The following is a 57,671-nucleotide window of genomic DNA, read 5'->3' as shown; positions in this document are numbered from 1 at the left end:
GGATATAAGATTTACTCCATATAATGCAACGGATTCTGAATTTAAAAGTGATGTTCAATATCTTCAAAGTAAAGGAAAAAAGGTTTTACTATCTATAGGAGGACAAAATGGTGAGGTTCAACTAACAAGTGCTGGAGCTGTTACTAGTTTTGTTAATTCCGTAAGTACTATTATTGATAGATATGGATTAGATGGATTAGATGTAGATTTTGAAGGACATTCACTTCATTTAGATGCAGGAGATAAGGATTTTAAGAATCCTACAACGCCAGTTATAGTTAATACTATTAGTGCATTAAAACAATTGAAAGCAAAATACGGTACGAATTTTGTTTTAACTATGGCACCTGAAACTTTTTTTGTTCAACTTGGACATACCTATTATGGCGGATTAAATTCATATGTTGATAATAGAGCAGGATCCTTTTTGCCAGTAATCTATGGACTTAGGGATTCTTTAAATTGGGTTCAAGTACAATATTACAATTCGGGTTCAATAAATGATATAAATGGAAAGGCACAATCCATGGGAACTGGTGAATTTTACGCATCTTTAGCTGATATGCTATTAACTGGCTTTAATGTAAATAATGATACTAATTACTTCTTCCCAGCATTAAGACAAGATCAAGTTGTTATTGGTGTTCCAAGCTGTAATAGTGCAGGAAATGGATATGTTTCAAATTCTGAAGTTCAAAGCGCTTTAGATGGATTAATTTATGGAGGAACCGTTGGAAGCTATAAGATTAATAATAAATACCCTAATCTAAGAGGGCTTATGACTTGGTCAATAAATTGGGATAAGTATACAAACTACAACTGGTCAAACTATTTCAGAAACTATTTTAATAATTTAACTTCACCTACTAACACACTTAAAGCAGCAACTTTAAGCTCTTCAGCTGTTACGAGTGGAAACTATACAATATCTGCAGTAATTCCAGGTTATAATACTGCAACATCATATAAGATTTATGAAGGAACAACTGTAATAACCTCAGGAAGTTTAACTCCAGGACAAGCAAGTAAAACTATTAACTATAATATTACATCAAAAACTCCAGGCACTTATTCATATAAATGTGAATTAAGTGATGGTAGTAAAACGGTTACTTCGAATCAGATATCAGTAACAGTTTCAAGTTCTACAAATAACAATGCATGGGTTCCAAATCATGCATATAAAGTTGGTGATATAGTAACTTATAATGGAGGTACTTATATGTGCCGTCAAGCCCATACCTCATTATTAGGTTGGGAACCAAGTTCTGTACCGGCTTTATGGCTACAACAATAACAGTGATTTATATGTAAGAAATAAAGAGTTGTCCATAGCTTAGGCTTGAACAACTCTTTATTATTTAATATCTTAAAAGAACACATGAAGCTATTACTCCAGCGCCTACTGTCCAAAGAATAACATGGTCTCCAGGCTTAAGTTTACCATTTTTTATAGAATCAGCTAAAGCTAAAAATGGACTAGTTACACCTGTGTAACCAAACCTGTCTCCTACAAAAGGGAATTTCTCAACAGGTTCTTCTAGCGTAGCTTGAATCATATCAATATTTTTTTTTGCAAATTGAGATAAACAATAAAGTTTAACATCATTTTTAGTTAAATTATTTCTTCCTAAAATATCATTTATTGAATCTACAGAACTTGCAAAAGCATCATCTGTATTAAAGTCTATCCACTCTATTATTCTATTATCTTTTTCAGGGGCTTCTTCGGTTGCAAGAACATTTGAGAATCCTTCAGGAGGGAAGTTTATATAGCAGCTTAAAGAACTGTCCACATAAGAGGAGCTATCTATAAAATCGGAAGGACCGCTATCAACATTTTCTAATAAAACTGCACAAGCTGATTCGCCAAAGTTAGCATAAGTTATAGCTTCGGATTTTCTAGAATATCTAATAAGTAAATCTGAGCCAACTAAAAGTGTATATTTTATTCTATTATTACTTTTCATAGTTCTGCAAACTTGATCAAAAGCATTTATCATTCCAGAGCAATTACCGTTCATATCATATGCATTAGTTTGTTTACCTAAACCTAAAGCTTCATGTATTTTGACAGCATTTGTAGGAGATAAATACTCTGGGGTCGAGGATACAAAAACAACTAGATTTATATCGGCTGGATCTATATCAGAAGTTCTTAAAACTTTTGTACAGGCTTCAATTGCCATAGTTAAAGAGTTTTCATATGGATCTTCTGAAATATATCTCTCTTTTCTCCCTGTAACTTTTAAAAGCCCAGAAATGTCTACTCCTTGTTTAGAGAAATGATCTAAAAAGTATTCGTTTGAATATTTTGTTTTTGGATGATAATAGTCTATCGCTTTTATTTTCACATTCATTTTAAGTTCACCCTGCTTTCAATAATATTTAGTATTTTTGAACTTACAAAAACAAAATTTTATATAAGTAGTTACTATTTTACTAAAAAATATATATAATGGGTTATTTTTTTATGTATAAAAATGAACCTTTAGTGAAAAATGAGGAATTATGTAATAAAGTTTGAGATAATATAGAAGAAAATATAATAACATGATAAACTATTAGGGAGATTATGACGAAAATATACATAGATGGATATTAAAACATATTAAGGATGATTATTATACAATCTCTAAGAGGGGGAAAGACAATGGATTATAAAAAGAACATTGATTTAAAAAATAAGATTATGCTTGCAGGATTTATAGGATCCGTAATATTAAGAGTTATATTTGATGTTATTTTGAAAGTAGATCAAAAGGCTATAGTGATTTTAATAGCGGCAGCTATACCTTTAGCTTTAGTTGACATCATTCTAGTGCTAAGAAAAAAAATCATACCGGCTATGTATTTTGGGATATTTATGTATGGGGTCGTAATATTTATAATGTTTATATCTGATCCTAATTGGGCAAATTTTATTTTGATTTATTATGGGGTAATGCTTATTAGTGTTTATCAAGATTTTAAAGTATTGATAATAGAGGCTCTGGTATCCTCAGCATTAATTATATATTTCTTTTTAACATATAAGACAAGCCTATTTGCTTCTGTAGGCTATGAAGAATTGATATTTTACATATTATACATTGTAGCAGCATCAGCTGTACTATCTATTAATGCATTTATAACTAAAACAATATATAAGAACATAGAAGACAACCATAAAGAAACGAAAGAGGCAAAACAAAAAGCAGAAGTATTATTAGAAAAGATATACACCACTATAAAAACTTTAACAGATGCTAACAAAAAAATAAGAAATGGAATCTCTTCAACAGGTCAGATAACAGAGGAGATTACAAGCTCAACTAGTGAGGTTTCATCAGGAGCTTCAAATCAAGTAGAGGTAGTAGACAGCATGAAATCTGTCATGGAAGTTGGAGTAGAGAAGGTTGAGGAAGTTACAAACGCAATAAGAACTATGGAAGAACTTTCAAGGTCTACGGAAAATGTTGTGTTAGAAGGTACAAATAAAGTGGATATACTATCATCAGAAATGAACAAGGTTAATTCAGATATTACTAGTGTAGTTTCATTAATAACTGAGTTAAGTGAAGAAAATAGCAAAATAGTACAAATAATAAACAGTATTACAGAAATATCAGAGCAAACGAATCTTTTGGCACTTAATGCATCAATTGAAGCAGCAAGAGCTGGAGAACATGGTAAGGGTTTTGCTGTAGTAGCTGAAGAAGTTAGAAAATTAGCAGAGGACTCAAAAGCATCAACAGATAAAGTTGAATCAATACTTAATAATATATCCAATAAAACGCAAGTAGTTGCGAATCAAATACTTAAAGAGCAAAAATCTATACAGGCTTGTAATGACCATACAAATGATGTAAAAGATTTATTTAAAAATGTTAATTCTAATACTTCGAATGTACTTAGTCATTCAAAAAATGTTAGTTCTCAGTATAGAATCTTAGAAAAATCTATGAAAGATTCCTTAGATTCTGTTCATAATATCAGCGATAATGTTGAAGAAACAGCAGCATCTATGGAGCAAATCTTTTTAGCAATAAACGAATTAAATAAAAGCATAGTAGATATGACAAGCAGTTATAACGAAATCGATAATATATGTAAAGAGTTAGAAAGCTTATAAAATAAAAACCATTATTACATTTGTGATAATGGTTTTTACATATTAGAAATTATTTGTTCTTTACTGATTGACATATATTTATTATAATTATAAATAACCATATAATAAGGTAATAAAAATTATAATAAATTATTCAGGAGGATTTGGCATTAATGAAATTAGATAAAAAACTAATACAGTATTGCTTATATTTTGCAGGAACGGCTCTTTTAATTTATGCTGGTATAAGTCTTTTCGATAATATAGGAGGAATAATTAATTTTATTTCACGAACTATAGGATATTTTATGCAATTAATAAAGCCTCTTTTTATAGCATTAATAATAGCATATCTACTTTATCCTGGAGTTAAATTTATTGAAGAATTTTTAAGAAAAAATAACATATTTAAAAAAGAAGGCACAAGACGAACAGTTGGAATAGTAACTATGTACATATTAGTAATGGCAATATTTATAGCTATAATTTCTGGTATATATATCATGGTTGGAGGCAAACTTTCAAATAATACATCCATAACAAATATGACCGCGTATTTAACGGATTACTTAAACAATTCAACTCTTTCAGTAAATTCTATAAGTGAAAAGCTAGAAAGTTTAAATATTTCTCTTCTTGGAGGAAATTTAAATGATAAAATAGCGCAAATAGTAAGCTCTATACAGGTGTATGTAACAAACAGTATAGGGGCTATGGGGAACTTTGTAGTTAATACAGGTGGAAATATTGCAACATTTTTTATAGCTTTAGTTCTTAGTATTTATCTTATAAAGGATTCAGAATACTTTATGGATTTATGGAATAAGATTTTTAATCTTATCTTTGGAAAGAGCAAGTCTGGAAATAAGTTGAAAGAAATATTTAATATAATCAATGATACTTTTAATAATTATATAAAAGGACAACTATTAGAAGCATTTATGGTTGGAGTATTATCAACAATTGCATTATTCCTTATAGGAATAGACTATGCCTTAGTTATAGGTATAATAGCTGGTATTTGTAACATGATACCATATATAGGACCAGTTGTCGGAACTATACTTGCTGTAGTTATGGCTTTATTAAGTGGAGAACCAATAACTGCCGTATGGGCAATCATAGGAATGCTTGTGGTTCAGCAAATAGACAATAATTTATTAGCACCTAAAATAGTTGGTGATAGTGTAGGGTTACATCCAGTATTTACTATGCTTGCAATACTTATAGGTGGAAATGTTGGTGGTCTTATAGGAATGCTTATAGGAGTACCACTTGCAGCTTCTTTGAAAATACTATTTAGTAGATGGTATGCAAATCATATGGAAAAAGTTGATGTTTAAACATAAAGTTAAGCTACAGAAATCTTTTTGTAGTTTAACTTCTTTTTTTGATTCTAAAATCATAGGAGCATAACAGCATTGGAACAGCAAAACAGGGAAGCATAATTGCATAAAAACATACTTGCATAAAAACATACTTGTGTAGAAACATAAAAGCATAAAAACATAGGAACAGCGAAACATTGGAGCAGTGGAACAGTGAAACAGCGGTATGAAAATATATTGACTTTCCAGTGCAGGGGACAGGTTATACTGATGTTATGGAGGTGAAGAGATGTATAAAATAGGTGAGTTTTCAAAGATAACAAATATGACTGTAAAGACTTTAAGATATTATGATGAAGAAAATATACTAACTCCATCTTATAGAGATGAGGATACTAATTATAGGTATTATAGCGAAGAAGATTTTAATAAGGCGGAGCTAATACTGATGTTACGAAATTTAGATTTTTCTATTTCTGAAATTAAAGATCTACTTAATAGCTATGAGGATAAATCAGATTTATCTTATTATTTACAAGAAAAGAAAGAGTTAATAGAAAAGAAAATTCAGCAAGAAAAACTATTACTTAAAAAAATCGACCTCTATATTAATTTAGATAAGGAAGAGGAGATTAGTATGAGCTATGAAATTAAAATTAAAGAACTTGAAGCTGTGAGGGTTGCATCAATTAGATTTAAAGGAAAGTATAGCGATGTAGGAAAGCATATTGGGAAAATATATAAAGCAATAAAAGGGAAAGCAGTGGAAGAGCCTTTTAACTGTTATTATGATAGTGAATATGCTGAAGAGGCCGACATAGAACTATGTGTACCAACATCAGAAAAAATTGAAAATGACGAGGTAACAATAAAAGAATTACCTAAGATAAAAGCAGTTACTACAATTCACAAAGGTGATTATGGGAGCCTAAATATGGCTTATAAATCCATATTAGATTATGCAAAAGATAAAAATTATAAATGTTTAACACCATCAAGAGAAATATATATTAAAGGGCCAGGTAAAATATTTAAAGGTAATCCTAATAATTATATAACCGAGATTATAATTCCAATAGAGTAGGAGGAGAGAATAGAATGACTCAAGTTAAGTTAGATTATAAAAAAGAGTTTAAGGACTTATATCTGCCTAAAAATGAACCAATGTTAGTTGATGTACCTGAAATGAATTTTATTATGGTAGATGGGAAAGGAAATCCAAATGATGAGGGCGGAGAATATAAATCAGCAGTAGAAATTTTATATGCTTTATCTTATGCTATAAAGATGAGCAAAAAGGGAAGTTATAATATAGATGGGTATTTTGAATATGTTGTTCCACCGCTTGAAGGTCTTTGGTGGGTAGAGAATGATGATATGGATTTTACTAAAAAGGATAAATTTGAGTGGACATCAATGATAAGACAGCCTGAGTTTGTTACAAAAGAGGTGTTCGAGTGGGCATGTAGAGAAGTCTCAAAAAAGAAACCAAAATTAGATGTATCTAGAGCTAGACTTCAAACATTCAAAGAAGGACTTTGTGTTCAAATTATGCATATTGGGTCTTATGATGATGAACCTAAGACTATAGAAAAGTTAGATAAATATGTAGAAGATAATAATTTGATAAATGCAATCTCAACTACTAATGAACAAGGTATAATAAAAAGACATCACGAAATCTATTTATCCGATCCTAGAAAAATAAATTTTAGTAAGATGAAAACAGTAATAAGGCATCCTGTAAAAAACTCTTAATATAAGTAAAGTTAAAAAATAAGCTTTAAAGTATACTTTTACTAAGTTTTAATTTAGTAGAATGTATACTTTTATTTATGTTATTAAACTAAAAATTAATATTTAATTTTGTAACGAATTAATTAAATCAGAATAAGCTAAAGTAAAGAAGTAGTGACTTTTATGGGGAGGGTAAAGAATGTGGAAATTATTTGCCATACTTTCAGCAGTATTTGCAGCACTTACATCAATTCTAGCCAAAATAGGAATTAAAGGAGTAGATTCTAATTTAGCTACTGCTATAAGAACTGTAGTGATAATAGTTCTAGCATGGGGAATTGTTTTAAGTACAGGAGGATACAAAGGTATAACCAGCTTAACTAAGCAAAATTGGACATTCTTAATACTTTCAGGAATAGCTACCGGATTGTCTTGGGTATTTTATTATAAAGCTATTTCATTGGGACAAGTTGCACAGGTTGCATTGATTGACAAATTAAGTATAGTACTTACCTTGATTTTATCATTTTTCATATTGAAAGAAGATTTTACCATCAAAACTTTTATAGCTGGAGCACTTATAACTTCGGGGACTATTTTAATGATCTGGAAATAAACAATTAGGTATATTTTAAATTTCAAATAAGATAAGAAACCTTGAGAAATTGAGGTTTTTTATTTTTTGTAATCTAAGTAAATAAATTAGAGGTATAATAGTTAGTGTAATTAATTCTTATATTTCAAGGAGGTAGAAATGAATATAGAATTGGACGTTCACACACATACAATAGCAAGTGGTCATGCTTATAGCACTATAAGAGAAATGGCTAAAGAGGCTTCTAATAAAGGTTTAAAATTGTTAGGAATTACAGAACATGCAACAGGAATACCAGGAACATGCGCACCTATTTATTTTGCCAACTTACGAGTGGTTCCAAGAGAGATGTATGGAGTAGAACTTATGCTTGGAGCTGAAATAAATATTTTAGATTATGATGGTAAACTTAGTTTAGAGGATAGAATCATAGATAAGTTAGACATAAGAATAGCAGGAATACATCATCATTGTTATACACATGGAACTATGGAACAAAATACAAATGCTATAATGGAGGCAATAAAGAATCCGAGAATAGATATTATAAGTCATCCCGATGATGGAGATTGTCCTTTAAATTATGAGGTTATTGTACAAGCTGCTAAAGAATATAATACACTTTTAGAGCTTAACAATAACTCCTTAAATCCTATTAATAATAGAAAAAATGCTAGAGAAAACAACATTAATATGTTAGAGCTATGCAAGAAGTATAATGTGGAAATTATAGTATCAAGTGACGCTCATATAGATACAGATATTTGTAAATATGATTTAGCATATGAAGTTTTAAAGGAAGTTAATTTTCCAGAGGAGCTTATAATTAATAGATCAATTGAGAAATTTAAACATAAAATAAACTTAAATAGAATTGCTGCACATAAAAATAACATGATTATCACATCATAATTTTAAATTTAAATTGTAATATAAATACATGATAAGTTTTATTTTTTATGATCCCCTCATAAATATCAAGTGAAACTTGATTCAGGTGATGTTTGATTCCCATCTGAATCTTAGTTGAACTTATCTAGGGTCGTGCCACTGTTATCTCCCACTTGAAGAAGTGGGAGTGTTACAGTGGCTAGACATCAGATAAAATTAGCAAGAAGCAGTTGGTAGAAATACTAACTGCTTCTTGCTTTATTAATACAGAAACAATTATGAGCAATAAGATTAAAAATAATATGATATAGTATTAAGTATAGATTTATCAAGGAGTGAGAAAATGAGCACTTTAGAAGTATTGGAATTAAAATATTTTTATAATGATTCAGTTAATAGTATTTTTCCTGTGATCTTAAGGGATGATAAAGAAATGATTTTGATTGACTGCGGTTATCCAAATTCATTAGAGCTAATAGAAAAAGTAGCCAAAGAAAATAATGTAGATATAAGTAATTTAACAAAGGTTATAATTACACATCATGACTACGATCATATGGGATCTTTAGCTGAGCTAAAAAGAAAGTATCCAAGTGTTGAGATTATTTCATATATAGAGGAAGAGAAATATGTAAGCGGAAAAGTAAAATCATTAAGGTTACAGCAGGCAGAAGATATTTATGATATTCTTCCGGAAAATGAAAAAGCTGGTGCTAGAGAGTTTCAAAAGCAGCTTGAAGCTTTAGAGAATGTTTTTGTAGATAAATGTGTAGAAGATGGAGAAGTTCTTAATTATTGTGGAGGACTAGAGATAATAAATACTCCAGGGCATATGCCAGGACATATATCAATATATGTTAAAGAAAGCAAAACCTTAATTACTGGAGATGCAATGGTCATTGAAAAGGGTCATTTATCTATTGCTAATCCTGAGTATACCTTAGATATGGTTAGCGCAAAAGAGTCTATAAAAAAGTTTATGCCCTATAATATAGAAAAAATTATATGTTATCATGGGGGAGTACTTACAAATAATATTAAAGAAGAGCTTGAGAAAGTATTATAAATGTTCAGGATAATGTAGTTGATGGTTGAACGAGCAAGCTTATCATATATAATTGAGACTTTGAAATGAAATATACAACAAAGTTAAAGCACCTAGATTTTTCTAAGTGCTTTTATTTTACTTAAGGATTAGAGTATCTTTAGAAACTTCATTACCATTTATGAGAAGAGTTATAGAGTGCTCTCCAGGATAGTGTTTACGTGTAGTCAAATCTTTAAAGCTATGAGTACGCCTGCCTTCTATATTAATATCTTTTGAAATTTCTTTATCTGATAGAAGAAAGGCTTTGCTGGATTTTTTACCTTTAGCTTTTATAAAATCTATCTTATATTCTATTCTAATTTTAGTTTTTCTATTTACCTCAAGTTTTAAATCGTAATGAAGGTCACAGCTATCTCCTATGGTTATGTTATAAGGATTTATTTTCAGTAAAGCTTTTTTTATTGAAAAATCATTGCTGCCATTAAGAGAATAACCGAAAAGTTCAAGAGCTTTTGGATGCGACTTTTTTATTAAAGTTCTACAACCATGTCTTATTATCCAATCGGTATTAGCGCTTACACCTTTCCAAGCTAAAGCTGTTTCTAATACTAAATTAGGATTATCTTTTGAGATATCATTTAAATTATTACTAACGCTTTTTCTTACATAAAGTGATTTATCACTTTTTAATATTTCAAGTACAGATAAAACCGGAATAGGATCAGTTTTAAAAATTGGTAGAGACATTCCCCAAGGTAAACGTGGTCTTAAGCCCTCACTAGCGAGTCTTCGAACATGTTCATTTGAACTCGTAGCCCAAGATTTCATTTGAAGTATCATAGTTTCAGGTTTTTTTAGTATAAAGGGCCTAACAGCAAATTCAGATGATGACTTAATTGTGAATCGTTCAAGTGCCTTCATTGATAGGGACCAATGTTCATCAGCTTGCCCATATACCTCTACAAAGTCAGGGAAAAATAAATAAGGAAATCCAACACAAGATTCATCAATAGAGAATAATATATCTAAGGCTTTTTCGTATTCAGTTGGGAGATGTTCACCTAGTGCAAGAGTTATCTTACGAATTCTCTCTTTTAGCTCAAGACTTTCCCAAAAATTGTCCATTACTGTATGTATAAAACTATCTATATTAAATTTATCATATACGCTATGTATTTTTTTAGCAAAATTACTAAGGAAAGTTTCATCGTACATGTATTTCAAAGGAGTTGGCATTATATCACCTCTTATAATTAGTTATCTTTATTATAAATCAAATAACATGACAATAGTACGTCATATTATTTAAAAGTGCATTATATTATAATTAATAAAAATAAATAATTTTGTAAAGTAATAAATGAATACAAAAAGAGTATTCTATGTATTAAAGAGTAATTATACATAGAGGTAAAAGTGTTTTTATTAATGCCAGAAAATTTTTTAGTACCTACTAGGTACGTTTCTAAAGGGAGTTTAGATATTGAAGAAATTGTAAATAAAGAATTTAATTTAAAAGAAAGTTTTGGAAATATGTTTTTTTCTATTAGACAAGGATTAATAGGTGTTTCTCTACCAAGCGAGGTACCAAAAAGATGGGCCAGAGATGGGAAAGCTATGGAAGAACAAGCAGATATGCTGGGGATACCAATAATAGTTAAAAATGCTAACAACAGTGAAGAAAATCAAATACTACAGATAGAGGAACTAATAGCACAAGGTGCTGATATATTGATAATAGTACCTATTAGTGGGAGTGCTTTAGAGGAAGTAATAAAAAAGGCTAAGGATAAAGGAATAAAAGTTATAGCTTATGACAGACTTATACCCAATGTAGATCTTGATGCTTTTATAACTTTTGATAGTGTAAGGGCAGGGGAAATTATTGGCAAGTATTTAATAGAAAAAGTTCCAAGAGGTAATTATGTAATAATTTTGGGACATCCTTATGATAATAACGCAACATTAGTTAATCAGGGAGCTATGGATTATATTAGACCTAGGGTTTTACAAAGATATATAAATATAGTAAAGGAAGGTACGGCATTTAAGTGGTCGCCTGAAGTTTCTTATAATATAGTAAAAGATGCTCTAAAGGTAAATAATAATAAAATAGATGCGGTATTAGCGCCAAGTGATTCAGTAGCAGAGGGTGCAATTAGAGCATTGGAAGAACAAGGATTAGCTGGAAAGACTGTGGTTACAGGTCAGGATGCAGATTTAGATGCAGCTAGACGGATAGTTAAAGGGACTCAAAGTATGACAGTTTTTAAAGATACTAGGGAGTTAGGAAAAGAGGCTATAAATACAGCAGTTAAGCTTGCAAGAGGAGAAGCACTTGATGTTAGTGGTACAACTAATAATGGCAAAGTTGATGTACCATCAATTTTACTTAATCCTGTATTAGTAGATAAGAATAACTTGGATAAAGTGCTTATTGATAGTGGCTATCTAGATAAAAATGCTGTATATGAAAGAAATAGTTTTGTAAAGTAATAAATGAATACAAAAAGAGTATTCTATGTATTAAGGAGTAATTATAGTTAGAGGTAAAAATGTATATATCATTACCAGATATTTTTCTAGTACCAATCATTTATATTTATAATGAGATTCTTGAAATCAAAGAGTTAGAAGTAAATCGATATAATTTGATGGGACGATTTAATAATAGATATATTAATAGCAGGCAGGGGCCTATAGGAGTATCATTACCAAATGAAGTACAGAATAGGTGGGCAATAGATGGTCGATATATGGAAATGCAGGCTGATATGTTAGGAGTGCCACTTAAAGTTACTATAGCTGAAAATAATGCTAACAGGCAAAATGAGCAAATAGATGAGATGATAGATCAAGGAGTTCAAGTTCTAATAATAGCTCCTATAAATTCTAAAAGCTTGGCCCCTGTACTTGATAGAGCAAAAAAAACTGGAATTAAAATTATAGCTTATGATAGATTAATATTAGATGCAGATATAGATGCATATATAACATACAGCAGCTTAAGGGTTGGGCAGATTCAAGGAAGATATTTAATAGAAAAAGCTCCAAGAGGAAATTATATAATTCTATTTGGGGACCCAGCGGATAACAATTCATCTCTGCTTAGAGAGGGAGCTATGGAGTATATAAGACCTCGTGTACTACAAAGATATATAAATATAGTAAAAGAAGCACCAGTTATTGATTGGAATCCATTAAATGCATATAATATAGTTAAAAATGCACTTGTAGAAAATAATAATAATGTGGTTGCAATATTATCCCCTAATGATAGTATTGCAAATGAGGTAATTAGAGCGCTAGAAGAGCAAGGTCTAGCAGGAAAGGTATTAGTAACAGGGCAAGATGGAGAGTTGCAAGCAGCTCGAAGAATTGTAAATGGTACTCAAAGCATGACTGTTTTTAAAGATAGTAGAGAACTTGGAAAGGAGGCAGTTGATCTTGCAGTAAAACTTTCAAAAGGAGATCCTGTTGATGCCAGTACTACTGTTAATAATGGAAGAAAAGATGTCCCAAGTATTTTACTGACCCCTGTGTTAGTTGATGAAAATAATTTAGATAGGGTTTTAATAGACAGCGGATATCTTGATAAAAATCAAGTATACCAAAGATATTAGTAAGGAGTATAATTTATGGAGATTTATACAATAGGACATTCTAATTATTCTGTTGAAAAATTATTAGATATGCTTAAAATTTATGAGATAGATTGCGTAATAGATATAAGGGGAACGCCCTATTCAAAATATAACGTTCAATTTAATAAAGAGACAATAAGAAAAACACTTACTGATAGGGGCTATTTATATATCTATATGGGTAAAGAATTTGCAGCTCAAAGAATGAATAGAAGTTCTTATACAAAGGAAGGATATGCAGATTTTGAAAAAGCCATGAGAGATGAACATTTTTTGGAAGGCATAAAACGATTAAAAAATGGTTTAAATAAAGGATATAAAATAGCTTTAATGGGAGCTATGCAAGATCCTATTAATTGTCATAGAGCAATACTAGTAGGAAGAGCTTTAAGGGAAAAAGGCTTCGATGTTAAACATATATTACATGAAGGAACCTTAGCTTCTCAAGATGAATTAGAGGAAAGAATTTTAGAAAAATATTTCAGCACTAGAAATCAACTCACAATTGATGCTCTGTTAGGGCAAGAGCCAACTAAAGAAGAGCTCATAATAGAAGCTTATAGGAAAAGTAACAGAGAAATTGGTTATAGAGTAGAAAAATTAAAAGATAAAAAATAGCTATACATTTTAATATGCATAGCTATTTTTTATTATGAACCTAAAGAATATTGAAGAACATTTTTAACTTTAGGTACAAGGTAATGTGTGCCTCCTATGGATTTAGTATCTTCCATCATCATTGCGATTACCATTTTAGGATTATCCATGTTTATTCCAACAAACCAAGAATTCTCAGTACCTGCAGTATCTCCTTGATTTAATTTTATTTCAGCTGTACCAGTCTTTCCACCTATATTAACTCCATTTATTTTAGCTAAATTACCTGTAGCTTCCGGACTATTTACAACTGCTATTAAATCATTTTTTAATATATCTATGTTATCCTTACTTATAGCATTTTCTTTCCATATCTTTTGAGGATTAGAATCACTAATTTCAATTATAGGATTCATTATATTACCATTATTAACTACTGCGCTATACATTAAAGCAGCGTGTAACGGTGTAATTAAAAGTTCACCTTGTCCATAAGCTGTATCTGCAAGAAGTTCATCGGTTTTTAAGGAATTGTCGCTAGATATTTGATTTTTTGCCATAGGGTATGGGAAAGGTAAATCTTCACCTATACCAAAAGATTTAATTCCTTCTACAAACTTATCCTTGTCAACTTTTAATGCTTGTTGTGCAAAATAAATATTGTGTGAGTATATAAAAGCATCTTTAAGATTTACAGGTTTTCCAGGATCAACTGTAGTAGTTATAGTTTTGCCACCCCAAGAACTGTCTTTTTGCCAAGAAGCTCCCTTAATATCTAATGCTTCATCTGGTTTTATAACTCCTTGATCTAATCCGATAGAAGCTGTAACAAGCTTAAATATTGAGCCAGGAGCATAGGAATTATTAAATCTGTTTACTGAAATATTAGACCAAGTTGAATCTATTTGTTTCTTTAATGTATCAGATCTATAAGTTACGAAAATATTAGGATCATAAGAAGGTGAGCTAACTAATGCTAAAACTTCACCAGTTTTAGGATCTAGTGAGGAAGAAGCACCTTTTTTACCGCTCATTTCAGTATAAACTTTTTGTTGTAGCGGTAAATCTATAGTAAGTTTTATATTTTCACCAGGCGATGATTCCTTCTGAAGTATTGTAACATCTTTACCATCTCTTGTTGCGGTTAACTTAAATCCATCTGTTCCTTTGAGTCTTGTTTCAAAAACTTGTTCTAAACCAGCTTTGCCAATATTACTAGTAGAACCGTAACCTTTATCTGAGCTTTTTTCAAGCTCTTCTGCAGTTATTGGTGCAGTATATCCTATTAATGACCCTATAGCTTCTCCTCCATTATAGATTCTTGAGGAAACCTCCATATATTGTACACCAGGAAGGCTGGTAGCTTTTTGAATTTTTTCTTTATCATTTAAGGAAATTTTAACTAGTGGAATAAACTCATCTAGCTTATTTTCAGCATCTTTAAACTTATCTTTTATAAAGTCAGTACTTAAATCAAGTATTGAGGATAGGGCTTGTATATTAGAATCTTTAGCTGTAAGAAACTTACGTGGATGTATTCCAACAGAAGCCACTTTGCCGTTTGAAGCTAGCTTAGTTCCATTTCTATCCATAAGTTCTCCTCTGACAGCAGTTATTCTTTGAAATTTTACCTTTTCTCCTTTTTCTAATTCAGGAAGTATAAGTTTTTCACTCCACTTAATTTTCCATGGATTAGATTTATCATTTGATTTAGTTAAATCTAGTGAATAGTCAGGGAGGTCTATTTCACCAAAATCACTGTTCATTGATAATGTAAAAGGGATACTAACTGTACTTTCTTTAGTTTTGTCGACAGTAGATAACTCCTCAGAGGATATAGATATGTCTTTTGATCCTAAACTTCCTAATATATTAGTATACTTATTTACAAAATCATCTTCGCTAATATATGATTTTGAGTCTTCATCTAATAACGTATATATTGATTTGTAATCTTGTTTGTTTAAATAATCTTTTAAGTTATTAAAAACTGTTGATGGTTTCTCTTTTTTTGAACAGCCGAGAACCATTACAGAAATTAGAGATATAATTAATAACAAAGATATTTTTTTGAAATTTTTCACTTTACTTCCCCCTCAATAAATTAGTCTAACTTAAGTTTAACATAAGATATTAAAAAAAAACAATTTTATAACTTAAGAAAAATATAGAAGTAAATTGAAATTTAGAATATTATAATATATAATATTCTAAATTAATGAAATACAAAGGAGTTTAAAATGAGAACAGTATATAAAAACCCAAAGGAATTAGCAACATTTTTAAAGGATTCAATAGACTCATATTTAGAAAATCTTATTACCTATGAAAAGTTAGAAGAAAGAGTAAAAAAGATTATTGATTCTAATGGGGAGAGAGTGTATAAGAATGGAATAATATCTCCACAACTTGCCAAGGTTTTAGGAGATTCAAGGATAGAAATAATGGATAAAATAGCTAAATAATACAAGACACCTTAGGGTGTCTTTTTTTACTTACAAAATGAATACGAGAACAAATGTTTGCATATACTTTTAATATAGTTTATAATATATTAAAGAGGTGATTAGTAATGGATATAATAAAAAAATCTATAGAAAATCATAAAGCTGTTACAATTATCTACATGGGTAAAGACAATAATATAACTAAAAGAAATATAGATGTATTAGGTGTAAATGATGAAAATATTAAAGCCTTTTGCCACTTAAGAAATCAAGTTAGATATTTTAAAAAAGATAGTATTTTAGCAGCTGAATACACTCATTAGAGTGTATTTATTTGTGAAATTAAAATGAAATAATTCAGTATGCTTATGATATCTTAGCTGAAAGTATAGAATAAACAAAATATACATAACCTAAGGAATATTAATAGTGAGGAGAATAAAGTATGAATAGATTACTAAAAGTTTTTCTTTCTTTTGTATTGATATTAACCTTAGGGGGGTGCAGTATAGCCAAAGATGAGGTTCAAAATATAGACTCTTATCAAGATATAATAAAAGAAAAAGTAAAGAACATGTCTATAGAAGAAAAGATTGATCAGATGATGATGTTATCTATTGATAATGTGGTTGATAACGGGAAAACAATAAGGTTCACCAATGTGAATGAAGAAACTAAAAATTTTTTGAATAAGCATCAGTTAGCTGGAATTATATTATTTGAGTATAATATGATAAATAAAGAGCAGACCCAAAAGTTAACTAAAGATATTCAAGCCTTAAGCAAAGATAATAAGTTTTTTATAGCAGTAGACCAAGAAGGTGGAAAAGTAAGTAAAATACCTACGAGCAATAAAACAAAAAGTGCAAGAGAAATAGGAAATACGAAAGACTCTAAAAATGCATTTATTGCTGGAAGTACTATTGGAGAAGATTTTGAAGCTTTAGGATTAAACTTAGATTTTGCACCTGTAATGGATGTTGATACTAATCCTAAAAATCCAGTCATAGGAAATAGATCTTTTAGTAGTGACGAAAAGGTTGTAGCTGAGTTTGGAGTTGAATTTATAAAAGGACTTAAGTCTAAAGGCATATTAGCTACTGCTAAACATTTCCCAGGACATGGTGATACATCAGGAGATTCTCATAAAGAGCTCGTTAAAGTAATTCACGCTATAGATAGAATTGAGAAAGTTGAATTATATCCATTTAAAAAAGCTATAGAAAATAATGTGGATATGATTATGGTAGGGCATATAATAGTGCCTGCATTAGATGATGATAAAACCCCTGCAACTTTATCTAAGGCAATGATAACGGACTTATTAAAAGAGAAAATGGGGTTTAATGGAGTTGTTATAACTGATGCTTTTAATATGGGAGCTATAGCTAAAAACTATAATATAAAAGATGCAGTTGAAAAATCTATTAATGCAGGAGCGGATATTATTTTGATGCCAGTTACTGTAGTTCCAGGCGGGAATGAAAAAGATTATGAGGAACTTGTAACTTATATAAAAGATAAGGTTATAAAGGGAGAAATATCGGAAGATAGGTTAGATGATGCTGTTAGACGTATTTTGATTTCTAAGGAAAAGATTTAGATAATGAAAAAGATTGTAAATTTTTGATGAATAAAATCACTGAATAATATAATTGTAGTATAATACTGTAAGGGAGAGTGGTAGTATTATGGTACATTGGAAAGAGGAATATGTAATTGGTGTTGAACTTATAGATGAACAACACAAAAAGCTAATCGAAATAGCTAATAAAGTTTATGAATTGTTAAAAAATGATTTTTTAACAGATAAATACGATAGGATTGTTGAGGTTGTTGAAGAACTTGCAAACTATACAGTATTTCATTTTAAGTCTGAGGAAGAATATATGCTTAGTATAGGGTATAAGAAATTTTTATCTCATAAGGTTGAGCATGATGAGTTTATTGATAAAATAAATAGTTTTGATTTAAGTAAGATAGATGAAAGTCAAGAAAAACATCTAATAGATATATTAAACTTCATTATTACATGGATAGATGAACATATTATCCAAAAAGATAAACTAATAAATTCTTAAATTTATAAAAGGGCTTTAGAGCTCTTTTTTTATCTAAAAGGGAGTGAATTTATGAAGGTTCTATTTGTAACTGCCGAAGCATATCCTTTTGCAAAAGTTGGAGGTCTTGGAGATGTAGCTTTAGGACTTCCTAAAGCTTTAAAGGAGAAAAGTATTGATATTAGAGTTATAATGCCTAAGTATAAATTTCCTAAATACTATCGTAAAAAGATTAAAACCTTAGCTAAGTATGAGACGTTTATAGGGTGGAGGACAGTTCCTTGTGTATTAGAATATTGTAATTATAAAGGAATAGATTATTATTTTATAGATAATCCAGATTATTTTTATAGAGAAAAAGTGTATGGTTATGGAGATGATGATGAAAGATTTATATTTTTTTCTAAAGCGGTATTAGAAGGAGTAAGATATCTAAAGGACTTTGTACCAGACATATTACATTGTAACGATTGGCATTCATCTATGGTTATACCATTAAAAGACATTTATTATAAGGAAGATAAATACAGAAATATTAAAACCCTCTTTACTATTCATAATCTTGCTTATCAAGGGCAGTTTGGTAAAGATACTCTTTGGATGCTTGGAATAGATGAAGAAAGGTATTATACTGAAAAAGAACTAAAGCATAATGAAGGGATTAACTTTATGAAATGGGCAATTAATAAAAGTGATATGTTAACAACAGTAAGTCCAAGTTATTCGAAAGAGGTTAAAGAAAAACATTATGGATTTGGTTTGGAGAAGGTCTTGAAAGATAAAGATGAAAACTTTTTAGGTATACTTAATGGAATAGACTATAATCTATTTAAAGTTCCTATAGAGAATGGAACTATACAAGATTTAATTAAATATAAAAAAATAAACAAAAGAAAACTTCAAGAAAAGTTAAATTTAGTTGTAAATGAAAACACACCTATAATATCTGTAATAAGTAGATTGGTAAATCAAAAAGGAATAAGTTTATTAATATCTAATATTCAGGAATTTGTTGATAGGGGTATGGAGATAATTATTTCTGGAACTGGAGAAAGTTATTATGAAGAAGTACTAATGGAATTAGAATCAAGATACAAAGGAAGGGTAAAAACTATAATTGATTTTAATATAAATTTAGCTAATGAAATATACTTATCTTCAGATTTATTTTTAGTTCCTTCAAAGTTTGAGCCTTGTGGATTGACTCAAATGATATCTATGAGATATGGAACAATTCCAATTGTGAGAGCAGTAGGTGGATTAAAGGATAGTGTAAAAGAATTTAATTTTTTAACGAAAAAAGGTAATGGATTTGTTTTTAAGGATTTTGAATCAAGAGATATGTTAGATAGTTTAGATAGAGCTTTAGATATATACAGAAATAAAAACTTATGGAACAAGGTTGTAGAAAATGCATTTTACTCAGATAATAGTTGGAATAAGGGTGCGGAAAAGTACAAGGATATATATGATAAGTTGAAGAAATAGGCGGTATAAGGTATAGTTATATTTATTGAGGATAACTTTAACGAAAGAAGGAGACTTTTATGATAAAAGCAGTTTTATTTGATTTAGATGGAACAATACTTGATACTAACGAGCTTATTTTAACTTCCTTTAGAGAAGCATTTAAAAAAGTATTAGATATCGAACCTTCAGACGATGAAATATCAAGACTATTTGGGAAACCGTTAGTTCAATCATTGATACCTTATACTGAAGATAAGTTGGAGGAATTAGTAACTACTTATAGAGGTCTTAATGATGTTAAACATGATACTATGTGTTATGCATTTCCAGAAGTGAAGGACATGCTCCAAGAACTTAAAGAAATGGGAGTTAAACTTGGGATAGTAACGTCCAAAAGAAAAATAATGGCAGATAGAGGATTGAAAATAGCAGGAATATATGATTTGTTTGATGTAATTATGACACCTGAGGCGACGGAAAAGCATAAACCAAGTCCAGAACCAGCTATAGAGGCTTGTAGATTATTAGGAGTTGATCCTTATGAGGCTATGATGGTTGGTGATGCAACTTTTGATATAATCTGTGGAAGAGATGCAGGGTGTAAAACTATAGGAGTTAGATATACAGTGGTTCCAATAGAGGAATTAATAAGCACTAATCCAGATTATCTTATAGATAGTCCTATTGAGATAGTTAAGATAGTAAAAAATTTAAAGAAAAAAATAGTGTGAAATGAAATGCCATAGCTCGATTAGACTAGCTATGGCATTTATTTATTAAAAATATCTTCTTTTTCTACGTCTGCTTTTTGCAGTTAATAATAAATATGTTAAAGTAAATACAACTATTAAAACACCTAAAGTAATTAAATAGGTTACTATGTTAGTTTTAATAAGAGTAAAGGTACTTATATTTATTTTTCCTGTATATTTTTGATTATAATCTCTAATAGAAAAGTTAACTTCAGTTTCAGGTTTAGCGGCTAAAGACCAAGCATCTTTTCCTTGAACATCAACAGCTACAGTACCTTCATTTTTGTTAATATCATTATCGTATATAGTTATATCTTTATCTACTAAAACACTTGCTTCAACTGTTTTCTTTGGTCCAAAGAATTTAAATGCCTTATAATCAACGTTAACTTTAGCAACTTCGGTACCAGAAGAGATGTAGGATGTTTTTTCAGCAGCATAACTATAGTTTATTAAAGATTCCATATCTTTAAATACTTGAGGATTATTAATATCTTTACCAGAGTTTAAAACAACTCCAACTATCTTTCTTCCATCTCTTTCATATAAAGCAACTAAACATCTTCCTGCTTTTGTGGTAAAACCAGTTTTACCACCTATACACCCATCGAGCCCTAAGTTTTCATTTCTGTTGTCAACTTTAAACTCAGCAGTTTTGTTTATAGTTATAGTGGCTTTTTTAGTTCCCATTACTTCTTTTACCCAATCATTATGGTAAGCAGCTTTTCCTATAGTAGCTAAATCAAAAGCAGTAGTGTAATGACTATCTCCATTTGGACCATCATCAACTCCATTAGGTGTTACAAAATTAGTGTTTTTAAGGTTTAATTCTTTAGCTTTATCATTCATCATCTTGATAAAGTTATCAGATGTACCCCCTACAGCATCAGCAACCATGTAAGCAGAATCATTAGCTGAGTACAATAAAAGTGCGTTCATAACATCTGCTGCTGTCATAGTTCCACCAATTGGTATGGGTTGGAAATTAGTATTTAAAGAGTAAGCTGGCTGAGCCTTTGCCTCCTCAGTATATTTAATATCATCATTTTTAGATTTGTTTTCAGCAAATAGTAAAGCTGTCATAAGTTTTGTAGTACTTGCTGGATAAGCCTTTGCATCAATATCTTTAGCATATATTATTTCGCCAGTTTCATAATCAATAGAAATGGCTGAGGTTCCTTTTATACTTGGAGTTTGTAGTTTTTCTACAGCATGGGCTTTAGTTATAAAAGGAGAAATTATTGTTAAAGATAGTGTTAATACTAAAGTAGAAATTAAATTCTTGCGTTTCAAAGTGTCATCTCCCTATCGTATTAATATTTTTTTAATTATACTTTTAAATTTTGGCATTTATAAGTATAACATTATTATAGTATAATAACAACTGTAAAAATAATTACCAAGGAGATACAAAATGGATACAAAATCAATAAAAACATTGCTACAGAATAGAGTACCAAAAGAAATTGGTAGTTATAAAAGAAGTTCGGTTATGATTCTTTTATACGAAGAAAATGAGGAGATTTATTTGATATTGGAGAAGAGAGCGTTAAATCTTAGACACCAACCAGGAGATATTTGTTTGCCAGGAGGAAAAATCGAAGAGGGAGAAACTCCTATAGAGGCAGCTATTAGAGAAACGGTTGAGGAGCTTGGAATAGATAAGGAAGATTTAGAAGTATATTCTGCTATGGATTATCTTATTACACCTTTTTCAGTAATAATGTATCCTTTTGTAGCTAAAATAAAGGAGCTCAAGGATACCTATAGTAAGGATGAGGTAGATTCATTAATTAAGATACCATTAAAGTTTCTACTAGAAAATGAACCTATATATCATGAAGGAGAATTAATAGTAGATAGGGGAGAGGATTTTCCTTATGATCTTATAAGAGGAGGAGAGGGATATAAGTTTTCAAAATGTATGTATGAAACCTACTTCTATATATGGAAAGATGAGGTTATATGGGGGCATACTGCTAGAATTATATATGAATTTATTAGAATACTAAAAAAGAATAAACCAAGTTAAGCTGGTTTATTCTTTAAAGAGTTCATTACATTTTCTTTAGCTTTTAATTCAAAGGAATCATCTAAAGGAGTAAGGTCTATTTCAATTCCTTTATGAGCTAAAGCATTTTTAATTAATCTGTCTGCAAATTCAGGATTTTTAGAAAGAAGTGGACCATGAAAATAACTTCCGTAAGTATTTTTATAAATACATCCTTCCATACCATCTTCACCGTTATTACCATAACCTGTGATGCATTTTCCAAGAGGTTTTAATCCCTCACCTAGATAAGTTCTTCCAGAGTGGTTTTCAAATCCTACATAGGTCTCATTAAAATCTTCATTATGAATCATAGTATTACCTATAAACCTATTATCTCCACCTTCTGTATAAAGGTCTAAAATATTTAATCCATCTAACTTTTCTCCATTTGGTGCAGAATAATATTTTCCTAAAAGCTGATATCCGCCACATATAGATAAAAAAACTTTTCCATCCTCTATATAATCTCTTATAGCATCCCTTTTTTCTCCAGTTAAATCTCTTGAAACAATGGATTGCTCATAATCTTGACCACCGCCAAAAAACACTATATCATATTCATCTTTCATAAAAGGTTCATCTAAAGAGAGATTTATTATGTTTACATTAATTCCTCTTTTTTCACATCTGTGTTTCAATATTAATATGTTTCCTAAATCACCATATACATTCAATAAATCAGGGTAAAGGTGACAAATATTTATTTCCATAACTAAACCTCCTACCAAAGTTTTTCTATATATCCTTTTGAGTGAAGATATTTTCTATAATTGATCATAGCAGTGTAAGTAGCTAAAATATAAATATTTTTACTTTCACTAGCTAATATAGAACTTGTAAGTCCTTCATAATCCTCTTTAACTATAAACTTTTCATCATTAAGACCAGCTATTTTAAGTCTTAGAGCCATATCATACATTCTTATTCCTGAGATAAATATATCATTTAAGTTAAGAGTGTTTAACTTTTCAAAGTGAACATCCCATATCCAAGATACATCTCTACCATCAGCATAATTATCATTAAGCAAAAATGCTGCTGAGAACTCATCTTTATTAAGACAAAGAGTATCTATAGCTTGATTATATCCAGCAGGATTTTTAACTAATATTATTTTAATTTCCTTATTGTTTATGGTTAGTGTCTCTTGTCTACCAAAACTAGAGGATTGATTACCTAGTGATTCAATTATTTTTTCATCTGTTAAATCAAGTTCCTTAGCAATAGAATAAGCACATAAACCATTGTAAATATTATAAACACCAGATTGAGTTAAAACCACTTCATTACCATTAAAGGTTATTTTGGAACTATCTGCAGTAAGTTCTAGAATGTTATCAACACTATACTTAAGTTCTTCTCTCTTAAAATCACATTCTGGACAATAATAATCACCTAAATGATTGTAGGTAATAAAATTATAAGAATAAGGAGCTTTACAGAACTTACAGAACTTAGCATCAGCGTTTATATCTATTTTATTATCATCATTAACAGAAGCATTAAAACCATAATAAACTTTAGGATTTGGTAAATCTAATCGTCCAAGTAGGGACTCGTCTCCATTTAAAACTAGGGTACTGTTTGGAACCTTCTTAATTCCTTCAAGAATTTTTTCTAAGGTTGTATAAACTTCGCCATATCTATCTAATTGATCTCTAAATAGATTAGTTATTGTTATTATATCAGGAGAAATATGTTCAGTTATAAACTTAACATTAGCTTCATCAACTTCAATTACAGCATATCTTAATTCTTTAGAGATGAACTTGTAGTTTTCAACAAAACATGAAACTATTCCAGATAACATGTTGGCTCCAGTACTATTAGTAACTACAGAAAGACCATTGTTTTTTATGATATTAGTAATCATAGAAGTAGTAGTGGTCTTACCATTAGTACCTGTTACAAGGATTACTTTATAATTTTTAGCTATATCTTTTAATATTCTTTTATTTAACTTTAAAGATACTCTACCAGGAAAATTACTTCCTCCCTTAAAGAGCTTCTTTGATAAAAATATTGTTGTTTTACCGGCTATTATACTAATTAAAGACTTAATATTAATTTTGCCCACCACCTTTAAAAATCTTTTAACATAATTTATATACACTAAAATTTTCAATTAATCAATCTTTTTAGATTATTGACTATAATATATATTTTAAATCTAATTAGAAGTATAACATAATGGATAATTTATATAAAATAAATTTGTACAACAAAATTTATAGCTTTTTAAGAAGTATTTTGTTAGAATCTACTTAGGAATTATGAAATTTTAGGAGGAAATATGGATAATTTCAAGGAAAACCTATACATGATTAAGGATAAGTGTAAGAAATTAATAAAAACACTTTATAGTAAATATAATAAGGCGGCTGAGAAATGGAGCTTCTTAAAATCTAAAACATTTGTAGGAATTGTAGTAGCAGTTTTATGTATTGTTATTTTCTCCACAGTAGCTACCCTTAAAAAGGGACGATTAACCATTGCGAATAACAAAGCAGAAACTCTTTTTTATGAAAGAGATTTTGAAAATTCTTTAGTTGAATATAAAAAGATACAAGAAGACGATAAATGGCCTATTTGGACAGTTAAAATGGCAGAGGTACACTCAGTTAAAAGAGATTACGAGCAGTCAAATAATCTATTAAAGGAAGCAATGGAAAAAAGAGATGAGCTTATGGTTTCAAAAACTGAAAAACTTATAGAAAAGGATAAAGAGTTCATAAACCATGTAGTTTTTACTTATTTCATGAATAAGGATTATGATGATGCACTTAAAATAGGTGAAGAATTTTTAGATACATATGAAGGGTACAAACCTTTAATAAAAACAATGTATACAGTATATATGGTAAATGGAGAAAAAAATAAAGCAGAAGAGTTAGTTAAAGAATATCCTGTTGATGAGGAATCAGCTTATGATATAGCTGTTTTAGCTAAGATGCAGATGATTCTAAATGATTGGGACAAAGGATTAGATACATTAAAAGAAGCTTGGAATAAGGATAAAGATGAGCAGAAGGTTTTTGACATCATAGCTCAAGAAGCTGCTTATAATAAGAATTTTATATTAGAGAAATTGGTTGAGAGAGTTTCTAAAGAGCCAGAAGAACTTGCGTACAAAATGTGGATTGCTAAGGTTTATTCTATGTCTTCTGTATCAGCAGATATGGCAGACAAGTATCTACAAGAACTAGATGGAAAAGATGTTGGTAAAGTAAATATAAAAATTATAAAAGCTAAAAATTATGAGAATTTAGGAGAAAGTGAAAAAGCAGCAGAGCTATTAGGTGAAATTACAAAAGAAAATAAAAACTCCTACATTGCATACCATACTGAAGCTTGGAACTATTATGAAAAAGGTGAATATGATAAGGCTTTAGAAATGGCTGATAAAAGCATTTTAGCTAATAAGGATTACCCAGATAATTATGGATTTTTAATACCAGATGTAATGATGAAAAAAGGGAATACAGAAGAGGCTGAGCCATATTTTAGAACAGCGCTACTTAAAGAACCTTTTAATTTTAATATAATGGTTAAAATAGCTGACTTCTATTGGTATACAGCCAAGGATAGTAATGCTGCATATGAATATTTTAACTTAGCATCATTAGTAAAACCGATGGATTCAGAAGTTAACTACAATATGGCAATGATTAAATTAACCAACAATGAAATGGATGCAGCAGTAGATTTATTAAAAAAGTCAATTTCCTTAAATGAAGCAGTTCCTAAATATCATAGAACATTAGGTACCGTATATATGAATAAAGAAAAATATACTGAAGCTATAACAGAAGTTAGGTATGCATATTCAGCAGATAAGGCAGATCCTCTAACTTTAAATAATGCAGGATGTTTTTACATTTCTATAAATGGAGATTTAGATAGAGGAATGATAAACTTAAAGGCAGCATTAGATGGAAAAGATTCAATTAATGATGAGGAAATAAAAAAGGCTATAGAGGATAATTATAATAAAGCTAAAAATCTTTATGATGAATTCCAAAAAGAAACTGGAGCATCGCTACCTGTCCCTGAATTTACCTTGTTTTATTAATTAATAGTGGAATTTTATTGGATTTTGTATTATGCTAAAATGAGAAAAAAGGAGGTATGTACATGTATCCAATTATATTTGAAAATTTGTATTATGATAGAATATGGGGAGGAAGAGAGTTCGAGAAATTCAGAGATAATCTTCCAGAAGGTGTTATTGGTGAGAGCTGGGATATAGCATGTCATCCAAATGGAACTGGAATAGTTGCAAATGGTGAGTATAAAGGAATGTCTTTTACTCAATTAATAGAGGAAAAAGGAACAACTTTATTAGGAACAGAAGTTAAGGGAGATAGATTTCCTCTTTTATTAAAACTTATAACTTCAAACGATAGTTTATCAGTTCAAGTTCATCCTAATGACGAATATGCATTGAAAAATGAAGGGGATTTAGGAAAAACTGAAGCTTGGTATGTAATAGATGCTAAAGAAGGTGCAAAACTTGTTGTTGGAACAAAAGACTGCACAAAGGAACAATTTGCAAAAGCCATTGAGGAAGGGAATTTAGAAAAGTATCTAAATGAAGTTCCAGTAAAGCCTGGGGATATGTTTTTTGTGAAAAGTGGATTAGTTCACGCTATTGGAGAAGGAGTATTAATAGCTGAAATTCAGCAAAATAGTGATACTACTTATAGAGTATATGATTATAATAGAGGAAGAGAAATTCATGTAGAAAAAGCTTTAGATGTAATAGATTTTTCACTTAAGGGAGAAAAGTCTAATGGAATTACAGTAAAGTATGATGGATATGAAAAAACTTATCTTTCTTTATGTGAATACTTTTCTATTGAAAAATACGATATAAAAACTGAAGTTAAAGAAGTGAGTGATAAAGAAAGATTTTATCTTTTAACTTGTGTAGAAGGAAATGGTGAAATACATCATGAAAATGGGAATTTAACCATTACTAAAGGAGATTCAGTTTTTATTCCGGCAACATTAGGAGAATATAGTGTTAAAGGTAATTTAAAAGTTTTAAAATCTTATGTTCCAGATGCTAAAAAAGTTGAAGAAGAGATTTTAAATAACATAAGAGGATAATATATGAAAAATGACACCTATTTTTAGGTGTCATTTTTCATATAAAGATATTCTAAAGAGGAAGGGGAAGGATGTACGTGGTATATGAAAAAAATAAAGAACAAATAAGATTAAACTAACACCATTATAAATAATTTATTATACATAGATAATCTTTCGACTAAATACAAATAAATCACTACCTATAACAATGGTTCGTTCCACCATATAAAATATCTACACAACCCTATATAACCTCACGGCTATATAACATCATTACAACACCTTATATGATGTTAGCTAAACCCTATATGATAAGTTGGAATATTAGTATAATAAGAAGTTTTAGTTTCCGACTATAAAAACACTTTTCCTAACCATATAGAATTCACTAGATCAAATATAAATCTGAATCAACTTATACTCAATTCTAGCAAGCTTAAATAAATCTAAAAGAATCATTTAAGTATTGGCTTAATCATTATTTGTTCCATGCTATTATATTAACCTGAATTAGTTTTTATATTCTGGTAAGTTATGGATAAAAATTAGTAACATATTTATTAAGAAACTTTCAATAAGATGGACAAGAAAAGTTATAGGTTCTATAATTAATTTTAGATTATAAATATTAGGTTAAGGAGAGAAAGAATGGGAATTGATTATTTAGTTATTTTAAAAGCTATAGTTATAGCAGTAGTTGAAGGAATAACAGAATTTATACCAATATCATCAACAGGACATATGATATTAGTTGGGAACCTTATAGATTTTAAAGGTGAATTTGCAGATATGTTTGAAGTAGTTATTCAACTAGGTGCTATTTTGGCTGTTGTCGTTCTATATTGGAAGAAGATATATACTACTGTGTTAGAATTTTTTAAATTTCTTTTTGGTGGGAAAAAAGAAGCTAAAAGAGGATTTGATTTTTGGATATCGGTTTTAATAGGTACAATCCCTGCCATTATATTAGGTTTTGCATTTCATGATCTTATTAAAGAAAAATTATTTTCAACAAAAACAGTTGCTATTGGATTTATAGTAGGTGGAATTCTTTTAATATTAATTGAAAATAATTTTAGAAGAAATCTTAAATACAAAAAAAATGTTACAAGAGATATAGATAAGATATCTTTTGTTCAAGCTATAAAAGTTGGTATATTTCAATGCCTTGCTATGTGGCCTGGTATGTCAAGAAGTGCCTCTACAATTATGGGAGGATGGGTTTCCGGTTTAAGTACTCCAGTATCGGCAGAATTTTCATTCTTTTTAGCAATACCAGCTATGATAGGAGCATCAGGTCTTGATTTAATAAAATATAAAGGATATGCAACTATGACTTCAACCGAATGGTTAGCCTTGGCAGTAGGATTTGTGGTGGCATTTCTAGTAGCATTACTTGTTATTGAAGGATTTATTGCATTTTTGAAGAAAAAACCAATGAGAATTTTTGCTATTTATAGAATTTTTGCAGGAATAATATTAGTAGCATTAATAGCTACAGGTGTAATTAAATAGATTGAAAAAACTATAAAGAGTATAAATAGACTTTGGTGAGATTATTATTTATGCTCTTTTCATTTAAAATGCACACAATATAAAGTTAAAAAAAGGATATAATTCATTAATATTTAACAAAGAAAAGAGATGAAAAATGTCTTTGCACTTTCAGAATATTATGATATCATTTAATTGTAACAATAGTCTGAAAATTTGCAAACGTTTTGTGAAAAGTCCTTTGAATAGTTTAAACATTAGAAAGTTTATAGTACTTTCAATGCAATATAAATTTAAGAATAACCTACAGAAGTAGAGGGGGATTAATATGGTACAAGGAATCAAAAAAATTGCACTACTAACAGGAGGCGGAGATTGTCCGGGATTAAACGCTGTAATTAGAGCAGTAACTAGAACAGCAATATTAAACTATGGGTATGAAGTTATAGGGTATAGATATGGGTATAGAGGACTATATAATAATGATTATGTTCCTTTAACATTAGAAAGTGTATCAGGGATTCTTCATAGAGGAGGAACTATTTTATATAGTTCAAACAAAGATAACCTTTTTGATTATACAGTAGAAGAAAATGGAGCCATGGTTAAAAAAGATGTTTCTGATGTAGCTGTAGAAAACATGAAAAAAGAAGGCGTAGATGTTTTAGTTGTTATAGGAGGAGATGGAACTTTAACTTCTGCAAGAGATTTTGCAAGAAAAGGTGTTAAGGTTATAGGAGTTCCTAAAACTATAGATAATGACTTGGCATCAACAGATATAACTTTTGGATTTAACACTGCTATAGGAGTTGCTACGGAGGCTTTAGATAGACTTCATACAACTGCAGAATCACATCATAGAATTATGGTTTGTGAAGTTATGGGAAGAAATGCTGGATGGATTGCATTAGAATCAGGAATAGCTGGATCAGCAGATGTAATTTTAATTCCAGAAATACCATACGATATAAATAGAGTTGTAGATAAGATAAATGAAAGAAAGCAAAATGGTAAACCATTCTCTATAGTTGTTGTGGCAGAAGGTGCTAAGTCAAAAGATGGAGATGTGGTAGTAGCTAAAATAGTTAAAGATTCTCCAGATCCAATAAGATTGGGTGGAATTGGAAATAAGTTAGCAGAAGATTTAGAGAGTATAATAAAAGAAAATGAAGTTAGATGTACAGTTTTAGGTCATGTTCAAAGAGGAGGCATTACTTCTCCATTTGATAGAATATTATCAACTAGATATGGAGTTGCAGCTGCTGATTTAATTAGTAAAGGAAAGTTTGGAAATATGGTTTGTTTAAAAGGAAATCTTATTTCATATGATTCTTTAGAAAATGTAATTGGAGCTAACAAAAATGTAAATCCTACAGGTGAGCTAGTAACTATAGCTAAAAAAATTGGTATTTCTTTTGGAGATTAAAATAAAAGCACTAATTCCCCAATGGAATTAGTGCTTTTCCAAATATAAAATTAATTCTAATAAATGTTAAAATACTTCAAAATTTTCTGACAATATGTTATAATAGATGTAGCAGAACAGAATGGAAGCTGGAGGGTATTATGAAAGAGATTAAGAGATATTTAGAGTCAAGAATAGGTAATTATAGTTTCTACTTTGAGGATTTACATTCAGGATACATGTATAGTTACAATGAAAACGTTCAAATGGTAGCGGCTGGATGTATGAAGTTGCCAATAGCTGTATCATTAATAAAGTCTGTTGAGGAAGGCAGATTTACATTTTTAGATAAAATAAAGATTGAAAGTAAAGATAAAGTTTACGGTACTGGTATAATCCATGAGTTTAATGAGAGAGAATACACTATATTTGAATTACTAGTAGCTATGCTAATACAGAGTGATAATACTGCTGCTAATAAAATTATTGATTTAGTGAGTATGGAAAAAATCAATAAAGATATTAAAGAAATGGGATTAAGAAGTACTATTCTTAATAGAAAGACAACAGATGAAAGATCAGATCAAAGTGAATTAGAAAACATAACTTCAGCATATGACCTTTCAAAGATATGGAAGCATTTATATAACGGAACTTTCCTAAATAAAGAAAACAGTACTATGGTTATAGATATTTTAAGAAGACAGCAGATAAAAAATAAATTAGCATTATATATATCTGATGATTTAAAATATGATATATCATCTAAAACAGGGGATAAAAAGGGTGTAGAAAATGACACTGAACTTATCCAATTATCCAAAGGAAATTTTGTTTTCACAATTCTTTCTATGGATATTCCAAACAGTGTTTATGGAACTGTTACTTTAGCAAAATGCGGCAAGATGATGTGGGATAATGTAATGAATAACTGGCACTAAGCCATGAAATACTGATAACTCCTAGGTTCTAGGAGTTATCTTTTTTTGATTTTAGGCAAACGGCAAAAAAACGGCAAAAATTTTATTCTTTATAGAAATTTTATATCCTTAATAAGGATTCTATTAATATCCAGAATCATCAAGTTGAGATAAGAAGTAATCCCTATCAATTGGTGTCATTGCTATGATCTGGTCAATAAAAAGGGTGAAAGTAAAATCGGTATAATTTGTTTTTACTCCATTATTATTAATAATTATTACATCAGTGAGTGAAATTTGACTAGATATATAATTATCTTTTGGATCTTTATAAGGTTTACCAATAACTTGTCCAAACGAAGTTAAGAAAAGACTATCAGCATAGTCGTTTGCAATTAATAACGCTAAAAAGGAATATTCTTTTAAGGTACATTTAGTTTTTAAAAGTTCATTATATTCCACGGTAACACCACCTTTTAACAAAATTTTACCATAAGGAGATATATAATACTAGAAAGAAGAAATTGATTGTTACTTGTAATTGGGAAAATAAATAGAGATAGTTGAAGAACATAAAATCAAGTTAATTTAATTAGCCATCTTATTTTAGTTAACAACTATAAAAATGAATAATAACCTAAAACACAGCATTATTTAGAAATGAATTTTGGGGTGTTTTTTAGTTCATAATGTAAAATATATTTTATTAAAAAGAATCATACCTGTAGAAGCCTAGTTTGCTACAGGTATGATTCTAAAACAGCAAATATTAAAGCAATTTTAAAGATGCTTGTTAGTACCTTTTAAGAGATATAGGCTTCTCCATCACCTATAATTACAATTCTATGCTCTGGCTTTAATGATATCAAATTAAATTTTTGAGATTTAGGAGGTAGGCGTATAGCTTGTTGTGCTATCTGATCTTTATCATAAATCTGCAAAAATATAGGTCCTTTTTCAGATACATTTTGAATATAGTAAAGATTACCTTCAGAAAAATTAAAGTCGGATACTTTATAAACCCCCTCTTTAAAGGTATTCGTATTTGAAACTGCGTTAGCTTTAGATGGAATTAAAAATAAAAACAAAAGAATTAAAAAAGTACTAGTAAATTTCCTCATATGCATAGCCACCTTTCATAGTTATTGTGAGAATATAAAAAGTTAAATATTCATAAACCGAAAAAATATTAAAAATATGATTCAACAAAAGGCTAATTTATGTATTAGCATATAATGAGGATACCAATGCTTTGGAATTAAGTATTTGTAAATCAATAAAATAACTGTTGGGAAGCAGATAACCAGTTAACCAGTTAACCAGAAATACAGAAAAACAGATAAGAATATAACCAGTTAACCAGCAAAAACAATTAACCAAAGAAATTTTAGATAAGAGCTTCAAAAATAAAAAAAGTCTTACTTACTGACATCTTAAGAAATTTGTGAAATAACTTAACAAAAGTTTCAGTTTATTTTAAGAAAAGAGCTGTATTATATAGATAATCGAATATTGATTAAGATTTGAGAGGAGATTGAAGATGATAAGAATAATTTCGATAATAGAGAAAAAGAGAAGAAGTTTACATAAATCCATCAATATGTATGGAATCAGTGATAATAGGGTATTAACTAAGAGTAGAGAGCTTGATAAGCTAATACTTATAGAGCAAAGGAGAAGAAGGTTATGTTTATTAAATACTGCCAAGTATTTCAATGCATGTGCAGCGAAGTAAAGGATATTATTAAAGGTTATGATGTTGTATGTAGTGGAGAGTGTTATAATTGTAATGAGTGCAAGGACTTGACAAAAGAAGAAACTGAAGAATAAATTTTTTAGGAGGATAATTATGAAAAGTACAGGAATGGTAAGAAAAGTAGACGAGCTAGGAAGAATAGTACTACCAAAGGAGTTAAGAACAGTAATGAATATAGATATCGCTGACTCCCTAGAGGTATTCACTGAGGAGAAAACAATGATTCTAAGAAAATATAATCCGGGTTGCACTATTTGCGGCAATATAAAAGGTGGACAAGACTTTAAAGGTAAGTATGTTTGTGAGGATTGCTTGGAGGGGATTAAGAAGTAGTTTTTGCCTAATAAGGATTTTGTTTGGTATTAAAAAGAAATAAGAAGAGCTAATAGAAGAGATGATAAAATTGATGGATGTTTGTTAACAGAATGTTTATTGTAATGACACATGAAGGACACATAGTAACTCTATAATAAACTCATAAGTTGAAATTAAGTTTTTTCATTATTCTTCTCCCTTTTAATAAAGCAGTCACTGTTGAGTGACTGCTTTATATTATTTATATATAATACCTATTGCAAAGGCGTGATGAACAAATTTAAAGAATACACCAAAATCATCTAAATAATATTCAAAGATATAATGCTTAAACCTTTAAAAAGAAAAACATTTAAAAAGGTAAAAAGCTGACTAGACACCAATTAATATAGATGTAATCTGAAATATTATAAATGCAGAAAAGCCTAGGAGAATATACTCTTAGGCTTTTCTATATTTAGTAAATAATATAAATAATATGAGTCAATAAAACTTTCAATATTATTATATGCTCAGAAATATTTGGTGTCACAATATAGTGAGGATTTTGAATTAATTTGTAGAAAAAATTGTGGTTGTGGTATTATAATAGAGAATTTAATCTAAGGGGGATAATAAATGAATAATAAAAGATTAGCTGCTAATTCACTTCTATTGCTAGTTGCAGCTATATGGGGTTTTGCATTTGTTGCACAAAGAACTGGGGCGAATTATGTAGGTGCATTTAGTTTTAATGGAATAAGGTTTGCGATAGGTAGTATTTCGCTTGTTCCATTAATTATTTTTTTTGATAAAAGAAAAAAGAAAGAGAAAAAGTATGATGTTGGCTTTAAGAAATCTATATTGCCTGGAATTATAGTAGGTCTTATTCTTTATGCTGGGGCAAGCTTACAGCAGATTGGACTTATGTATACAACAGCTGGAAAGGCAAGTTTTATAACAGGTCTTTATGTGGTTTTAGTACCCATTATTGGAATTTTATTAAAACATAAAATTGAAAAAAATGCATGGCTTGGAGTAATTATTTCAGTAGTTGGTTTGTATCTATTAAGTGTTAATGAGAATTTTTCAATAGCTTATGGAGACTTGCTTGAGATTATAGGAGCTGTTTTTTGGGCTATACATATTTTAGCTATAGATTATTTTTCAGATAAGATAGATGCTCTAAAATTATCTTGTATACAGTTTGCAACTTGTTCTATTTTAAGTTTAATCACTTCGGCTATATTTGAACAAACTACTTTAAGTGGGGTATCTCAGGCGTTAGTTCCAATACTCTATGGAGGAATTTTATCGGTTGGAGTGGCTTATACACTTCAAGTTGTAGCTCAAAAGAATGCCAAACCTTCTCATGCTGCAATAATATTGAGTATGGAGTCTGTGTTTGGTGCCTTAGGGGGAGTTATTTTATTAGGTGAAACTATGAGTATTAGAGGCTATATAGGGTGTATGTTTATATTTTTGGGAATAATTTTATCTCAAATTAAATTTAGTGAGGATACTAACTTTAAATAATATTTTATTATATTATTTAAAAAAAATTAAAATTAGAGTATAATTAGTTATAAATTATTTAATATTGATACGCAATGAAGAGGTTGTGGCTTAGCTGCTCTTAAGGAGTGGTAAGTTGTGATCTCTTTTTATTGTAGATATTTTAAAGAGGGGATTATACAAATGAATTATTTAAATTTAATTGAACTTATTATAATAGTTATACTTATTTTAGCTTTTACCTTTCAGGTGATAAAAAATAAAAAAATAAAAGATGAATATAAAAAAGCTATTGAAAAGATAGTTTCTGGAGATTTGACTTTAAATATTGAAGATAATAAATTTATAGACAATGATTTAGGTAAAATAACTGAAAAACTAATATCTTGGATATATAATACTTTAAGATCTTCAACTAGAATTTCACAGCAGCTTAATAACATATATTCTTCTTGTACTACATCCATGGATACTGCTAAAAGTGTAGGCGAAAAAATAGATGGATTTGAACATAAGGCAGAACATACTTTTAAAAGAATTGATGAACTAAACTCACTTACTAATAATATATACAATTCACAGCAGGAGATGTACACTCTTTCAAATAAGGTAAGAGAAAGTGCAGCTCAAACAGAAGATTCTATAAAAATGGGAGGAAAGACTGTTGAGGATGCTGTAGAAATTCTTGAAGATATGAATGTACATATGGACGATCTGATAGGTGATATAACTAATTTAGCAAATGTTACCGATACTGTCGAGAAGATGGCTGATTTAATAAGTAAGCTTGCAAAAAATATAAATCTACTATCATTAAACGCTGCAATAGAAGCTGCTAGAGCAGGTGAAAGTGGCAGAGGATTTGGTGTTGTAGCAACTGAAGTTGGGAAATTAGCGGACGAAAGTGCTGTTTATGCAAAGGATATAAGAAGCAATATAGAAAACATAAAGGTTAAAAGTAATGCGGCTGTTGAGGCAATAAATATATTAGGTGAAAAAGGCAAAAAGGTTCAGACCTCTACGAGTTCTATAAAAGAATGTTTTAATGACATAAATACTGAGGTTACGGATATAATAGGGTCAGTTCATTTAGTTTCTAAAAAGATAGAGGAGCAATTATCTTCTAATAAAAAAATTAAAGTAGTATCTGATGATGCTTCAGAATTTTTTAAAGATTTTAATGTTGAAGTTAATAATATAGTTGTAGATATAAAGAAGCAGTATGAACTAGAAAGATTAAATATTGATAGTTGCGATAATATGTCTAAAGATATTAAAACATTGCTAGAATTTACTCAAGAATTTGAAAATATTATTTCAGAAAAACTAATAAGCCATTGTGAAGTTTTAGCAAAACAGATGTGCAGTGAAAAGATAAACAACGAGTTTCTTGATAAGTATTCAACTGAAAGTGGAATATCAGAATTTTACATAACAGATGGGGACGGGGTTACAATATTATCAAATAATAAGTTTGGAATAGGATTTAGATTTACTGAGGATGAAACTTCACAAGCTCATGTATTTAGGAATATACTTAAGGATAATAAACTTATAGTAACTCAAAACTTTATGAAAAGAGATGTGGATGATAAGTACTATAAGTTTGTTGCTATATCGAGGAAAGATGGAAAAGGAATTGTACAAGCTGGGCTTGATCTTGAGGATATACTAAAATTAAAAATATAAGAACTAAAATTCTAAACCACCCAAATTTTTTGTCAACATAAATTTTTATTTAAAATAAAAATAGCTTAGTTACAAGCTTTAGATAGAATGATATAATTAGATTACAAATTTAAAGATATTGATTTCAAAAGCATATAAAGGTGGGTTAGTATGGAATCAGCAAAAAATAATAAAGTATACTCATTTTTGAAGGAAAAGAGAGCAAGTAAGAGAATTGATTTTGACTTAGAAATCATGTATCCGAGAATAAATGATAAAAATGTAAATAATCCTAGCGGAGATCCTATTATGAGAGCACTGAATATATCTGAGGCAGGAATCTGTATAAGTAGCGATATTCCACTTAAGAAAGGTGATTTTTTAGATATTCTTCTATCTATTAAGGGGAGCCCTTCTTTTACAGCCATTATGGAAATAAAATGGGTAGGATATGATGATAAAGCTTTTCTAGCTGGGGGAGAGTTTTTATGTTTGACAATGGATCAAATAAATACAATTAGAGGTTTTGTTAATAAATCTTTAGAAAGTTAATAAAGCGTATAGCTCTTAAATTTAGTACAGGGCTATTGACAATAGGTTATATTTTTGCTATTCTCTATGTAATATAGAGCCTTTAATTTGATCCAGAGAGGTCATTAAGGAAGTAAAGTTACCATACTAAATGGACGTATTACGCCTTCCTTTAAGGAAGGCTTTTTTTTAGGCAAAAATGCCTTATTAGTCCCTTTAAATTTAACACAGAGAGGTTAAAAAGGAGGAAATTATGAATAAAATTAAACATTTAATAGATCCTATGGATCTTACTGTAGATGAGCTAAATGAAATTTTTAATTTAGCTGAGGATATTATAAAATATCCTAAAGAATATTCAAGTCTAATGCAGGGAAGAATCCTTGCCACTCTATTCTATGAACCAAGCACTAGAACTAGATTTTCCTTTGAAGCTGCTATGATGAGGCTTGGAGGAAGTGTATTAGGTTTCTCAGAACCAAATTCCTCATCTGTTTCAAAAGGGGAAAGTCTTTCTGATACTATTCAAATAGTTTCTACCTATTCAGATATTATTGCAATGAGACATCCAAAAGAAGGTTCAGCAAAGGTTGCAACCATGTTCTCAAGTGTTCCAGTTATAAATGCAGGTGATGGTGGACATCAGCATCCAACCCAAACTCTTACTGATTTGTTATCCATAAGAAATTTAAAAGAGAGTATAGAAAATAACGTTATAGGAATATGTGGTGATTTAAAGTTTGGAAGAACTGTTCATTCACTTTTAAAAGCCATGTCTAGATATAAAAATAATAAGTTTATATTAATATCACCAAAAGAACTTACAATTCCAGAATATATAAGAGAAGAAATACTTATAGAAAACAATATAGAATTTATGGAAGTTGAAAGATTAGAGGATGTAATTGATAAATTAGATATCCTATATATGACTAGAGTTCAAAAAGAGAGATTCTTTAATGAAGAGGAGTATATAAGATTAAAAGATAGTTATATTTTAGATAAAAATAAGATGAAGTTAGCTAAAAAAGATATGATAGTACTTCATCCACTACCTAGGTTAAATGAGATTTCAAAAGAGGTGGATAACGATCCAAGGGCATGTTACTTCAAACAAGCTGAGTATGGAATGTACGTAAGAATGGCACTTATATTAAAGCTTTTGGAGGTGAAGTAATGCTTAAGATAACCACAATTAAAAAGGGAATAGTAATGGATCATATAAAAGCAGGAACTGGGATAAAGATATTTAATCATCTAGAACTTGATAAGGTTGAATACCCAGTGGCATTAATTATGAATGTAGAAAGCTCTAAACTTGGTAGAAAAGATATTATAAAGATAGAGGATAATGTATCTCTAGACTACACATTTTTAAGATTATTATCACCAACTATAACGATTAATATAGTAGATGATGAACGAATAGTAGATAAGATAAAGCCAACTTTACCAGAGAAGGTTGTAAATATAATTTCATGTAGAAATCCAAGATGCATAACTACAATAGAAAAGGATATACCTCAGGTTTTTAATCTTACTAGTAAAGAAAAAGGGGTATATAGATGTGACTATTGTTATGAAACTAGCGAATTTTGCAATTTGTAAACTGGAGGGAAAGGTATGAATTTACTTATAAAGAATGTAAATATAATAGATGAGAGCCATGATTTTTATGGAGATTTATATATAGAAAATGGAAAGATAAAAGAAATTGGATTAGATATTAAAAAAGAGTGTGAAACCTTAGAGGGAAATGGATTAACTTTAATGCCAAGTTTTATAGATATGCATGTTCACTTTAGAGATCCAGGTTTTACTTATAAAGAAGATATTGAAACAGGATCAAGAGCTGCTTTAAGAGGGGGATTTACCTACGTAAACTTAATGGCAAACACTAATCCTATATGTTCAAGTCTAGAGGTTTTAGAGTATGTAAATAATAGAGCTAAGGAAATAGGGCTTATAGATTTACATCAATGTTTATCTATAACTAAAGATTTTGACGGAAAGACTTTAACGCCTCTAAAGGAGCTCTCAGGAAATAAGCTAATAAAAGCAATTTCTGATGACGGTAAAGGTGTTATGGGTTCAAGAACAATGATGGATGCTATGAATATAGCTCGTGAAAATAATTGGGTAGTAATTTCTCATGCTGAAGATCATGAGTTTTCAGATATAGATATGAGACTAGCTGAAAATATGATGACCTGGAGAGATATAAGTTTAGCGAAATATACAGGTGCAAGACTGCACATGGCACATGTAAGTACCAAAGAGGCTATGGAATATATAATTGAAGCTAAATCAAATGGATATAGTAATATAACTTTAGAAGTAACTCCACATCATATTGCTTTAAATACAGAGATGTCAAACTATAGAGTTAATCCACCTATAAGAGAAGAGGAAGATAGAAAATTTTTAATAGACGCTATAAAAAAGGGCTATGTGGATGCTATTGGAACAGACCACGCTCCTCATAGTAAAGAGGATAAAGAAAAAGGTGCACCAGGAATGGTGGGATTGGAAACAGCATTTTCTATAAGCTATACAACTTTAGTAAAAGAAAATAACCTTTCCTTAAATAACTTAAGCAAGCTTATGTCTGGAAGACCAGGAGAGATTTTAGGAATAAAAAAAGGAAAGCTTACGCCAGGTTATGACGGAGATGTAGTTTTGGTAGATTTAAATAAAAAGACTAAAGTTAAGGCAGAAGAGTTTGCTTCTAAAAGCAACAATACGCCATTTGAAGGAATGGAGTATTATGGCGAAGTTGTTACTACTATAAAAGGTGGAAAAATATCGTATAAAAGGTAGGGGTATATATGAATATTATTGATAGATTATATAAAAGCGTAGAGGAAAAGGGTGTAGTATGTATAGGCTTAGATACAAGTATAGAATATGTTCCAGAATATATAATGGAAACATCAAAAAATGAAGCAGATGCAATATTTAACTTTAATAAAGAGATTATAAATGAAACCTTAGATGTTGCTGCTTGTTATAAAGTTCAGATAGCTTACTACGAAGCCTTAGGACTAAAAGGGCTCGATGCTTATAAAAGAACACTTGAATACTTAAGAGAAAAAAAAGCAATAATTATCGCTGATATTAAAAGAGGGGATATAGCAGCTACTGCAAAAATGTATGCTAAAGCACATTTTGAAGGGGATTTTGAAGCTGATTTTATAACTTTAAGTCCATATATGGGAATGGATTCAATAGAGCCATATCTACCTTACATGAAAGAGGGCAAAAAAGGAGTATTTTCATTAGTTAGAACTTCTAATCCAGGAGCAGAGGATATAGAATTTTTAGATACTACTAAAGGGCATAAGGTATATCATGAGGTTGGGGATAGACTTTGTAATATAGGTAATGATTATCTAGGTGAGTATGGGTATTCACAAATAGGTGGAGTACTAGGATGTACACATAAAGAAGAGGCAAAAGAATTAAGAGAGAGATTTAAAAATATGTTTTTCTTAATACCTGGTTATGGAGCTCAAGGTGGAAAGGCTGAAGATGTGGCTATGTACTTAAATAATGGGAATGGGGGAGTTGTCAACTCATCAAGAAAGATTCTTTTGGCTTATAAAGAAGGAAATGGTAATGAAAGAGTAGGATATTACGCTAAATTGGAAGCGATTAGAATGAGAGATGAGATTAGAGAAGCAATAAGCAGTAAAATCTAGGAGGGCTTTATGAATTATAAATTAGTTGAAGTTATAGAGAATAAAGAAATATGTTCAGGAATATTTAGTCTTAAAATTAAAGAAGAAGTTAAAGGAAAAGCTGGACAGTTTTATATGTTAAAACTTCAAGGAGGAACCTTACTTCCAAGACCAATATCTTTATGTGAATGGGAAGATGGTGTAGCAACCTTTTTATATGCTGTAGTTGGAAATGGAACTAAAGAATATAAAGCTCTTAAAGTTGGACAAACAATAAATGTTACAGGGCCTTTAGGAAATGGGTTCACTACAGATAGAGATTTGGGGAGAGTGGCATTGGTAGCTGGAGGAATTGGTACAGCACCATTTTTACAAGTATCTAAAGAATTAAGAAATAATTTCCCAAGAAATATTATTGACATGTATGTTGGTTTTAGAGAAGAAGTATATCTTATAGAAGAGCTAAAAGGATACTGTAATGAAGTTAACATAGCTACAAATACAGGAAAGTTTGGGGTAAAAGGTTTCGTTACAGATATTTTAGATTTAGATAAATATGATACAGTACTTTGCTGTGGACCTGAGATTATGATGAAAAAGGTTGTAGATATGGCAAAGGAAAAAGGTAAAAACATATATGTTTCTTTAGAAAAGCATATGGCTTGTGGGGTTGGTGCATGTTTAGTATGTACTTGTAAAACTAAAGAAGGCAATAAACGAACTTGCAAAGATGGTCCTGTTTTTGATGGATACTTTGTGGATTTATAAGGGGGCTAATAATATGATAAATGTTAATATAAATGGAGTTGAGTTTAAAAATCCAGTAATAGCGGCCTCCGGAACTTTTGGGTTTGGAGAAGAGTACAATAATTTTTATGATGTTGGAATATTAGGTGGAATTTCTTCAAAAGGATTAACTATAAATCCTAAGGAAGGAAATGATGGAATTAGAGTTTATGAAACTCCTATGGGGATGATGAATTCAGTAGGACTTCAAAATCCAGGAATAGATAGGTTCATTGAAGTTGAACTTCCTAATATGAAAAGATATAACACTAATATTTTAGCTAATGTTGGTGGGGGAACAATCGAAGACTATGAAAAGGCTTGTGAGAAGCTAAACAAAACTGATATTGATATAATAGAACTTAATATATCCTGTCCAAATGTAAAATCTGGGGGAATGGCTTTTGGAATTAAAGGATGTATTGCAGCAGAAGTTGTTTCGAAGATAAAGAAAATAACAAATAAGCCTTTAATGGTTAAGCTTTCACCTAATGCAGAGGATATAGTTGATATGGCTTATTCTTGTGTAAATGCTGGAGCAGATTCGCTATCACTGGTAAATACCTTTAAAGGATTAGCTATAGATATAAATAAAAGAAAACCAGTTTTTAACAATGTTTTTGCAGGAGTATCTGGACCAGCAATTAAACCTATAGCTTTAAGAATGGTCTATGAAGTTTCAAAAGCTGTAAATGTACCAATAGTTGGACTTGGTGGTATCTCTGATTATAAGGATGCTATAGAATTTATGATGGCTGGGGCAACAGCTATACAGATTGGAACTATTAACTTCTCAAATCCACTTGCTGGTAAAGAAATAATTAAGGGAATAGAAGAGTTTTTGCTTAAAGAAGGCATAAAAGATATAAATGAGATCATAGGGATTGCCAAAATATAGATATATTGATAGGAGTGTAAACATGGAAGCATATAAAAAAGAGTTTATAGAGTTTATGATAGAATGTGGAGTATTAACCTTTGGAGATTTTGTAACAAAAAGCGGAAGGAAAACTCCTTTTTTTGTAAATACAGGGAATTATAAAACAGGTAGCCAATTAAGTAGATTAGGAGATTTTTATGCAAAAGCAATAAAAGATAATTTTGTAGATACTTACGATGTAGTTTTTGGACCTGCTTATAAAGGAATACCATTAAGTGTAACTACTTCTATATCATTATCAAAACTATATGGGATTGATAAAAGATATTGCTCTAATAGAAAAGAGATAAAAGATCATGGAGATAAAGGGATTTTATTAGGTAGTAACCTTAACGATGGGGATAGAGTTTTAATAGTTGAAGATGTAACTACTGCTGGAACATCAATATACGAAACTATGCCTATATTAAAGTCTCAAGGAGATGTAACTGTAGAAGGACTTATAATTTCTGTAGATAGAATGGAAAGAGGACAAGGAGATAATTCAGCTTTAGTTGAGATAAGAGAAAAGTTTGGATTTAAAACTTGTGCAATTGTAACAATGAAAGAAGTTATAAATTATCTTTACAAAAGAGAAATCCAAGGAAAAATATATATTGATGATGAGATTATGGGTAGAATAGAAGAATATTATAAAACATATGGAGCTAAATAAAAATAAATTGTTAAACATTTATCAATTAAAACCTTATCATTTTCATATATTGGAATTAAACGATAATTATTATTAACGATAAATGAATATTTGTTTCAAATGGAAAAACCTATTAACAAATTGATAATTATAGGTTATAATAAAAGCGTAATCTTTTACCAGGAGGAATGAATATGTTTAAACAATGGAATGGTTTCAGTGAGGGAGTATGGCAAGAGAGAATTGACGTTAGAAACTTCATACAAAAAAATTATACACCTTATGAAGGAGATGACTCTTTCTTAGAAGGTATATCTGATAAAACTAAAAATGTTTGGGAAAAATCAAGTAATCTTATAGTTGAAGAAATAAAGAAAGGTATAATCGATGTAGCTACTGATAGAATATCAGGAATTGATAGTTATGAAGCTGGATATATTGATAAAGACAATGAAGTAATAGTAGGACTTCAAACTGATGCTCCACTTAAAAGAATTGTAAATCCTTTTGGTGGTTGGAGAATGGTTGAACAATCATTAGAAGCTTATGGATTTAAGATGGATGAACAAATAAGCGAGTTCTTCCCTAAATATAGAAAAACTCATAACCAAGGGGTTTTTGATGCTTATACTGATGAAATAAGATGGGCTAGAAGTGCTGGTCTTTTAACTGGTCTTCCAGACGCTTATGGTAGAGGTAGAATAATAGGCGACTATAGAAGAGTTGCTTTATACGGTATTGATTTCTTAATTCAAGAAAAGAAAAAAGACTTAAAAGCTCTTAAAGGTGATATGTTAGATGAGCTTATAAGAAAGAGAGAAGAAGTTTCTGAACAAATAAGAGCACTAAGTGCTATAAAGAGTATGGCAGCAAAATATGGTGTTGATTTATCAGAACCTGCTTCAAATGCAAAAGAAGCTGTTCAAGCAGTTTACTTAGCTTATCTTTCAGCAGTAAAAGAAAATAATGGAGCAGCTATGTCTCTTGGAAGAACTGCAACATTCTTAGATGTATATATCGAAAGAGATTTAAAAGCTGGTCTTATTACTGAGTTAGAAGCTCAAGAAATAATTGACCAATTTATAATTAAGTTAAGATTAGTAAGACATTTAAGAACACCAGAATATAATGATTTATTTGCAGGAGATCCAACTTGGGTAACTGAGTCATTAGGTGGTATGGGAGTTAACGGTAATACATTAGTTACTAAAAACTCTTTCAGATATCTACATACTTTAACTAATTTAGGATCAGCTCCAGAACCAAATATGACAGTATTATGGTCTGATAAATTACCAGAAGGATTCAAAAAATACTGTGCAAAAATGTCAATATTAACAGACTCAATTCAATATGAAAATGATGAAGTTATGAGACCTGTATATGGAGACGACTATGCAATTGCTTGTTGCGTGTCTGCTATGAGAGTAGGAAAGCAAATGCAATTCTTTGGTGCTAGATGTAACCTTGCTAAAGCTTTACTTTACACTATAAATGGTGGAGTAGATGAAAAGAAAGGTACAGTAGTTATTCAAGGTTTAGAAAAAATTGAGGATGAAGTACTTGACTTTGAAAAAGTAAAAAATAATTACTACAAAGTATTAGACTATGTAGCGAAGCTATATGTTGATACAATGAATATAATTCACTGCATGCATGATAAGTATGCTTATGAAGCAGGTCAAATGGCTCTTCATGATACAGAAGTAGGTAGATTAATGGCATTTGGTATAGCTGGACTTTCAGTAGTTGCTGACTCTTTAAGTGCTATAAAGTACGCAAAAGTTAAGCCTATAAGAGAAAATGGAATAGCTGTTGACTTTGAAATAGAAGGAGAATTCCCTAAATACGGAAATGATGATGCTAGAGTTGATGATATAGCTGTAGAATTAGTTAATAAATTCTCTAAAGAATTAAAGAAACATCCTTTATATAGAGATGCTAAACATACACTATCTGTTTTAACTATAACTTCAAACGTTGTTTATGGTAAGAAAACAGGAGCTACACCAGATGGAAGAAAAGCTGGAGAAGCATTTGCTCCAGGTGCCAACCCAATGCATGGAAGAGATATTAACGGAGCTTTAGCTTCATTAAACTCAGTAGCTAAAATACCTTACAATGAAGTTTGTGAAGATGGAGTATCTAATACTTTCTCTATAGTACCTCAAGCTTTAGGAAAAGAAGATGAACAACAAGTAACTAACTTAGTTGGAGTTCTTGATGGATACTTTACTCAAGGAGCTCATCACTTAAATGTTAATGTATTAAATAGAGCAACTTTAATGGATGCGATGGAAAATCCAGAAAAGTACCCTACTTTAACAATAAGAGTATCAGGTTATGCTGTTAACTTTAATAGATTAACAAAAAATCAACAAATGGAAGTTATAAGCAGAACTTTCCACGAAAGTTTATAAGATTTAGGGAAGCTAGTTTACTAGCTTCCTTATAAATTTAGGAGGAGTGTATTTATGATAAAAGGCAACATACATTCTATAGAAACTATGGGGCTTGTAGATGGGCCTGGAATAAGAGTTGTTGTATTTTTTCAAGGATGTGCATTAAGATGTACATTCTGTCATAATCCAGATACTTGGGCTATTTCAGGAGGGGAAAGTATAACTCCTGTAGAGCTTGTTGATAAAATTGATAGATATAAGACATATTTTAAAAACTCAGGTGGAGGAGTGACTTTTTCAGGAGGAGAACCACTACTTCAACCAGACTTTTTAATTGAAGTTCTGAAGTTGTGTAGAGAAAGAGGGATACATACAACCATTGATACAGCTGGAGTAGGTGCAGGTAGATACGAAGAAATATTAAGATATGTAGATTTGATTCTTTTTGATGTTAAGCATTATAATCCTAAGGAATATAGTGAAATAACAGGACGAGAAGTTAGGGAAAGTTTGAAATTTTTAGAAATTGCTCAAGAAATGAATGTTAAGATGTGGATACGTCATGTGGTTATGCCTGGAGTTACGGACACAGTTGAAGATATGCAAAACTTAGCAGATTTTATTAAAGAGTTAAAAAATGTAGAAAAAATAGAACTTTTACCATATCACCTATTAGGAACTAACAAATATGAAATATTAAACATGGAATATAAGTTAGAAGGAATGCCTGCCATGGATAAGGCTAAAGCTAAAGAACTAGAGAAAATTTTAATAGATTTAGTCAAAAAATAAAAAACATCAGCTGAGGCTGATGTTTTTTCTATTCTACTACAGAGAATTCATCTTTACCTACTCCGCAAAGTGGGCATACCCAATCTTCTGGAATATCTTCAAAAGAAGTTCCTGGAGCTATTCCATTGTCCTCGTCGCCTATTGCTGGATCATATACATATCCACAAACATCACAAATATAACTTTTCATAGTAATTACCTCCATTGTTAAATAATAATAATTATTATTACCTGTGAGTATATTATACCATATAGTATAATAATATCAAGGTAATATTTGCCACTACATAATATTTTTACTTAATATTTCACAATGAAAGAATATTTTGCTATAGTAAAAATATTATTATATGTATAAAGATTAAAAGGGGTTGACGAATTGAAGAAAGTTCTTTCACAGTTATTAGTATTTGTTACAATAGTATTTTTTATTACTGCTGGAGTAACTTTATTTATAGAATATAAAAATAAAGAATCTCTAGGAGAAAAAAGCAAAATTGAGGTTAAAATAGAAAATAACAAGATAATAGTTCCGGAGGAAACATCAATAGTTAAAACTAACTATATCTTTTCTAAAAATTATTTTGTTATAAGAACAATATTAGCTATTTTAATACCAATATTTATATTAAAATCATCTCTTTTAGAATATGCTGAGGAATTATTTAATAAAAAAATTAAAAATAACTTTTCTCAGGGAGTTATCATGGGAATAGCATATACTATTATAAATTTTGTTATCTTGTTCCCTATAGCATTTTTTTCGTCTTTTTATAGATTAAAGCTTGTAGGACTGCTTAATTATGGATTTATTGATTGGATTCTAGACTTATTAAAAGGAGAGATTCTAAATTTAGTTATATTTTCTCTGTTTTTAGGTCTTTCATTTTATATAATAAAAAATATAAAAAGATGGATACTTTCGCTTGGAGTTTTATATGCACTCATAATGATTTTTGGAGTATTTATATATCCTGTTGTTATTGATCCTTTAATAAATGATATAAAGCCTGTTAGCGATAAAGCGCTTGAAACTAAAATCATTAATTTAGCTGAAAAAAATGGGATTAAAAATCTAAAGGTATATGAAATCAAAAAAAGTGATGAAACATCAGCTTTAAATGCTTACATGACAGGAATATTTTCTACTAAGAGAATAGTTATATGGGATACTACCTTACAAAGTTTAAATGAGGATGAGATATTATCTGTAGTAGCTCATGAGATAGGCCACTATAAATTAAATCATATACCTAAAGGTATGGTGTTAGAAGCTGTGTTAAGCATGATTACATATGGTTCGTCTATAATATTGCTTTTGATGATTAATAGAAAGTCTAGAAGAGCTTTAAAGGGGCCTTATGGGTTAGGATATGTATTACTTTACTCAACTATAATAAGCATGGTTACTTCACCGATATCCTTATATTATTCGAGGAAAATAGAGATTGAAGCAGATAAATTTGCAATTGAAGCTACAAATGATAATTTAACTAATGGAATTTTGGAATTAAGATTTATGGAAACAAATCTATCGCCATATAACGTTGATGAATGGTATAAGATATTAAGATTTGATCATCCTACTGCAAAAGAAAGAATTGATCTTTCAAATAGTTATGATTATGATAAATAATTTATGGATTTATGAAGTTGAGAAACGCTTCTGCAGAATAGAAGTGAGGAAATAAAAAGAGATTTACTGGTATATTTAAGTAATATATCTGTAAATCTCTTGTTTTTTATTTATTTCACTTGTGAAGAAAAGTATCCAGGAGCAATTAATCCCTTTTTAATACCTTCAACAACTATAAGATAGGTAGCAGCGGTATCAAATCTTGCGTCATGATAGTTTCCACTTCCTTCAAATAGTTTGTCAGCAGTTTCTGTGATTTTATCCTTTGTTATAGATAGATAATCAACTACCTCTTGAAGTTTAGGGTTTTTAAAGTCGCCGCTTGGTCTATAGAGTTTTAATACATTTTTGTAATAATTCATGGTACAGAAAGTATTTTTAGCTTTAAAATCTTCCCCTAATATGTATAGTAGTTCACTGTTTAAAAATTTTAAATCAAAAGATACATTATGACCAATTATAAAATCAGCTTGTATAAAATCATCTATAAAATTTTCAAAACTATCTTCAAAATAATTACCTTCACTTAATTCATATAACTTTTCTAAAGAAAATCCATGAACTTCTTGAGCTGATGGATCCATTTCATCTACTGTAAAAAAATAATTTCTTCCGTAAGTTTTTTGTGGTTTTTCGTTTGAATTAACTACTATATAGCTTAATTGACAAATATGTCCTGGCTTTATACTAGTTGTTTCAGTATCAAAAAAAAGTAATTTCATAATTTGTCCTCCTAAAAATTACATAACTATATGATAATATAAATCAGTTAAATAATAAAGGATTTTAATAAAAAAAGTCCTGCTTATAAGCAAGACTTATTTAATCAAGGCTGATACATGTTCAAGAATTTCAAGACAATTGTTTAAAGTTACAGATTCTTTGTCTAATAAAGGATTAAATTCTACAAAGTCCATAGACCTAACCTTAGAAGTTGAGAAAACTCCTGTTAAAATATTTTTTATGTCTTTTATATTCATACCATCATGTACTGGTGTTCCTGTACCTGGTACTAATGACGAGTCTAGTGAATCTATATCAAAGCTTAAATGAAGATTATTAATATTGATGTTTGACAATCTATTATTAAAATCCTCTAAAAATGCTGTAACGCCTATCGAATTTATATCTTTTGTAGTCCAGACATTTATATTTAATTCTGTAATTAAATCTAGTTCTCCTTGATCTAAATCACGAGCACAAATTATAAATACTTTTTTAGGATCTATTTTTCTTCCTCTAAAATACAGGTCTCTTAATACGGCATGACCTAATCCCATTGCTGCTGATAAAGGCATTCCATGAACATTTCCAGAAGGTGTAGTTAGATAAGTATTTATATCTCCATGAGCATCTACCCAAATAACACCTAAATCATCCTTAAAATATCTAGATGCACCACTTAAGCTTCCAAGTCCTAAAGAATGATCTCCACCAATTACAAATGGGAAGGAGTTAGAAGACAATGAAGCATATACCGCATGGGCTAAATTTCTATTTGTCTCAACAATAGCAGATAAATATTTCATGTTTTCATGTTCTTTAAATTTATCTTCAACTAATAACTCAGGAACATATATGTTTCCTAAATCAAAAACTATATTGTTGCTTTTCTTTAATATTTTTAATAATCCATTTTCTCTTAATGTATTAGGCCCTAAATTTACGCCTTCAATATCGCAACCGTAAAAAATAGGAACTCCTATTGTATTAATTTCCATGGAATCACCTCCAAATGTATAAAGTAATTCATCCTCGCATATCTTATGGTTAAGACACACTTGATAAATTATATATCATATTAAGACAAAATATAAGAGCTAATTTTTAAAATTTTGTTAAAAAATTTAAATCATATTATATTTAGTTTGTCGAATTATAAATAAATAATTAATGAAAAAATTAACAATGTTATTGAAAGTTGTTATCATTAGTAATATAATGAAAGTGAGGATAATAGTTATTATTAAATAACAACAACTAAACTAGGAGGTTTAGATTATGATTAAGGAAAAAGGAAACAAAATCTCAATTATAGGTGCAGGATTTGTAGGTTCTACTACTGCTTATGCATTAATGCTAGAAGGGCTTGCATCAGAAATAATTATAGTTGATATAAATAAAGAAAAAGCTTTAGCAGAGGCTATGGACTTATCTCACGGAGCTGCATTTGTTAAAGCTGTTGATGTTAGAGCAGGTGAATATAAAGACACTGAAGATTCAGATATAGTAATAGTTACGGCTGGAGTAGGACAAAAACCTGGAGAAACAAGATTAGATATTATAAATAAAAACATTCCTATATTTAAGAGCATAATACCAGAAGTAGTGAAATATAGCCCTAATGGTATATTGTTAATTGTATCGAATCCTGTGGATATATTAACCTATATTGCCTACAAGATATCGGGATTGCCAGCCAATAGGGTAATAGGATCTGGAACTGTGTTAGATACTTCTAGATTTAAATATATGCTTAGTGAACATTTTGAAATAGATGCTAGAAATATCCATACCTATATAATAGGAGAACACGGCGATTCAGAAATAGCTGCTTGGAGTTTAACTAATATAGCTGGAATATCAGCCGATGAATATTGTGAAAAGATGTGTAAAAGATGTGATTCCTCTTTTAAAAATGACATACCTAAAGAAGTAAAAGAGGCGGCCTACAATATAATAAATAAAAAAGGTTATACAAACTATGCAGTTGGTCTAGCTATAAGGAGAATTGTTGAGGCTATTTTAAGAGATGAAGACTCAATTTTAACAGTAAGTTCTCTATTAAATGGAGAATATGGACTAGAAGATGTTTATTTAGCTATACCTACAATTGTGGATAGAGAAGGAGCTAAAAAGATATTAGAAGTTTCCTTAAATCCAGAAGAAAAGGAAAAATTAAAAGAGTCAGCGGAAATAATAAAAAAGCATTTAAAAGAAGCTGGAATACAATAGGTGAAGAGGAAAAATCCCTCTTCACCTATTTAAATTTTTATTCTAAGTGAAACTTCTCCAGAATATATTTGTTCAATCTTACCATTTGTATCTAAAAGCAGCTCACCATTTTCACCTAAATCTACAACTTTACCTGTTATGCTTTCTTTCCCTTTAAGTATAATAACTTCTTTATTTAAAACGTAAGAATTGTCTTTAATTATTTGAAAAGCTTCTTTGCTTTCAGAACTGTTAAGTAATGCTTTATAAAAATATTCAAAATTATTTAAAATAGATACAAGAATATCTTCTCGGCTAAAATCATGGTTAAAATAGCTTTTTAGAGATAAGGCTATTTTATCAATATCTTCAGGAAAATCTTCTTTACTTTGATTTATATTTAATCCAAAACCTATAATTAAGTAATTAATCTCATCCATATCACACTTCATTTCTGTAAGAATTCCACCTAGCTTTTTACCATCTAAGTATATATCATTAGGCCATTTAACTGATATAGGGATATTCATATCAATTAAAGTTTTAGCTATTGAGGCACAGATTATTGAAGTTATTTTAGAAATATCATAAGGCGACAATTTAGGTTTAAGAAAAATAGAGCAGAATATACCAGTACCCTTAGGTGAAAACCAGGGCCTGTTAAATCTACCTCTTCCTTGAGTTTGAGTTTCAGCCAATACCAAGGTACCATCTTTAAGAGTATCAGAACTATTTTTACAAAAATAATTAGTAGAATCTATAGTATTATAATGCAAAATCTCTTTGATTAAAGAATTATTAACTAATGAAGATTTTAAACCCTCAACAGAAAAAATATTAGGGGATGAGATTAATTTATAACCCTTACGTGAATAAGACTCTATTACATATCCTTCTTCACGTAAGGTTTTTATATATTTCCATACAGCAGCTCGAGAGATTCCAAGCTTATCACTTATATCCTCTCCAGATGTAAATTCTTTAGGATTAGAAGATAAAGTTAATAAAATTTCATCTTTTAACATACAGTGCTCCTTAAAACATTTTTTAGTCAATTATAACATTAAAATGTCATACTTTTGAAATGTTTGGTGAAAATATTACTGTATAATTATATATTATGATTAATTTCTATGAATAGAGGGGATTAGAGAAAGAATGGGTAAGAAGAGAAAAGTTATTTTGTTAATAGCTATATTAGTTATTATAATAGCTTCTATAGCCTTAGGAAGTTATTTTTATATGAGAACCAAAATATATACTCCTGTAGAACCAAAGTTAGAGGTTACCCCAGAAGTAAAAGAAGAAATAAAATATCATGAAGAAAAAGGAATTACAAATATATTATTAATTGGAACAGATGCAAGAACATTAGATGAAGCTGCAAGAAGTGACTCCATAATTATTGCAACTATTGATGGAAGTAATCAAAAACTTAAATTTACTTCTATCATGAGAGATACTTATGTAAAGATACCAGGATATAGCGATCAAAAAATAAATGCAGCCTACGCATTAGGTGGAGCTGAGTTATTAATGAAAACTATAAAAGAAAATTTTGGAGTAGCGTTAGATAAGTATGTGGTAGTGAATTTTTGGGGTTTTGAAGATATTGTTGATGCTATGGGTGGCTTAGAAATAGATGTAAAGGATTATGAGATTGAGGAAATTAATAAGTACATAGGTGAAGTCAGAGAAGATAAATCTCCACCACTTGAAAAAGCTGGACTACAAAATTTAGATGGGCAACAAGCATTAGCTTATTCAAGAATAAGGAAGGTAGGAAATGGTAGTTATGAAAGAACTGAAAGGCAGAGAAATGTTTTAACACTTATTGCAACTAAAGCTAGAGACATATCTCCATTAAAGTATCCGTCAGTAGCAAATGCTCTGTTAAGTTGTGTAAAAACTAATATTGAACCTGCCAAACTTTTTGATTACGGATATACATTTTATAAATTTAATCCACCTACATACGATCAGCTTCAAATACCTATTAATGAATTAAGTGAAGGTGGCGAGTTTTTAGATAAAGGTTGGGTGCTACTTATAGATAAAGAGCAAAATGGTAATGCTATGAAAGAGTTTATCTTTAATGATAAAAAGTGGGATTCTTCAAACTATAATAACTTAAGCTTTAAAAACGTTATGAGTCAATACAAAAATAAACAAGTTCAATTCGATAAAGTTAAAGAACAACAAGAAAAGGTATCATTACCTGATGATAGACAAAAAACACAGATTAATGAGGATGAAGAAGAAAAAGCTAATTTAAGTGATTAATAGTAAACAAATCATGAGATAATGGATGAAATGGAAGAATTTTAAAGATTTATAGGGTTATATAACTATATTTTCCATTAAAATATTATTAATTAATTTTAAATTTATTGAAATAGTAATACATAAATTATATAATTAAGCAGGTAAACTCATTTACTTGCTTAATTAATTGAAAGAAAGGATTTGAATACATGAACAAAAATAAATCGAAAGCAAAAGCTAGGAAGAAGAAAAGAAGGAAAAAAATATCTTTGAAAAGAGTATTTGCTTTTATTTTATTTGAAATTGTATTTACTGCTATAGTTGGACCATTTTATTTATATTATGGACCTTTTGAAAACGTAAGAAAAGGTTTTGTAGGTGCAGCTATGACATCTTACAAAAGTCAGTTTTTAGCTACTTGGTTTTTAAGTGAAGAGAAAATAAATAAAATTTTAGCAGAAAATAATAATTACGAAGAAATATCTCAAGATGTAGAATCAAAAGAAGTAAAAATACCTAAGACCCATGATGAAACAATAGAAAGATATAATATAGATGGTGGAGATAAGTTTAAGGGGTACCTTCTAATAGTGAAAGATCCAACAAGAGTAAAAGTTGGATATAGCTCTAAGTTAGGTAGAGAGGGACAAACTCTATCCCAAATTATTGAAAATAATGATGCGATTGCAGGTATTAACGCGGGAGGATTTACTGATGGAAATTCTACTGCTAAGTGGACAGGCACAGGTGGACAACCAGAAGGTGTAATACTTAATGAAGGTAACATAGTTTTCAAAGGCGCAGATGAAAATCAAAAAATCGATATGATAGCTATAAATAAGGATGGTAGACTTATTATAGGAAAATACTCAATAAATGAACTAAATGAACTGGGAGCTAAAGAGGCAGTAACATTTGGTCCTACATTAGTGGTAAATGGAAAACCTACTATTAGAAGTGGTGATGGTGGATGGGGAATAGCTCCTAGAACAGTAATTGGGCAAAGAAGTGATGGTTCTATAATGCTTTTGGTAATTGACGGAAGACAATTGTTTGGAAGTGTAGGAGCTACTTTGAGAGAAGCTCAAGATTTAATGATAGAATATGGAGCTATAAACGCAGCAAATCTTGATGGAGGGAAATCAACCACTATGTATTATGAAGGGGAAGTTATTAATACGCCTTCAGATAGTTTGGGAGAAAGAAGTATTCCAACAGCGTTTATAGTTAAATAAGAAGGGGAGAAATTAATGAAGCTATTAAAACGAATAGCTATTTGGATAGCTATTTCTTTAACAATCCAATCCTTAGGACTGCTTTATTTAGATAAAAAGATTTTTGTTAATACTACTACTTTTAAGGCTGTAAAAGTTGAGGAAGAACCTAAAAATAAAGATATTGAAATAACTTTACCTGAGGGCAAAGATCTAAGAGTAAGTTTTGATGGGAAGTTTATATCTTATCTTGAAAATGGACAAGTAAATTTAATAAGTACTAAAACAGGGGAAGCTATAAAGATAGAAAATGAAGCTGATTCTGAGGTATCTAATTACGAATGGCTATCTGATAGAAATAGAATGCTTTTAGTAGAAAAGAAAAAACAATCAAGCTCAAAAAGTAATCTTACAATATATTATTACGATGCTAATAAAAAAGAAAAGGGTAAAATGGAAGAGCTTGATAACGTTGCAGAAAGTGCAAAGGTTGATAAAATAAAGGCAGCAATATTGACTAATGTTACTTACATAAAAGTAAATGAAAAAGGGGTTAAAAGCTCTATTTATAGAATAGATATTAATCATAAGATTACACAACCTAATCTTATGAGTTCGGCAGTAAGTAATATGGATGTTATTCCTCATGAAGATAGTTTGGTTTATGAAGATAGTATAAGTGGAAGTATATATTCTACGGCGCCTAAAAAGAAGCTAGCCTTTAACGATAAAGTTACGTTGTTAAATATAGATAGCGAAGATATTGTTTATGTTGGTTCAATAAGTGGAGATAAGATATCTAAAATAACTTATGGGCTATTAAAGGAAGATACTAATAAATGGAAAAGCATGACATTAAAGGAGCCTACTGATAAAAAGGATATTCATGTTAATAGAAAAAGCGAAATATTAGTTAATGATAACTTAAATGGTGTAGTGAGTAATTTAACCACTTCTAAAGAGACAAGCTACAAGGGGAAATTTTTATTTATGTATGATACGGGTGTAGCATCTGTATCTCAAGGAAAGTTAATAAAAACAGAGTTTAATAAATAGACAGGATTTACCTGTCTATTTTATTGAAGATTACTAAATTTATGTTATAATGTGAATATTATGAAGGAGGTCAAGATGAGGGAAGAGATTTTATATAAGATTTTAAGTATTCCAGCTATATTAGTAGCTTTTACTTTTCATGAATATGCTCATGGAATAGTTGCAGATAAATTAGGCGATAAAACGGCTAGATTTCAAGGAAGGCTAACTCTAAATCCACTTGTACATATAGACCCTATTGGATTTATATTAATCCTAATAGCTGGATTTGGATGGGCAAAACCTATTAGGGTTAATAGAGGTGCTTTTAAAAACTACTATATGGATGATTTAAAGGTATCAATAGCTGGACCTTTAGCTAACCTTTTTACAGCCATAGTTTTTTCAATAATTTCAGGTTTCTATTTCAAATTTACTTATGAGGCTTATGGAACTATGATATCAATTATAGGAATGATACTAGTAAATGTAGTTAGTATTAACGTGATTTTATTTTTATTTAATCTATTACCAGTACCAGGTTTTGACGGATTTAGTATTTTGGGAGATTTATTTCCTAAGGTTTTTGGTAAGATAGGATATAATCTTTATAAATACCAACAACTAATCTTTATTGGGGTGGTATTTTTTGCATGGAGAATTTTGACCGTACCAAGTGAGTATATATTTAGCTTATTAAATAAACTAATAGAGTTTATTGTATTTTTATAGGAGGAATCATGAGACTAAGGAAAAAATGGTGGGTTAGACCAGAGCTTGAGAAGGATTCAAAGGTAGTTACTAACCCAAGAGAATTAAAAGGAATTTGGAAAGAGGATTTTAAAAATAATAATGATATATTTTTAGAATTAGGCTGTGGAAGAGGAGATTTTGCAGTAACTAAAGCTAAAAATAATCCAGACATTAATTATATAGCAGTTGATCTTAAGGATGAGGTTTTAATTTATGTTTTAAATAAGGCTAATGATGCTGAAGTTGAAAATATAAGAATAGTTCCACTTAATATTAGCTTTATTAGTGAAATATTTAGTGAGGATGAGGTATCGAAGATTTTTATAAACTTCTGCAATCCTTGGCCAAAAGATAGACATAAAAAGAGAAGACTTACACATACAAAATTTCTTGACGAATATAAGAAGTTTTTAAAGAAAGATTCTGAGATTTGGTTTAAAACGGATGATAAAGAACTATTTGATGAGTCTCAAGAATACTTTAAGGAAGCTGGTTTTGAGATAGAATACTTAACCTACGATTTACACAAATCTGATTTTAAAGAAAACATAGTAACTGAATATGAATCTAAGTGGACTAGTATGGGAATGAATATTATGTTTCTTATTGGGCGACTTAAGAAAGAATAGAAGAGGGCTGTAGCACTAATATTTAGTGCGCAGCTCTTTTTTATAGATTTATTATTTTCTTCCTCTTGTTTTTTATTATATACGATATTTATTTTTCTGCTAAAATTTCCTTTTTAACCACACTCATAACCTCTTATTAAACATAATGTGGACTTAGGTCAATATTTTGGACACATTTTAATTCTCAAATTGTCATTCTAAAAAGATCTTCTTTCATTTGTGGGGTTATGTAGTCAATAGAACTATGGATTCTTTTACGGTTATACCATGATTCAATAAAAATAAATAAGTCTAATTTCGCACTTTCATAATCATAATATTGAACATTGTTAACTTGTTCTTTCTTTAAAATGGAATGAAAAGACTCGATACAAGCATTATCATAGGGGCATGCTTTTCTACTATTTGAGGCTTTCATTCCATATTTTTTTAGTCTATTAATAAACTCTGTACTTGTGTATTGAACTCCAAGATCAGAGTGGAAAATAAGCGATTCAGTTGGCTTCTGGATTTTATATGCATTATCTAAAGCAGCTATTACTACAGAAGAATCCATAGTCTTTGAAAATGAGTAGCCAA

58 protein-coding genes (1 of these 58 running past the window's edge) are annotated in these 57,671 nt (G+C 29.7%); 45 read left to right on the top strand and 13 right to left on the bottom strand.

Going from position 1 to position 57,671, the window contains the following annotated elements; translation table 11 throughout:
* A protein-coding gene (locus BUA92_RS03900; protein ID WP_073016946.1) for a carbohydrate-binding protein crosses the window boundary here: on the top strand, positions 1-1,297 show its 3' portion. It extends 251 nt beyond the left edge of the window; the window shows 1,297 of its 1,548 coding nt (coding positions 252-1,548); the start codon falls outside the window, past its left edge; the stop codon is at positions 1,295-1,297.
* A gap of 64 nt (positions 1,298-1,361) precedes the next feature.
* On the opposite strand, the gene BUA92_RS03895 is transcribed toward BUA92_RS03900, so the two are convergent.
* Positions 1,362-2,360 (bottom strand): ketoacyl-ACP synthase III, encoded by a 999-nt coding sequence (locus tag BUA92_RS03895; RefSeq protein WP_073016944.1) that lies wholly within the window; start codon positions 2,358-2,360, stop codon positions 1,362-1,364.
* A 293-nt stretch (positions 2,361-2,653) separates the two neighbouring features.
* On the opposite strand from BUA92_RS03895, the gene BUA92_RS03890 reads away from it, so the two are divergent.
* From BUA92_RS03890 to BUA92_RS03860, 7 genes are all read left to right on the top strand, one after another.
* Complete coding sequence (locus BUA92_RS03890; RefSeq protein WP_073016942.1) at positions 2,654-4,114, top strand: methyl-accepting chemotaxis protein; 1,461 nt, start codon at positions 2,654-2,656, stop codon at positions 4,112-4,114.
* Between the two features lie 152 nt (positions 4,115-4,266).
* A complete protein-coding gene (locus tag BUA92_RS03885) occupies positions 4,267-5,436 on the top strand; it encodes an AI-2E family transporter (protein ID WP_073016939.1) in 1,170 nt (389 codons plus the stop codon).
* A 274-nt stretch (positions 5,437-5,710) separates the two neighbouring features.
* A complete protein-coding gene (locus BUA92_RS03880; RefSeq protein ID WP_073016937.1) occupies positions 5,711-6,505 on the top strand; it encodes a MerR family transcriptional regulator in 795 nt (264 codons plus the stop codon).
* A 14-nt stretch (positions 6,506-6,519) separates the two neighbouring features.
* Positions 6,520-7,179 carry a GyrI-like domain-containing protein gene (locus tag BUA92_RS03875; RefSeq protein ID WP_073016935.1) on the top strand — a complete coding sequence of 220 codons (660 nt, stop codon included), beginning with the start codon at positions 6,520-6,522 and terminating at the stop codon, positions 7,177-7,179.
* Between the two features lie 178 nt (positions 7,180-7,357).
* Complete coding sequence (locus BUA92_RS03870; RefSeq protein ID WP_073016933.1) at positions 7,358-7,774, top strand: EamA family transporter; 417 nt, start codon at positions 7,358-7,360, stop codon at positions 7,772-7,774.
* A 138-nt stretch (positions 7,775-7,912) separates the two neighbouring features.
* Positions 7,913-8,665: a phosphatase gene (locus tag BUA92_RS03865; protein ID WP_073016931.1), complete on the top strand. Its 753-nt coding sequence runs from the start codon at positions 7,913-7,915 to the stop codon at positions 8,663-8,665.
* 322 nt (positions 8,666-8,987) lie between these two features.
* A complete protein-coding gene (locus tag BUA92_RS03860) occupies positions 8,988-9,710 on the top strand; it encodes an MBL fold metallo-hydrolase (RefSeq protein ID WP_073016929.1) in 723 nt (240 codons plus the stop codon).
* Positions 9,711-9,827: 117 nt separating this feature from the next.
* On the opposite strand, the gene BUA92_RS03855 is transcribed toward BUA92_RS03860, so the two are convergent.
* Complete coding sequence (locus tag BUA92_RS03855) at positions 9,828-10,907, bottom strand: DNA alkylation repair protein (RefSeq protein WP_242950051.1); 1,080 nt, start codon at positions 10,905-10,907, stop codon at positions 9,828-9,830.
* Between the two features lie 213 nt (positions 10,908-11,120).
* On the opposite strand from BUA92_RS03855, the gene BUA92_RS03850 reads away from it, so the two are divergent.
* The 3 genes from BUA92_RS03850 to BUA92_RS03840 are packed head-to-tail and all read left to right on the top strand — an operon-like array spanning position 11,121 to position 13,954.
* Positions 11,121-12,188, top strand: coding sequence for a sugar ABC transporter substrate-binding protein (locus BUA92_RS03850; protein WP_139259294.1), 1,068 nt, complete (start codon positions 11,121-11,123; stop codon positions 12,186-12,188).
* Positions 12,189-12,247: 59 nt separating this feature from the next.
* Positions 12,248-13,315, top strand: coding sequence for a sugar ABC transporter substrate-binding protein (locus BUA92_RS03845; RefSeq protein WP_073016923.1), 1,068 nt, complete (start codon positions 12,248-12,250; stop codon positions 13,313-13,315).
* A gap of 15 nt (positions 13,316-13,330) precedes the next feature.
* On the top strand, positions 13,331-13,954 hold the full coding sequence (locus BUA92_RS03840) for a DUF488 domain-containing protein (protein ID WP_073016922.1): 624 nt from the start codon (positions 13,331-13,333) through the stop codon (positions 13,952-13,954).
* A gap of 32 nt (positions 13,955-13,986) precedes the next feature.
* Here BUA92_RS03840 and BUA92_RS03835 read toward each other — a convergent pair whose 3' ends face one another.
* Positions 13,987-16,017, bottom strand: coding sequence for a penicillin-binding transpeptidase domain-containing protein (locus tag BUA92_RS03835; RefSeq protein WP_083553397.1), 2,031 nt, complete (start codon positions 16,015-16,017; stop codon positions 13,987-13,989).
* 156 nt (positions 16,018-16,173) lie between these two features.
* On the opposite strand from BUA92_RS03835, the gene BUA92_RS03830 reads away from it, so the two are divergent.
* The 6 genes from BUA92_RS03830 (at position 16,174) to ppaX (ending at position 20,641) form a co-directional block, all read left to right on the top strand.
* A complete protein-coding gene (locus BUA92_RS03830) occupies positions 16,174-16,398 on the top strand; it encodes a TIGR04540 family protein (RefSeq protein WP_021802393.1) in 225 nt (74 codons plus the stop codon).
* 107 nt (positions 16,399-16,505) lie between these two features.
* On the top strand, positions 16,506-16,703 hold the full coding sequence (locus BUA92_RS03825; RefSeq protein ID WP_021802392.1) for a hypothetical protein: 198 nt from the start codon (positions 16,506-16,508) through the stop codon (positions 16,701-16,703).
* Positions 16,704-16,825: 122 nt separating this feature from the next.
* Entirely contained in the window at positions 16,826-17,983 is a 1,158-nt protein-coding gene (gene nagZ, locus BUA92_RS03820; RefSeq protein ID WP_073016921.1) for a beta-N-acetylhexosaminidase, read from the top strand.
* An 88-nt stretch (positions 17,984-18,071) separates the two neighbouring features.
* Complete coding sequence (locus tag BUA92_RS03815) at positions 18,072-18,461, top strand: bacteriohemerythrin (RefSeq protein WP_073016920.1); 390 nt, start codon at positions 18,072-18,074, stop codon at positions 18,459-18,461.
* Positions 18,462-18,512: 51 nt separating this feature from the next.
* On the top strand, positions 18,513-19,928 hold the full coding sequence (locus BUA92_RS03810; RefSeq protein ID WP_073016919.1) for a glycogen synthase: 1,416 nt from the start codon (positions 18,513-18,515) through the stop codon (positions 19,926-19,928).
* A gap of 59 nt (positions 19,929-19,987) precedes the next feature.
* On the top strand, positions 19,988-20,641 hold the full coding sequence (gene ppaX, locus BUA92_RS03805; RefSeq protein ID WP_073016918.1) for a pyrophosphatase PpaX: 654 nt from the start codon (positions 19,988-19,990) through the stop codon (positions 20,639-20,641).
* Between the two features lie 45 nt (positions 20,642-20,686).
* Here the strand turns inward: ppaX and BUA92_RS03800 are convergent, their stop codons facing one another.
* Positions 20,687-21,955, bottom strand: a complete 1,269-nt coding sequence (locus tag BUA92_RS03800; protein WP_073016917.1) for a D-alanyl-D-alanine carboxypeptidase family protein — start codon at positions 21,953-21,955, stop codon at positions 20,687-20,689.
* Between the two features lie 121 nt (positions 21,956-22,076).
* On the opposite strand from BUA92_RS03800, the gene BUA92_RS03795 reads away from it, so the two are divergent.
* Positions 22,077-22,694: an NUDIX hydrolase gene (locus tag BUA92_RS03795; protein WP_073016916.1), complete on the top strand. Its 618-nt coding sequence runs from the start codon at positions 22,077-22,079 to the stop codon at positions 22,692-22,694.
* Here BUA92_RS03795 and BUA92_RS03790 read toward each other — a convergent pair.
* Together BUA92_RS03790 and BUA92_RS03785 are read right to left on the bottom strand one after the other, a co-directional pair.
* A complete protein-coding gene (locus tag BUA92_RS03790; protein WP_073016915.1) occupies positions 22,691-23,425 on the bottom strand; it encodes a type 1 glutamine amidotransferase in 735 nt (244 codons plus the stop codon). The two genes, BUA92_RS03795 and BUA92_RS03790, sit on opposite strands and share 4 nt — an antisense overlap.
* An 11-nt stretch (positions 23,426-23,436) precedes the next feature.
* The gene (locus BUA92_RS03785) at positions 23,437-24,792 is read right to left on the bottom strand and encodes a Mur ligase family protein (RefSeq protein ID WP_073017986.1); all 1,356 of its coding nucleotides are present in this window, start codon (positions 24,790-24,792) and stop codon (positions 23,437-23,439) included.
* 216 nt (positions 24,793-25,008) lie between these two features.
* On the opposite strand from BUA92_RS03785, the gene BUA92_RS03780 reads away from it, so the two are divergent.
* The 5 genes from BUA92_RS03780 to BUA92_RS03760 all read left to right on the top strand — a co-directional run bounded on the left by BUA92_RS03780 (position 25,009) and on the right by BUA92_RS03760 (position 31,649).
* Positions 25,009-26,787, top strand: a complete 1,779-nt coding sequence (locus tag BUA92_RS03780; RefSeq protein ID WP_073016913.1) for a tetratricopeptide repeat protein — start codon at positions 25,009-25,011, stop codon at positions 26,785-26,787.
* A gap of 62 nt (positions 26,788-26,849) precedes the next feature.
* Positions 26,850-27,827, top strand: a complete 978-nt coding sequence (manA, locus tag BUA92_RS03775; protein ID WP_073016911.1) for a mannose-6-phosphate isomerase, class I — start codon at positions 26,850-26,852, stop codon at positions 27,825-27,827.
* Between the two features lie 630 nt (positions 27,828-28,457).
* Positions 28,458-29,324 (top strand): undecaprenyl-diphosphate phosphatase, encoded by an 867-nt coding sequence (locus tag BUA92_RS03770; protein WP_073016909.1) that lies wholly within the window; start codon positions 28,458-28,460, stop codon positions 29,322-29,324.
* Between the two features lie 307 nt (positions 29,325-29,631).
* A complete protein-coding gene (locus BUA92_RS03765; RefSeq protein ID WP_073016907.1) occupies positions 29,632-30,729 on the top strand; it encodes a 6-phosphofructokinase in 1,098 nt (365 codons plus the stop codon).
* A 140-nt stretch (positions 30,730-30,869) separates the two neighbouring features.
* Complete coding sequence (locus BUA92_RS03760; protein ID WP_021802379.1) at positions 30,870-31,649, top strand: serine hydrolase; 780 nt, start codon at positions 30,870-30,872, stop codon at positions 31,647-31,649.
* Positions 31,650-31,772: 123 nt separating this feature from the next.
* Here BUA92_RS03760 and BUA92_RS03755 read toward each other — a convergent pair whose 3' ends face one another.
* The gene (locus BUA92_RS03755; RefSeq protein WP_073016904.1) at positions 31,773-32,090 is read right to left on the bottom strand and encodes a hypothetical protein; all 318 of its coding nucleotides are present in this window, start codon (positions 32,088-32,090) and stop codon (positions 31,773-31,775) included.
* A 341-nt stretch (positions 32,091-32,431) separates the two neighbouring features.
* A complete protein-coding gene (locus BUA92_RS03750; RefSeq protein WP_073016902.1) occupies positions 32,432-32,749 on the bottom strand; it encodes a hypothetical protein in 318 nt (105 codons plus the stop codon).
* A gap of 419 nt (positions 32,750-33,168) precedes the next feature.
* Between BUA92_RS03750 and BUA92_RS23695 the strand changes: the two genes are divergently transcribed.
* The 15 genes from BUA92_RS23695 (at position 33,169) to pflA (ending at position 46,626) form a co-directional block, all read left to right on the top strand.
* Positions 33,169-33,363, top strand: a complete 195-nt coding sequence (locus BUA92_RS23695) for an aspartyl-phosphate phosphatase Spo0E family protein (RefSeq protein WP_073016899.1) — start codon at positions 33,169-33,171, stop codon at positions 33,361-33,363.
* Positions 33,315-33,458 carry a hypothetical protein gene (locus BUA92_RS23165; RefSeq protein ID WP_175550846.1) on the top strand — a complete coding sequence of 48 codons (144 nt, stop codon included), beginning with the start codon at positions 33,315-33,317 and terminating at the stop codon, positions 33,456-33,458. The genes BUA92_RS23695 and BUA92_RS23165 overlap by 49 nt, the downstream gene beginning before the upstream one ends.
* A gap of 19 nt (positions 33,459-33,477) precedes the next feature.
* Positions 33,478-33,717 (top strand): AbrB/MazE/SpoVT family DNA-binding domain-containing protein, encoded by a 240-nt coding sequence (locus tag BUA92_RS03740; RefSeq protein ID WP_073016897.1) that lies wholly within the window; start codon positions 33,478-33,480, stop codon positions 33,715-33,717.
* Positions 33,718-34,317: 600 nt separating this feature from the next.
* Complete coding sequence (locus BUA92_RS03735; RefSeq protein WP_073016894.1) at positions 34,318-35,214, top strand: DMT family transporter; 897 nt, start codon at positions 34,318-34,320, stop codon at positions 35,212-35,214.
* Positions 35,215-35,376: 162 nt separating this feature from the next.
* Positions 35,377-36,882 (top strand): methyl-accepting chemotaxis protein, encoded by a 1,506-nt coding sequence (locus BUA92_RS03730; RefSeq protein WP_073016892.1) that lies wholly within the window; start codon positions 35,377-35,379, stop codon positions 36,880-36,882.
* A 150-nt stretch (positions 36,883-37,032) separates the two neighbouring features.
* Positions 37,033-37,413, top strand: coding sequence for a PilZ domain-containing protein (locus BUA92_RS03725; RefSeq protein ID WP_073016889.1), 381 nt, complete (start codon positions 37,033-37,035; stop codon positions 37,411-37,413).
* 232 nt (positions 37,414-37,645) lie between these two features.
* Positions 37,646-38,569: an aspartate carbamoyltransferase gene (gene pyrB / locus BUA92_RS03720; protein ID WP_073016887.1), complete on the top strand. Its 924-nt coding sequence runs from the start codon at positions 37,646-37,648 to the stop codon at positions 38,567-38,569.
* A complete protein-coding gene (locus BUA92_RS03715) occupies positions 38,569-39,000 on the top strand; it encodes an aspartate carbamoyltransferase regulatory subunit (protein WP_073016885.1) in 432 nt (143 codons plus the stop codon). Before pyrB ends, BUA92_RS03715 begins: the two co-directional genes overlap by 1 nt.
* A 15-nt stretch (positions 39,001-39,015) precedes the next feature.
* Positions 39,016-40,212 (top strand): dihydroorotase, encoded by a 1,197-nt coding sequence (locus tag BUA92_RS03710; RefSeq protein WP_073016883.1) that lies wholly within the window; start codon positions 39,016-39,018, stop codon positions 40,210-40,212.
* 8 nt (positions 40,213-40,220) lie between these two features.
* Positions 40,221-41,093, top strand: a complete 873-nt coding sequence (pyrF, locus tag BUA92_RS03705) for an orotidine-5'-phosphate decarboxylase (RefSeq protein ID WP_073016881.1) — start codon at positions 40,221-40,223, stop codon at positions 41,091-41,093.
* A gap of 9 nt (positions 41,094-41,102) precedes the next feature.
* On the top strand, positions 41,103-41,840 hold the full coding sequence (locus tag BUA92_RS03700) for a dihydroorotate dehydrogenase electron transfer subunit (protein ID WP_073016878.1): 738 nt from the start codon (positions 41,103-41,105) through the stop codon (positions 41,838-41,840).
* Positions 41,841-41,853: 13 nt separating this feature from the next.
* Positions 41,854-42,756, top strand: coding sequence for a dihydroorotate dehydrogenase (locus BUA92_RS03695; RefSeq protein ID WP_073016876.1), 903 nt, complete (start codon positions 41,854-41,856; stop codon positions 42,754-42,756).
* A 22-nt stretch (positions 42,757-42,778) separates the two neighbouring features.
* Complete coding sequence (gene pyrE, locus BUA92_RS03690; protein WP_073016873.1) at positions 42,779-43,453, top strand: orotate phosphoribosyltransferase; 675 nt, start codon at positions 42,779-42,781, stop codon at positions 43,451-43,453.
* Positions 43,454-43,626: 173 nt separating this feature from the next.
* Complete coding sequence (gene pflB, locus BUA92_RS03685; RefSeq protein WP_073016871.1) at positions 43,627-45,852, top strand: formate C-acetyltransferase; 2,226 nt, start codon at positions 43,627-43,629, stop codon at positions 45,850-45,852.
* A 54-nt stretch (positions 45,853-45,906) separates the two neighbouring features.
* Complete coding sequence (gene pflA, locus BUA92_RS03680; RefSeq protein ID WP_073016868.1) at positions 45,907-46,626, top strand: pyruvate formate-lyase-activating protein; 720 nt, start codon at positions 45,907-45,909, stop codon at positions 46,624-46,626.
* Positions 46,627-46,654: 28 nt separating this feature from the next.
* Here the strand turns inward: pflA and rd are convergent, their stop codons facing one another.
* The gene (gene rd / locus BUA92_RS03675) at positions 46,655-46,816 is read right to left on the bottom strand and encodes a rubredoxin (RefSeq protein ID WP_073016866.1); all 162 of its coding nucleotides are present in this window, start codon (positions 46,814-46,816) and stop codon (positions 46,655-46,657) included.
* A 189-nt stretch (positions 46,817-47,005) separates the two neighbouring features.
* Here rd and BUA92_RS03670 point away from each other — a divergent pair, with 189 nt between their 5' ends.
* Complete coding sequence (locus BUA92_RS03670) at positions 47,006-48,262, top strand: M48 family metallopeptidase (protein WP_073016864.1); 1,257 nt, start codon at positions 47,006-47,008, stop codon at positions 48,260-48,262.
* 110 nt (positions 48,263-48,372) lie between these two features.
* On the opposite strand, the gene BUA92_RS03665 is transcribed toward BUA92_RS03670, so the two are convergent.
* Both BUA92_RS03665 and rocF read right to left on the bottom strand, forming a co-directional pair.
* On the bottom strand, positions 48,373-48,984 hold the full coding sequence (locus BUA92_RS03665) for a 3'-5' exonuclease (RefSeq protein WP_073016861.1): 612 nt from the start codon (positions 48,982-48,984) through the stop codon (positions 48,373-48,375).
* Between the two features lie 96 nt (positions 48,985-49,080).
* Entirely contained in the window at positions 49,081-49,983 is a 903-nt protein-coding gene (gene rocF / locus BUA92_RS03660) for an arginase (protein WP_021802361.1), read from the bottom strand.
* A 280-nt stretch (positions 49,984-50,263) separates the two neighbouring features.
* Between rocF and BUA92_RS03655 the strand changes: the two genes are divergently transcribed.
* Positions 50,264-51,217 carry an L-lactate dehydrogenase gene (locus BUA92_RS03655; protein ID WP_073016859.1) on the top strand — a complete coding sequence of 318 codons (954 nt, stop codon included), beginning with the start codon at positions 50,264-50,266 and terminating at the stop codon, positions 51,215-51,217.
* Positions 51,218-51,246: 29 nt separating this feature from the next.
* On the opposite strand, the gene BUA92_RS03650 is transcribed toward BUA92_RS03655, so the two are convergent.
* Complete coding sequence (locus tag BUA92_RS03650; protein WP_073016857.1) at positions 51,247-52,221, bottom strand: biotin--[acetyl-CoA-carboxylase] ligase; 975 nt, start codon at positions 52,219-52,221, stop codon at positions 51,247-51,249.
* Positions 52,222-52,354: 133 nt separating this feature from the next.
* Between BUA92_RS03650 and BUA92_RS03645 the strand changes: the two genes are divergently transcribed.
* The 5 genes from BUA92_RS03645 to trmB all read left to right on the top strand — a co-directional run bounded on the left by BUA92_RS03645 (position 52,355) and on the right by trmB (position 57,092).
* The gene (locus BUA92_RS03645) at positions 52,355-53,479 is read left to right on the top strand and encodes an LCP family protein (protein WP_073016855.1); all 1,125 of its coding nucleotides are present in this window, start codon (positions 52,355-52,357) and stop codon (positions 53,477-53,479) included.
* Between the two features lie 191 nt (positions 53,480-53,670).
* Positions 53,671-54,696 (top strand): phosphodiester glycosidase family protein, encoded by a 1,026-nt coding sequence (locus BUA92_RS03640; RefSeq protein ID WP_073016853.1) that lies wholly within the window; start codon positions 53,671-53,673, stop codon positions 54,694-54,696.
* A 15-nt stretch (positions 54,697-54,711) separates the two neighbouring features.
* The gene (locus BUA92_RS03635) at positions 54,712-55,731 is read left to right on the top strand and encodes a hypothetical protein (protein WP_073016851.1); all 1,020 of its coding nucleotides are present in this window, start codon (positions 54,712-54,714) and stop codon (positions 55,729-55,731) included.
* Positions 55,732-55,806: 75 nt separating this feature from the next.
* Entirely contained in the window at positions 55,807-56,442 is a 636-nt protein-coding gene (locus BUA92_RS03630) for a site-2 protease family protein (protein WP_073016849.1), read from the top strand.
* An 8-nt stretch (positions 56,443-56,450) separates the two neighbouring features.
* Complete coding sequence (gene trmB, locus BUA92_RS03625) at positions 56,451-57,092, top strand: tRNA (guanosine(46)-N7)-methyltransferase TrmB (protein ID WP_073016848.1); 642 nt, start codon at positions 56,451-56,453, stop codon at positions 57,090-57,092.
* 184 nt (positions 57,093-57,276) lie between these two features.
* Here trmB and BUA92_RS03620 read toward each other — a convergent pair.
* A partial coding sequence (locus BUA92_RS03620; protein ID WP_139259293.1) for an integrase core domain-containing protein occupies positions 57,277-57,671 on the bottom strand: 395 nt, incomplete at its 5' end.

It is taken from the genome of Clostridium intestinale DSM 6191 (assembly GCF_900130055.1).
Classification (GTDB): Bacteria; Bacillota; Clostridia; order Clostridiales; family Clostridiaceae; genus Clostridium_T; species Clostridium_T intestinale.
The sequence above is the reverse complement of the archived record's forward strand: the minus strand, read 5'-3'. Positions and strand labels throughout refer to the sequence as shown.

What these genes read in the sequence shown, in the direction of transcription:
- BUA92_RS03895 (WP_073016944.1), bottom strand. Translation starts at nt 2,360, where the DNA reads ATGAATGTGAAAATAAAAGCGATAGACTATTATCATCCAAAAACAAAA.
- BUA92_RS03890 (WP_073016942.1), top strand. Translation starts at nt 2,654, where the DNA reads ATGGATTATAAAAAGAACATTGATTTAAAAAATAAGATTATGCTTGCA.
- BUA92_RS03885 (WP_073016939.1), top strand. Translation starts at nt 4,267, where the DNA reads ATGAAATTAGATAAAAAACTAATACAGTATTGCTTATATTTTGCAGGA.
- BUA92_RS03880 (WP_073016937.1), top strand. Translation starts at nt 5,711, where the DNA reads ATGTATAAAATAGGTGAGTTTTCAAAGATAACAAATATGACTGTAAAG.
- BUA92_RS03875 (WP_073016935.1), top strand. Translation starts at nt 6,520, where the DNA reads ATGACTCAAGTTAAGTTAGATTATAAAAAAGAGTTTAAGGACTTATAT.
- BUA92_RS03870 (WP_073016933.1), top strand. Translation starts at nt 7,358, where the DNA reads ATGTGGAAATTATTTGCCATACTTTCAGCAGTATTTGCAGCACTTACA.
- BUA92_RS03865 (WP_073016931.1), top strand. Translation starts at nt 7,913, where the DNA reads ATGAATATAGAATTGGACGTTCACACACATACAATAGCAAGTGGTCAT.
- BUA92_RS03860 (WP_073016929.1), top strand. Translation starts at nt 8,988, where the DNA reads ATGAGCACTTTAGAAGTATTGGAATTAAAATATTTTTATAATGATTCA.
- BUA92_RS03855 (WP_242950051.1), bottom strand. Translation starts at nt 10,907, where the DNA reads ATGTACGATGAAACTTTCCTTAGTAATTTTGCTAAAAAAATACATAGC.
- BUA92_RS03850 (WP_139259294.1), top strand. Translation starts at nt 11,121, where the DNA reads ATGCCAGAAAATTTTTTAGTACCTACTAGGTACGTTTCTAAAGGGAGT.
- BUA92_RS03845 (WP_073016923.1), top strand. Translation starts at nt 12,248, where the DNA reads ATGTATATATCATTACCAGATATTTTTCTAGTACCAATCATTTATATT.
- BUA92_RS03840 (WP_073016922.1), top strand. Translation starts at nt 13,331, where the DNA reads ATGGAGATTTATACAATAGGACATTCTAATTATTCTGTTGAAAAATTA.
- BUA92_RS03830 (WP_021802393.1), top strand. Translation starts at nt 16,174, where the DNA reads ATGAGAACAGTATATAAAAACCCAAAGGAATTAGCAACATTTTTAAAG.
- BUA92_RS03825 (WP_021802392.1), top strand. Translation starts at nt 16,506, where the DNA reads ATGGATATAATAAAAAAATCTATAGAAAATCATAAAGCTGTTACAATT.
- nagZ (WP_073016921.1), top strand. Translation starts at nt 16,826, where the DNA reads ATGAATAGATTACTAAAAGTTTTTCTTTCTTTTGTATTGATATTAACC.
- BUA92_RS03815 (WP_073016920.1), top strand. Translation starts at nt 18,072, where the DNA reads ATGGTACATTGGAAAGAGGAATATGTAATTGGTGTTGAACTTATAGAT.
- BUA92_RS03810 (WP_073016919.1), top strand. Translation starts at nt 18,513, where the DNA reads ATGAAGGTTCTATTTGTAACTGCCGAAGCATATCCTTTTGCAAAAGTT.
- ppaX (WP_073016918.1), top strand. Translation starts at nt 19,988, where the DNA reads ATGATAAAAGCAGTTTTATTTGATTTAGATGGAACAATACTTGATACT.
- BUA92_RS03795 (WP_073016916.1), top strand. Translation starts at nt 22,077, where the DNA reads ATGGATACAAAATCAATAAAAACATTGCTACAGAATAGAGTACCAAAA.
- BUA92_RS03790 (WP_073016915.1), bottom strand. Translation starts at nt 23,425, where the DNA reads ATGGAAATAAATATTTGTCACCTTTACCCTGATTTATTGAATGTATAT.
- BUA92_RS03780 (WP_073016913.1), top strand. Translation starts at nt 25,009, where the DNA reads ATGGATAATTTCAAGGAAAACCTATACATGATTAAGGATAAGTGTAAG.
- manA (WP_073016911.1), top strand. Translation starts at nt 26,850, where the DNA reads ATGTATCCAATTATATTTGAAAATTTGTATTATGATAGAATATGGGGA.
- BUA92_RS03770 (WP_073016909.1), top strand. Translation starts at nt 28,458, where the DNA reads ATGGGAATTGATTATTTAGTTATTTTAAAAGCTATAGTTATAGCAGTA.
- BUA92_RS03765 (WP_073016907.1), top strand. Translation starts at nt 29,632, where the DNA reads ATGGTACAAGGAATCAAAAAAATTGCACTACTAACAGGAGGCGGAGAT.
- BUA92_RS03760 (WP_021802379.1), top strand. Translation starts at nt 30,870, where the DNA reads ATGAAAGAGATTAAGAGATATTTAGAGTCAAGAATAGGTAATTATAGT.
- BUA92_RS03750 (WP_073016902.1), bottom strand. Translation starts at nt 32,749, where the DNA reads ATGAGGAAATTTACTAGTACTTTTTTAATTCTTTTGTTTTTATTTTTA.
- BUA92_RS23695 (WP_073016899.1), top strand. Translation starts at nt 33,169, where the DNA reads ATGATAAGAATAATTTCGATAATAGAGAAAAAGAGAAGAAGTTTACAT.
- BUA92_RS23165 (WP_175550846.1), top strand. Translation starts at nt 33,315, where the DNA reads ATGTTTATTAAATACTGCCAAGTATTTCAATGCATGTGCAGCGAAGTA.
- BUA92_RS03740 (WP_073016897.1), top strand. Translation starts at nt 33,478, where the DNA reads ATGAAAAGTACAGGAATGGTAAGAAAAGTAGACGAGCTAGGAAGAATA.
- BUA92_RS03735 (WP_073016894.1), top strand. Translation starts at nt 34,318, where the DNA reads ATGAATAATAAAAGATTAGCTGCTAATTCACTTCTATTGCTAGTTGCA.
- BUA92_RS03730 (WP_073016892.1), top strand. Translation starts at nt 35,377, where the DNA reads ATGAATTATTTAAATTTAATTGAACTTATTATAATAGTTATACTTATT.
- BUA92_RS03725 (WP_073016889.1), top strand. Translation starts at nt 37,033, where the DNA reads ATGGAATCAGCAAAAAATAATAAAGTATACTCATTTTTGAAGGAAAAG.
- pyrB (WP_073016887.1), top strand. Translation starts at nt 37,646, where the DNA reads ATGAATAAAATTAAACATTTAATAGATCCTATGGATCTTACTGTAGAT.
- BUA92_RS03715 (WP_073016885.1), top strand. Translation starts at nt 38,569, where the DNA reads ATGCTTAAGATAACCACAATTAAAAAGGGAATAGTAATGGATCATATA.
- BUA92_RS03710 (WP_073016883.1), top strand. Translation starts at nt 39,016, where the DNA reads ATGAATTTACTTATAAAGAATGTAAATATAATAGATGAGAGCCATGAT.
- pyrF (WP_073016881.1), top strand. Translation starts at nt 40,221, where the DNA reads ATGAATATTATTGATAGATTATATAAAAGCGTAGAGGAAAAGGGTGTA.
- BUA92_RS03700 (WP_073016878.1), top strand. Translation starts at nt 41,103, where the DNA reads ATGAATTATAAATTAGTTGAAGTTATAGAGAATAAAGAAATATGTTCA.
- BUA92_RS03695 (WP_073016876.1), top strand. Translation starts at nt 41,854, where the DNA reads ATGATAAATGTTAATATAAATGGAGTTGAGTTTAAAAATCCAGTAATA.
- pyrE (WP_073016873.1), top strand. Translation starts at nt 42,779, where the DNA reads ATGGAAGCATATAAAAAAGAGTTTATAGAGTTTATGATAGAATGTGGA.
- pflB (WP_073016871.1), top strand. Translation starts at nt 43,627, where the DNA reads ATGTTTAAACAATGGAATGGTTTCAGTGAGGGAGTATGGCAAGAGAGA.
- pflA (WP_073016868.1), top strand. Translation starts at nt 45,907, where the DNA reads ATGATAAAAGGCAACATACATTCTATAGAAACTATGGGGCTTGTAGAT.
- rd (WP_073016866.1), bottom strand. Translation starts at nt 46,816, where the DNA reads ATGAAAAGTTATATTTGTGATGTTTGTGGATATGTATATGATCCAGCA.
- BUA92_RS03665 (WP_073016861.1), bottom strand. Translation starts at nt 48,984, where the DNA reads ATGAAATTACTTTTTTTTGATACTGAAACAACTAGTATAAAGCCAGGA.
- rocF (WP_021802361.1), bottom strand. Translation starts at nt 49,983, where the DNA reads ATGGAAATTAATACAATAGGAGTTCCTATTTTTTACGGTTGCGATATT.
- BUA92_RS03655 (WP_073016859.1), top strand. Translation starts at nt 50,264, where the DNA reads ATGATTAAGGAAAAAGGAAACAAAATCTCAATTATAGGTGCAGGATTT.
- BUA92_RS03650 (WP_073016857.1), bottom strand. Translation starts at nt 52,221, where the DNA reads ATGTTAAAAGATGAAATTTTATTAACTTTATCTTCTAATCCTAAAGAA.
- BUA92_RS03645 (WP_073016855.1), top strand. Translation starts at nt 52,355, where the DNA reads ATGGGTAAGAAGAGAAAAGTTATTTTGTTAATAGCTATATTAGTTATT.
- BUA92_RS03640 (WP_073016853.1), top strand. Translation starts at nt 53,671, where the DNA reads ATGAACAAAAATAAATCGAAAGCAAAAGCTAGGAAGAAGAAAAGAAGG.
- BUA92_RS03635 (WP_073016851.1), top strand. Translation starts at nt 54,712, where the DNA reads ATGAAGCTATTAAAACGAATAGCTATTTGGATAGCTATTTCTTTAACA.
- BUA92_RS03630 (WP_073016849.1), top strand. Translation starts at nt 55,807, where the DNA reads ATGAGGGAAGAGATTTTATATAAGATTTTAAGTATTCCAGCTATATTA.
- trmB (WP_073016848.1), top strand. Translation starts at nt 56,451, where the DNA reads ATGAGACTAAGGAAAAAATGGTGGGTTAGACCAGAGCTTGAGAAGGAT.